The following is a 57671-nucleotide window of genomic DNA, read 5'->3' on the forward strand; positions in this document are numbered from 1 at the left end:
ATCAATCATGGGTTGGAGCCAGAGGAACTATATAGTGAAGCATATCCGCATCAGGATAGCAACGAGCGTCTGCTACGAGTACGCAAGTTGACTGTATCGCGTGAAGAAGCGGGTGATATTCCGCTGGATACGGTATTAGGGGTACTGTCCATGTTCGGAAATGAGGACTTGGCAATGGTCGTATCTGAGGCGGCTGCGAGCCTTCCGTCGGAACGGAAATAAGACTAGCCAGAATAAAGAATATACTGTTATCATTTATGGCATCATGGACTCAACTATATTTACTTAAGACATTGTTGATGGGGAGGGTAAGCTTACGATGGAAGATATACCTGTGCCAAGTACCTGTAAAGGCTGTGAAAGAGATATCTCGATATCGGAAGAGCAAATTACCAGAATTCTAACCAACATGAGACCCAAAATGGAATGTGTAAATGATGAAGTGTACGAAGCCAGACTGCTGGCCTGCTCACAATGTGAAGAGTTAATGTCCGGGCATACATGTGGTATCAGCGGAAGTATTGTTCGTGTACGTGCTTTGGCGGCAGCTCAAAATTGTCCCAGTTACCATGGTTCACGCTGGATAGGTACAGCCTAAAAGCTACAATGCTCAGGCTCGGCTGAACCTGGATTACGGGTTAAAATAGTCATACCTTGGTCTGCCTTAATGGCAGGCTTTTTGGTTTGATTGGACCTTATCTTAACGATTGACAAAAAGTAGACAATAAAATATATTAAACACGTGAAATGTTTTTGTTTAATTATTAATATTTATATTAATGTTTACTAAAAGTAATGATGCGTAAAAATTATGATCGAAAGAAAATCGTTGTTATGAGTGATATTTAGGCCAAAATGAAAGCGCAAACATTTGTATGGGTGTTCCAACAATCTTAATATTTTTGGGGAGGGTTTGTTGTGAAGGGTTCTATTGTTGTTAATACCGATTGGAAACAAGGCATTATTAATAAAAACATTTATGGACAATTTGCTGAGCATCTTGGACGTTGCATTTATGAAGGCATATGGGTTGGAGAGGACTCACCGATTCCGAACACAAACGGAATTCGTAATGATGTGGTGGAAGCCCTGAAAAAGCTGAACATTCCTGTGCTGCGCTGGCCGGGAGGCTGTTTTGCTGATGAATATCATTGGAAAGATGGTATCGGGCCAAAAGAAAACCGTAAGAGAATGGTAAATACGCATTGGGGCGGTGTGGTTGAAAATAATCATTTTGGCACACATGAGTTTTTTCAATTGTGCGAACTGTTAGATGCAGAGCCTTATATTTGTGGAAATGTCGGCAGTGGTACAGTTCAGGAAATGTCGGAGTGGGTAGAGTACATGACCTTCGATGGAGAGTCCCCTATGGCTGCATGGCGTCAGGAAAACGGTCGTGAGAAACCATGGAAGCTCAAATATTTTGGAGTGGGTAACGAAAACTGGGGTTGTGGCGGTAACATGCGCCCAGAATATTATGCCGACCTGTATCGCCGATATCAGACATATGTCCGTAACTATGGCGAGAACCGCATTTATCGGATTGCAGGTGGGGCGAATGTGGATGATTATCGTTGGACCGAAGTGTTGATGCGTGAAGCTGGGCATCTTATGGACGGTTTGAGCCTGCATAACTATACGATCCCGGGAAACTGGGAAGGGAAACGGCAAGCAGTCGGTTTTGATGAAGCGGAATGGTTCGAGACGATGAAAAAATCATTGCATATGGATGAATTGATTACTCGTCATTCAGCCATTATGGACCAATATGATCCTGACAAAAGGGTCGGACTGATCGTCGATGAATGGGGAACCTGGTTCCTGACTGAACCGGGAACCAATCCAGGCTTCCTGTATCAGCAAAATACGATGCGCGATGCACTGGTAGCTGGGCTGCACCTACACATTTTCCATAATCACCATGACCGAATACAGATGACGAATATTGCTCAAATGGTTAATGTATTGCAAGCCATGGTTCTGACTGAAGGCCCTGCTATGCTGTTGACGCCGACATACCATGTATTTGAAATGTTTAAGGTGCATCAGGATGCGCAAGCACTGGCTGTTCATGTAAAGGTAGGCGATTATGAATATGACGGAGATTCCATCCCACAAGTTAGCGTGTCCGCCTCCAAGGCGCAGGACGACAATATTCATATTAGCTTTTGCAACGTCCATCCGGGCGAGTCGGGAAACTTGAATTTGGAGCTAAGAGGACTGGAAGAAATTAAAAAGATCAGCGGTGTTGTCCTTGCCAGCGACGATATGCAGGCACATAATACGTTTGATCAGCCAGAGCGTGTGAAAAAGGAAGCTTTCACATCCTATCAGCTGCAAGGTCAGCATTTGGATGTTACACTGCCACCAATGTCGGTAGTGATGCTGACAATTGTTCCGTAAAAAAAACGGTCGTGGTATGTAAGCAGTATTCACTATTATTGGTTATGAACAAAGAGAGCGTTCAGGTGAACGCTCTCTTTGTCCTACAATTGCTCACGGTGAATCACCCTGAATTCTTTGGGCGACATACCGAAGCGGGAACGAAATACACGGTGAAAATACGTGTAATTTGCAAATCCTGACGATTCGGCGGCTTGTTCCAGTGACATGGGACTGAAAATGATTCGTTCTCTCGCCATGTTAAGCCTGATGTCCAGCGTGTACTGCATAATGCTCGTATCGAATGTTTCCTTAAACAGATGTACTGCTCGGGATACGCTGATACCGACGTGTGAAGACACGTCATCCAGTTTGAAGTTAGAGGATGCGTTTTCTTCAATATAATTTTTAATCTGATACGCAAGATAGTTATGATGAGTAGCGATAGGATGATCGGATAGCATACGGTCAAACTCCAAACATAAAATGCGTATGTAATAACTTGATATTTCCGGGTAAGGATTAGAAATACGTCGTTGCTCCATCACAAGCTGACGAAATAGGCCAAGCAGGGCTTCTGTGAGCTGAACCTTAATTCTGTTGGGTCGTTTATGATGGTTCCACCACTCATCTACCCAGGAACCACCGAAAAAAATGTGATAATCTCCACTTTCCACGACCTGCTCTCCCATGGGGTTCAACTCACTATGAATATCCAGTTCATAAGGCTCGGTAGGATTGAATAGCAGTAGGTCACCCGCCTCAATCCGTGTCATTTCCCCGTTAATGCGGGCCTGGCAGCGTCCATCTGTTTGCAAACGGAATAAATAATTTTTGATCCCATCAGGCTGGTTCGAATAAAAGGGCTTTCGATGGAAGGAATAGCCTGCGGTAAGAACCTGACAAGGCTCGACGATAGACATGATGATGACTCCTTTGGGCATATGGCTGTTTCAAATATTGACCAGATTGTTCATGTTTTAATCATATTATTCATTTTAAACGAAACAGAAATAGAATACTATGTGAACTGTAAAGCTTACATGTTAGATGAGAAAGTACATGTTGGAGGCCAAGGAGTGTGACGACGTGGAACGAATGAAGGCCGGAATTATCGGATGCGGTACTATTAGCTCGGTATATCTTGAAAATCTCCAAAAGAGCCCACTTATTGAAGTGGTGGCCGTCGCTGATTGACTGGATGAGAGGGCCAAGGAGAGGGCCGATGAATTCAACATTGAAAACGTATACAAAGTGGATGAATTGCTTCGTCAGCCTGAGATTCAGCTTGTATTTAATCTGACCGTGCCTGGCAGCCATGCACGGTCAGATGTGGCGATACTAGAGGCAGGCAAGCATGTGTACAGTGAAAAGCCTTTGGCGCATTGAAATTCACGGACCATCGTGCCAATGCTGAACTGGCCTACCATGTGCTAGAAGCCATGCATGCTTTTCAGCGCTCATCATTGGAAGGCAATCACATTACGGTGGAAAGCACGTTCAAACCGGATGAGGATTTGTATTATGGAACAGATATAATGGAAAATTCATCTTAATTAAAGAGGTGAAGGGGAATGGCTAAAGTAGGATTGCAATTGTACACAGTAAGGGAAGAGCTTGAACAGGATTTTGAAGGTACGTTGCGCAAGGTAGCTGAGCTTGGCTATAAAGGGGTAGAATTTCATACCTTTTTCGGACGCAATGCCAAGGATGTCAGAGCGCTTTTGGATGAGCTGAATCTGGAAGTTGTGGGAACTCATATACAATATTCTCGTTTGCTGAATCATTTGGATGAGGAGATTGCATACCACAAAGAATTGGGAAATAAATACCTAATCGTTCCTTATTTAACCGAAGAACAGCGACAGTGGGATGAACTTTTTGCTAATTTGGATCGTATTGGTGAAAAAGTGAAAGAACAGGGCTTGATACTGGCTTATCATAATCATGATTTTGAATTGACAGAAAAAATCAATGATCGCCCGGTATTCGATGCTTTATATGATGCGGTTTCCGATGATTTGTTACAGGTCGAAATGGATACTTGTTGGGTATACTATGGGGGCTATGATCCAGTGGAATACATCGGACGTTATAATGGACGCCTGCCTATCATTCACTTAAAGGATATGGCACGTGACGAGCAACAAAAAGCAGTAACTGTAGAGCTTGGCAAAGGCGAAGTGCAGCTTCAGGCCATTACAGACGCCGCTATTCAGGCAGGTGTGGATTGGATCGTCGTAGAACAGGATTTCTGCTCAAACCCTCCAATCGAAAGCATTGAAACCAGTATTAAATGGCTCCAACAATACGCAGCTCAGGGAGGAAATATTTATGTCTAAAACACTCAAAATCGGGATTATTGGTTGTGGAGGGATTGCCAACGGCAAACACTTGCCGAGTCTTGCCAAGCAGAAGCGTGCAGAAATCGTTGCATTCTGTGACATCATTCAGGAGCGCGCTGAAGAGGCAGCAGAAAAGTTTGGAGTTGAAGGCTCGCAAGTTTATAGCGATTACCGTAAGCTGTTAGAAAATAAAGACATTGAAGTCGTACATGTATGTACACCCAACGACTCGCACTCGGAAATTACCGTAGCGGCGCTTGAGGCAGGTAAGCATGTGCTGTGTGAAAAACCGATGGCTAAAACTGCAGAGCAGGCACGGGAAATGCTCGATGCGGCCAACCGTACAGGTAAGAAGCTGTCTATTGCGTATCAAAACCGTTATCGTGATGATAGTTTGTATCTGAAGCAATTGGTCGAACAAGGAGAGCTTGGAGACATTTATCTGGGCAAAGCCATTGCTCTACGCCGTCGCGCAGTTCCGACCTGGGGAGTATTCTTGGATGAAGAGAAGCAGGGCGGTGGCCCCCTTATTGATATTGGCACGCATGCACTCGACCTGACACTCTGGCTGATGGATAATTACAAGCCTAAAAGCGTACTAGGTTCAACCTTCCATAAGCTAGGGGATCGTAAAGATGCAGCAAATGCCTTTGGACCTTGGAATCCTGAGGAATTTAAGGTAGAGGACTCAGCTTTTGGTTTTATTACGATGCAAAATGGAGCTACGATTGTACTAGAGTCCAGCTGGGCATTGAACGTTGTAGAGTTTGGCGAAGCGAAGACGCTGTTATGCGGTACCGAAGGCGGAGCCGATATGCAGGATGGATTGCGCATTAACGGGGAAAAGAACAGCCGCTTGTTTGATACGAAAATAGATCTGGATGCAGGCGGTGTTGCCTTTTACTCTGGAGAAACGGAAAATGAAGCAGACCGCGAAGCCCGTCTGTGGATAGAATCTATTCTGGACGACAAAGAACCTCTTGTGAAGCCGGAACAGGCACTGGTTGTTACTGAAATTTTGGAAGCTATCTATGAATCGGCTCGTACGGGGAAAGCTGTCTATTTTGACTAAGCCCGTAATTATCCCGAATAGACCATCATTATAATGAAAGCAGCTTTTTTCACATATGATACAGGGAGGGATTTCTTTTGAAACTTGGAGTATTTATGGTGTTGTTTGGCGGACGTTCGCTTGAGGAGGCGCTGGATTATGTGGCTTCTCAAGGATTGGATGCTGTAGAAATCGGTACAGGCGGCAACCCTGGGGATAAGCATTGTAAGCCGGATGAGTTGCTGGAAAACGATACAGCGCTCAAAAATTTCAAAAAGGCAGTAGAGTCCCGCGGACTAACGATTAGTGCGCTTAGCTGTCACGGCAATCCTCTCCATCCGCAAAAGCATTTGGCCCAGGCTGATCATGATACGTTTCTTAAAACCGTTCGATTGGCAGAAAAGCTGGAAGTTCCAGTTGTGAACACTTTCTCTGGCTGTCCGGGTGATCATGAGGATGCGAAATATCCAAACTGGCCTGTAGCTCCGTGGCCTAATGATTTTCAGGAAGTGTTGAAGTGGCAATGGGAGAATAAAATTATTCCTTACTGGACCGAGACGGGGAAATTTGCAGCAGATCATCATGTTAAAATTGGGCTGGAGCTACACGGGGGCTTCTCCGTTCATACACCAGCGACCTTGCTTCGTTTGCGTGAAGCTGCGGGAGAGGTCATTGGTGCTAATCTGGATCCGAGCCATATGTGGTGGCAGGGAATTGACCCAGTGCAGGCGGTTCAAATTTTGGGCCGAGAGGGAGCCATTCACCATTTTCATGCCAAGGATACGACGATTGATCCGATCAATGTAAATAAATATGGACTTACCGATATGCAGGAATATACGAAAATGCTAGATCGTGCTTGGCAGTTCCGAACTGTGGGCTATGGGCATGATGTAAAAACCTGGGCAGATATTATCAGTGCTCTGCGTCTGGTGGGATACGATTATGTAGTGAGTATTGAGCATGAAGATGGTCTGATGTCCGTGGAGGAAGGCTTTACTAAGGCCGTCCACAATCTTCGCCAGGTACTGATTGAAGAACCGCTGAGCGAGATGTGGTGGGTCTAACCTAATAGGGGGAAATGTTGATGATTAACGTCACCATTTGGAATGAATTTTTGAACGAAAAGTTGAATGATGAAGCCAAACAGATATATCCTGACGGGATACACAAAGCGTTGGCTGACGGCCTGGCAGGAGAGGGATTTGCCATTCGAACAGCTACTCTGCGTGATGATGCCGAGCATGGTTTGGGAGAAGATATTCTGAATTCCACAGATGTGCTGCTGTGGTGGGGGCATAAAGCCCACGATCAGGTGAGCGATGAAGTTACGGCGCGTGTTGTCAAGCGAGTGCAGGAAGGAATGGGGTTGATCGTGCTGCACTCAGGCCATTTTTCCAAGCCATTCAAAGCCCTAATGGGCACTAGCTGTGACCTGAAATGGAGGGTGGCAGGTGAACAGGAGATTATTTGGTCGGTGAATCCGTCACATCCCATTGCAGAAGGCATAGATGCCAAAATTTTGTTGAAGCAGGAAGAGATGTATGGCGAGTTCTTTGATATTCCTACGCCGGATGAACTGGTATTTGTTAGTAACTTTGAAGGCGGCGAAGTATTTAGAACCGGATGTACCTTCCGCCGAGGTAGCGGCAAGATATTCTATTTCCGCCCAGGTCATGAGACCTATCCGACTTATTACCAGCCTGATATTTTGAAAGTTATCGCCAACAGCATTCGTTGGACTTCTCCGACAAGTATTAACAAACCAATATATGGTAGAAGTGAACCTCTAAGGCCTCTCGGTGGAGTGTTGGTATAATGACAATCATCACATATGGATGAGTTGTATAATGAACAGATTGATAGGCGGAACCTCTTGGGATTCCGCTTTTTTGTATTTAACGATTTAGACATATACCTGCTGTGTTGGTTTGTTGTATAATCAGTTTTGGTCATGGCAACTTTATCAGCGTAGGTATTTAATTTAAGAAGAAAGTGTTTTCTTTCGGGATAAAGTATGCTAAAATGATATATACTAACAAAAGGAAAGCTTTATCAAACCGAAATGCAAAAGAAGGTGAAAAATTTGGAAAGTCAACCGCAATGTACAAAAATGTGTCCGCGTTTTGAAACCGCCTTTTCATGTTTGGGCAAGCGTTGGAATGGATTAATTATTCAATCCATGATGAGCGGTCCTAAGCGGTTTAAGGATATTTCCAATCTGATTCCCACAATGAGTGACAAAATGTTATCAGAGCGGATGAAAGATTTGGAAAATGAAGGAATTCTTACACGTCATGTATATCCGGAAACTCCTGTCCGCATTGAATACGAGCTAACAACCAAAGGCCGTGCACTTCAGCCGGTTATGGAACAGATTCAATTTTGGGCTGAGGAATGGATTAGATGAGCACCAAACTAAATAAGCGTTTCTCATAGCAAAACAGCCTTTTCCTAGGAAAAAGGCTGTTTTTTTATTTTGTGTATAGGACTACTTATCCATATCACAGAAATGATGTGCATAGGTAGCACGGTTTAATAGCCTTTGACGCGCCCTGCAACTGAGAATAATGCTGCTGTTGCACGGCGGGGCACACGGGTTTGAATATCCAGCGCGGCCGAACGGAATGTACCCAGACAGGAATGGCAAAGTCTTCCTGCATAAATAGGGGAACGGCAGGACTCACAAGGATAATCAAGCTGACTGTATGTGGAGGGAAACTTGCCTGCTCTTACCCAGTCTATGAGTAATTCTATAGGTGTGCCGGTTACATCACTGAGCTGGCGGGTATGAGTAGAAGGATGCTTCCATAGATAGTTAGAACAGCGGTCTAAGAATATATTTTCTTCCTGAATACAAGTACTACACAGGTTTCTAAGGTTCTGACGAAAAACGGAACCACATTTTGGGCAATTAGAAGTATGTATCTCCATAGAAACCAGTCCTTTGTATCGAAGTGTAGTGAAATTTTAAAATTTATTAGTTACATATTACTATGACCTTATACCTATATCAATCTTTATTTATGGAATCACTGATCTAAGTGTATGTTGGAGTCTGTGTTGACATAACTCTGTTACTTATGTACTATTACTTACATAAAGTTACTTAATGAATAAAATAAATTATTGATGACAAGGGGATATTTATATGATGCCATCTTTATTTTTGGCCCACGGCTCACCGATGCTTGCTATTGAACAGACGGACTATACTTCATTTTTAGAGCAACTGGGAAAAAGCATTCGTCCTAAAGCGGTTGTTATCTTTACTGCTCATTGGGAAGCGCAAACGTTGACGATCAGTTCGATGGATGACGTGTACGATACCATTTATGATTTTGGTGGTTTCCCACCGGAACTGTACGCGGTGAAATATCCAGCACATGGCTCTGTCGAACTGGCAAATAAGCTGAGAAAATTATATGAACAAAAGGGTATTGACGTACAAAGTGATCGGGTGAGGGGACTGGATCATGGATCCTGGACATTGTTGCATCGTATGTATCCTGAGGCAGACATTCCGGTAGTTCAGATCTCTGTAAATCCATATCTCTCGCCCAAAGCACAATATGTCATTGGTGAAGTGCTACGTGGACTGGGAGAACAGGATATTCTGGTCATTGGCAGTGGCGTGACTGTTCATAATCTGCGTATCGTCAAATGGGGGGAAACGAAAACAGAACCTTGGGCTATAGATTTTGATAATTGGATTATTGAAAAAGTGCAAAGTAGAGATATAGAGGCTTTGGATCACTATGAAAGTGAAGCACCGTATGCTCGTCAGGCCGTACCAAGAGCAGAGCACTTTGTACCGTTGTTTATTGCGATGGGGAGTGGAAATCCTGCAAACAAAGCCAAGGTCATCCATAGAAGCTATGAGATGGGGAATTTAAGTTATCTATGCTTACAGTTTTAAAAAGTGTGTTGCCAGAAGAAGGACTATTGTTAAAATGCTTCGCTACTGCTCCTGTATAAGTAGGGAAGTGGAAATAAATTAGGGAGTGTTATAAGCTATAATGGCTTATAACACTCCCTTTTACATAAATAACGATTTATTATATCCGGCAAATCTCACGAGGGCACAATTCACAATGACATACGCCTTGCAGCATTTCCAAATCCTTGACAACAATCATGCCGTTATCGTATTCTACTGCATTTTTCTTACGTAGATCACTAAGCATCCGGTTTACGCTTTCCCGAGTCGCACCGATCATATTAGATAAGTCAGTATGAGTAATTTTCTTATGAATCAGGATATGTTCGCCATGAGGCTCACCATAGGTATTGCATAAACGGATGAGTGTTGAACATAAAGCACCTGGCTTGCCGTACATCATCAAATCGCGGAACTTAGTCTGAGTAATGCGGTGATGCGAACCCATCCATTTCATAAAGTCAATCGCAAAATCACAATGCTGGCAAATAAGCAGCTCCAGATCTGTATGATCGATTACGCCAATATCACTGTCTTCCAGAACCTCAGCAGAAAAGGAATGCTTAGTACCGAAAAATGGATCGGCTTGACCAACAAGATCGCCGCTTTGATACATATATAGAATAAGTTCCTTACCTTCATCCGTTGTTTTGGTTACTTTCACGCGTCCGCGCTTAATATAAAACAGCTTATCCGCTGTATCTCCTTCCCAGAACAGATGCGAGCTTTCAGGCATAACTCGATCTTTCATCATCACTTGCAACCGGTTGAAGCTGGCCTCCGAGAAGCAACAGGTGTTGCCGCGGGCTTCCATTACATTTGTAGGGTTTCTCATCGTCCATTTCCCCTTTGTATCCTATGTTTTTTATCTGCAACTTGATCAATTCAAATTCATTATATACCTGCGCAATGCGTTTTTGGGGCAAGAAGAGGGGGTAAAAGTGGCAGAATTCCAAACTTTGTGATTTAATTCACTTCATAAAATAAAATTTTAAATAGATTGTGAAAAAAATCACAATATATCTTGAAAAGCTGTGTTACGATCAGTGCGTGAACAAGAGATAGTACACGAGATAACAGGAGGATGAGGGAAATGGCTGTTAAAAACGAGGTTATCCAAAAAGAGCAAAGCGCAGAGCAGTATATTCAAACGCTGATTGACCGGGGGAACCGGGCACAGCAAGCTTTCATGAGTATGAATCAGGAACAGATTGACGAAATCGTACAAGCTATGGCACTCGCAGGGATGGATAAACACATGTACCTGGCGAAGATGGCTGTTGAAGAAACAGGACGCGGTGTGTACGAGGACAAAATCACCAAAAACATGTTTGCAACAGAATATGTCTATCATAGTATCAAAAATGAAAAAACCGTCGGTGTCATTGAGGACAATGATTTTGACAGTTTTCAAAAGATAGCAGAGCCAGTCGGAATTATCATGGGGATCACTCCAGTGACAAACCCGACTTCGACTACGATGTTCAAAGCGTTGATTGCCATTAAAACACGTAACCCAATCATTTTCGGTTTCCATCCATCTGCTCAATCGTGTAGTGCGGAAGCAGCCCGCGTCTTGCTCGAAGCAGCTGTTAAACATGGTGCTCCAGCTGATTGTATTCAATGGATTGAAGCACCTTCGATGGATAAGACCAATGTACTGATGAACCACCCTGATGTGGCGCTGATTTTGGCAACTGGTGGATCAGGCATGGTTAAGGCGGCATATAGCTGCGGTAAACCTGCTCTGGGTGTAGGCCCAGGTAACGTGCCTTGCTTTATTGAAAAAACAGCAGACATCAAGCAGGCTGTGAACGATCTCATCCTCTCTAAATCTTTCGACAACGGTATGATTTGTGCTTCCGAGCAAGCGGTTATTATCGAAGAGCCAATCTTCGAACAAGTGAAAAAATTGATGATCGCTAACGGCTGCTATTTTGTAAATAAAGAAGAAGCAGCTAAGCTCACTCAAGGAGCTATGAATGTCGAGAAATGTGCAGTGAACCCAGCTATCGTCGGGCAGTCTGCTGTGAAAATTGCTGAAATGAGTGGTATCACAGTACCAGCAGGAACTAAAATTTTGGTCGCTGAGATTGAAGGGGTAGGAACAAAATTCCCATTGTCTGCGGAAAAATTGAGTCCTGTATTGGCTTGCTATAAAGTAAAAAATGCAGAACAAGGTATTCAACGCGCTGCTGAAGTCGTGGAATTCGGGGGCATGGGCCACTCGTCCGCTATTCATTCGAACGATGAGGACGTTATCGCTCGCTTCGCAAACCGTCTGCAAACAGGACGTATCATTGTAAATGCACCTTCCACACATGGTGCGATTGGCGACATTTACAACACCAACCTTCCTTCGTTGACACTCGGTTGCGGTTCGTACGGTCGTAACTCGACTTCGTCAAACGTATCGGCAGTCAATTTGATTAATGTGAAAAGGGTGGCGAAACGGACGGTGAATATGCAATGGTTCAAAGTACCTTCCAAAATCTATTTTGAGAAAAATTCGACACAGTATCTTGCTAAAATGCCTGATATCACACGTGTAGCCATTATCACGGACCCTATGATGGTACAACTGGGATATGTAGATCGTGTTATTCATTATCTGCATCAACGCCAAACACCAGTAGCTATCGAAGTGTTCTCTGAAGTAGAGCCAGATCCATCGACAGTTACGGTAGAACGTGGTACTGAAATGATGAGACGTTTCCAACCGGATTGCATCATCGCACTGGGCGGCGGTTCGCCAATGGATGCGGCTAAAGGCATGTGGATGTTCTATGAATATCCAGATACTGATTTCAATAACTTAAAACAAAAATTCATGGATATCCGTAAACGGATTTACAAGTATCCACGTTTGGGTCAAAAAGCACAATTTGTAGCTATCCCTACAACCTCGGGTACAGGTTCCGAAGTTACATCGTTCGCAGTAATTACGGACAAAAACCTGGGCAACACGAAGTACCCGCTGGCTGACTATGAGTTGACTCCTGATGTGGCAATTATTGACCCAGTGTTTGTATATTCGCTGCCTAAAACAGCTGTAGCGGACACAGGTATGGACGTTCTGACACATGCTATCGAGGCTTACGTGTCCGTAATGGCTAATGACTACACAGACGGTCTGGCGATTAAAGCCATTCAATTGGTATTCCAATACCTGGAACAATCAGCTCTGACCGGTGATAAGCTGGCTCGTGAAAAAATGCATAATGCTTCCACACTTGCTGGTATGGCGTTTGCTAATGCATTCTTGGGCATTAACCACAGTCTTGCACATAAATGGGGTGGACAATACCATACAGCGCATGGCCGCACGAATGCCATTTTGATGCCGCACGTCATTCGCTATAATGCGAAAAAACCGACAAAATTTGCTTCATTCCCTAAATATTCGCACTTTGTTGCGGATGAGCGTTATGCAGAAATTGCGCGCATACTGGGACTGCCTGCACGTACCACCGAAGAAGGGGTTAACAGCTTGATCGAAGCGATCCGTAAGATGAACAAAACACTTGGTATCGAGGAATCGTTCCAACAAATCGGTTTCGATGCGAAGGATTTCGAATCACGTGTAGACTATCTGGCTGACCGCGCTTTTGAAGATCAATGTACAACTGCGAATCCGAAGTTGCCGCTGGTTACTGAGTTGGCTGATGTGTATCGCAATGCCTTCTACGGACGTTTTGACCAATAATATAATAGGTACGAAGAGGCTTGTGAAAAAGCATTTTCTCGTTCAATACCGATGCAGGCTCTCTATATAGAGGGCCTGTTGGTTTGGGAAGGGAGGTGAACGGCAAGGCTAAGGATATAGGCGTGAAGCTAGGGAAAATAAAGTGATAAAAATCACTCATATTGTGATTTTTATCACATACTACACTCTATCATTATTCTACAATAAGGGTGTAAGAGAGGTCCCGACACTGAGCGTAAGGCATCGGTGAACAGGCCGGGCTCAAGAAATAGCTTTATCGTGAAAAAAATCACAAGTCCGGAAGACCAAAAGAATTTGGAGGGATTTACATGTCGGTGATTGAGAGAGAATTACAAGAGCAACAATCTGGCTGGAGAGGTTTTAAAAAAGGCAAATGGACTAAAGAAGTTAACGTCAACGATTTTATTGAAACTAATATCTTACCTTATGTTGGCAATGAAGAATTTTTGGTTGGTCCTACCGCCAACACAACTGCATTGTGGGATATTGTATCCGATCTTACCAAAAAAGAGTTGGCAAACGGCGGCGTGCTTGATGTAGACGTGAATACGCCATCCACTATTATTTCACATAAACCGGGTTATCTAGACCGGGATAAAGAGCAAATTGTCGGTGTACAAACAGATGCTCCATTCAAACGCTCTTTGCAGCCGTTTGGTGGAATTCGGATGATGATCGACGCTTGTAAAGCCTATGGTTTTGAAGTACCAGAAAGTATCATTGATATTTTCACTCATATTCGTAAAACTCACAACCAAGGTGTATTTGACGCTTATACAGATGAAATGAGAGCAGCCCGTAAAGCTGGTATCATTACTGGTCTGCCAGATGCATACGGTCGTGGTCGTATTATCGGTGACTATCGTCGTGTAGCTTTGTATGGTGCAGACTTCTTGATCCAAGATAAAAAGCTGCAACTGAAAAGCCTTGAAGTTGATTCCATGGAAGAAGACGTAATTCGTCTGCGTGAGGAAATTTCCGAACAAATTCGTGCTTTGAATGAACTGAAACAAATGGCTGCTGAGCACGGTTTTGATATTTCAAAACCTGCTAACAATGCGAAAGAAGCTTTCCAATGGGTATATTTTGGATATCTTGCAGCAATCAAAGAACAAAATGGTGCAGCAATGTCCTTAGGACGCGTATCTTCCTTCCTTGATATTTACTCTCAACGTGATATGGAAGAGGGTACAATGACAGAAGAACAAGCTCAAGAACTGGTCGATCATTTTGTTATGAAATTGCGTATTGTTAAGTTCTTGCGCACACCTGACTATAATGAACTGTTCAGTGGAGATCCAACTTGGGTTACTGAGTCCATTGGTGGTATGTCCGTAACTGGAGAAACTCGGGTAACTAAAAACAGCTTCCGTTTCCTGCACACCCTCTACAATCTGGGACCTGCACCGGAGCCGAACCTGACTGTACTGTGGTCGGAAAAATTGCCTGAAGGCTTCAAAAAGTATTGTGCGAAAGTTTCTATTGAAACTAGCTCCATTCAGTACGAAAATGACGATCTGATGCGTCCAATTTATGGAGACGATTATGGTATTGCTTGTTGTGTATCGGCAATGAAAATCGGTAAGCAAATGCAATTCTTTGGTGCTCGTGCCAACTTGGCTAAAGCTCTGCTGTATGCAATTAACGGTGGTAAAGATGAAAAATCTGGCGTCCAAGTAGGGCCTGAATTCCCAGCCATTACAGGTGAAGTTCTAGATTATGAAGAAGTGTTGAGCCGCTTCAAACCTATGATGGAATGGTTGGCAAAACTGTACATGAACACTTTGAATGTTATTCACTACATGCATGATAAATATAGCTACGAACGCATTGAAATGGCATTGCATGATCGTGATATTCTCCGTACCATGGCTTGTGGTATTGCGGGTCTGTCAGTTGCTACCGACTCCTTGAGTGCCATTAAATTTGCAAAAGTTAAACCAATCCGTAACGAAAAAGGGATTGCTGTTGACTTTGAAATTGAAGGCGAATACCCTTGCTACGGTAACAACGATGACCGTGTAGATAACATCGCTGTGGAACTGGTAGAAAGCTTCATGAGCATGATTCGCAAGCATAAAGCTTATCGTAATGCGGTTCCTACTCAATCTGTACTGACTATTACTTCCAACGTGGTGTACGGTAAGAAAACAGGTACAACACCGGATGGACGTAAAGCAGGCGAACCGTTTGCACCAGGGGCAAACCCAATGCACGGCCGTGATAAAAAAGGTGCTTTGGCATCTCTGAGTTCCGTAGCCAAATTGCCTTATGAACACAGTCTGGATGGTATCTCGAACACCTTCTCCATCGTGCCTAAAGCACTGGGTAAAGAAGAAGAAACACGCAAAACAAACCTTGTTTCGATGATGGATGGCTACTTTGGAAGCCACGCACATCATCTGAATGTCAATGTGTTTGCTCGCGAACAACTGTTGGATGCAATGGAGCACCCAGAAAACTATCCACAGCTTACGATTCGTGTTTCCGGCTATGCCGTTAACTTTATCAAGCTGACTCGTGAACAACAATTGGATGTTATTAACCGTACTTTCCACGGTACAATGTAAATAAGTATTACAATGACGCACGCATAGCGGATGCGGGAAGGATGATGCAACATGTTGAAAGGTCACATACACTCATTGGAAACCTTCGGGACCGTCGATGGTCCCGGCATCCGCTTCGTGCTCTTTATGCAAGGATGCTTGTTGAAATGTCAATATTGCCATAACCCGGACACTTGGGCCTTGAATGAAGGTAATCCGATGACGTTGGAGGAGGTATTGGCTGAGATTGAGCCGTATTTAGCCTATTACCGTTCTTCAGGAGGCGGATTGACCGTATCCGGTGGAGAACCGACGCTGCAAGCTCATTTTGTCGCAGAGCTGTTCAAAGAAGTGAAACGTCGGTGGAATTTGCACACGACACTGGACAGTAACGGATTTAATGACGCGGGCCGTATCCATGAACTGCTGGACGTAACAGACTTGGTGCTACTGGATATTAAGCATATTGACAATGACAAGCATATTAAGCTTACAGGCAAGTCTAACGACCGTATGCTGAGTACGGCTCGCTGGTTGTCTGAGCAAGGGCGCAAAATGTGGATTAGACACGTATTTGTACCGGGTATTCATGATGACGAGCAAGATTTATTGAATTTGGGACGGTTTATCGGAACGTTGAACGGAGTCGAGAAATTCGAAATTTTACCTTACCATCAAATGGGTGTTTACAAATGGGAAATGCTTGGTAAGGAGTATCCGTTGGAGGGAGTTCCATCTCCTACAGATGAAGAAGTTCAACGTGCATACCGACTCATTGAAGAGGGTCGTCTGGAGACTGCAGGAAAGAATGCTGTCTGTCGTCCATCATAATGTAAATGGCTCAAAAGCTATTTCCTAGTAATGAAGCCGCCGCCACATCAGGTCAGATGGGCGGCGGTTTTTTGTTGTTGAATTTTTTGCAGTCACAGGAGGAAGTTCCCTTTTTTTCATGATCAGCAAAATTTCCAGAAACTTTTTAACAACTGACGCGTCTAATAGTATGACTTTTTACGGGAATGATAATAATTTGGTGATAGAAGGAGACAGACAATGAATTTCAAGAAATGGACCATGCTCACCGCCCTTGCGGTAGCTCAGGTGGCCGCAGTAGCCCCTGTAGGAGCAGAAGCAGCATCAACAACCGTTCAATCCACCGATTCGGTTAGCGCACAGCAGGCTCAGGCCAATGTTGCTGATTCCGGCGTTCAGAATAGCATCGGAGATCAAGATGGAACTAGCACACAAACTGACACGGTGACACCTAATAACACAGGCGTATCCAATGATCCATTGACTGGCCTGCCTACGGATACAACCAACGGATCGAACGTTTCCAATGATGTATACGGTGGAGACGGAACGATCACCAATCCTGGTGGAGCTCCAACATCCATGGGTGCTAATCAATTGATTTTGTACTTAAACAGCGCGAAAATGGAACAAAACGGACAGGTGTACACAGCAACTCAGCCGATGACCGTGAAGGACGGAGTTTCCTATGTAGCTATCCGTTCACTTGTCAGCCGTGTCGGATTGCAGTTTAGTTATGACACTGCCACCAAAGAAACCGTAATCACACAAGGAACAAATGTTATGCGCTTCAAAACAGACAGCAAGGTTTATACGGTTAACGGTGAAGCCAGACAAATGAAGGGACCGGCTTTTCAGCAAAAGAACGTATTTATGGTGCCATTGACCTCGATTACACAGGCCTTAAATATTCCTTATACTGTGAATAATACGACTAAACAAGTTATCATGGATTTGAATCAGAAACCTAAAGCTTCCTTCACGGTTCAACAAAAAGATATCTATGCGGGCGAAACCCAAGTTACGTATTTGACGAAGGAATCTTCTCCTACAGGTCTTCCGATTGTGAACCAACGTTGGGAAGGTAAGCAGGACGTATTTCAGGAGCCGGGTACATATGTAGTTACCTATTCTGTTCTTGACTCTGCTGGGAACTGGAGTGATCCTTACTCAGTTACAATTACAGTAAGACCACCAAATCAGCCGCCAGTGGCTCTGTTTACAACTGATAAAAAAGAGTACAAAATGGGTGAGAAAATCACCATTACCGACCTGAGTACAGATGATGAGAATGCTATCACTAAGCGTGATTGGGAGAATAAGAAACTGGCCTTCTTCCAACCAGGTGATGTAACAATCACACTCACCGTGACTGATAAGCACGGCGTAACAGGTACCAAAAGTGAAACAATTAAAATTACGAATGAATTGCTGTACAACGAAGATGATTTCAATAAAATCTTCACACCATATGGTGATAAATATACAGTAGACGGCAGTCAGGTGCCTACCATGGCTACCATTCCTTTGACTAGTACATCTTCTCCGCGTCTTTTGATCCGTGCTAACAGCCCGGAACGTGTATTTCAGGACGGAATTGTGTATCAGGAAACCGGATCAGGCAGCACGCGCATACTCGTCCATCATGTGAATGAAACGGGTCGAGATGTGAAAATGTACGTGATTGCGACCAACAACAATATTACTCCTGCCAACATGAATGTCGAAAATTCTGGTTTTGCTGGACCATCTGAATTTGCCACAGCTGCGGGTAAAGTCTCAATTCAACGATATTTTCAATCCATGCAGGATGGAAGCAAGCGTTCTAGCACAGTTCTAAATCCTGGCGAAAGCCGCATTATTTTAGAGGATTTGAATGCACAAAAAATCAAGCAAAAACAGGTCATATCTTTGTTATCCGATTTGTATACGGATCAACCTATTCAATACACGGTAATTGTGTTAGATGCAAATGTAGATCCGTTAACTGTGTTGCCTACTCTGGCAAAACTGCCTAAGGACGGTATTCATAACCGTGGAACGTATGCTAATTCGGATATCACGCTCAATTATACAGAAGAGGTTGGTAAAACAGCTCAACGTATCGTTCTTGGTGATAATAAGGTAGATCCGAACCTGATTGGTACGGACGGTCTGGACGGCTCTTCTGCTTCCAATGCCGGTAATTTTGGTGTTGTATATAAAGTTAAATTGGATCATGTAGCGCCGTATTCACTGATTACGTTCAACCCGCGTGGAGGCGAATATTCCGGCTATGCGATGGTAAACAATCAGGTTGTGGGTATCCCGACGAACGGCGCAGTATGGGCTCCAAATGAGATGAGTGTGCTGTATCGCACAGGGCATATCGAGGAAAGTGTAGAGATGTATTTCACTGCTGCTGCAGGAAGTAACTTGCCGGTTTCCGTAGTAGTTATGCCTTTGCCAGCTATTAAAAATTAATATGAAATAACCGGTGCTGTTTACCGGCTTAGACCTTGGGTCTCGTCATTCACCGTTTAAAAGTCGATGTCACTTGCAGAATATAGGCGTTCTCCTGCTGCGAATTTAATCGTAGCGCCGGAGAGCGTCTTTTTCTTATGTATAGATACGAATATCTCTTATAATATTGACTTTAATCGTGGTATAATAAATAGATGCAAGCCTAAGCCTGCATCAGAAAACCTGAAACTACAGACAGGGGAGGGTGAAACGCATGCTGACAAAGGATGAGATTATTGCAACAATGTCCGCTCAGGGGCTGCGTATTACAGATCAGCGCAAGACGTTGGCCACGTTATTTTCCGAGAATGAAGGGTATCTGTCCCCCAAAGACGTTTATGAATATATGGGTAAGAAGTACAGTGGACTTAGCTTTGATACGGTTTATCGTAATCTGCGTGTAATGCAGGAATTGGGTGTGTTGGAACAGGTATCTTTTGAGGATGGAATGAAGTTTAAGGTGAGCTGTAATGAGCATCATCACCATCACCATATGATTTGCTTGAGCTGTCAGAAAACATTACCGATTTCTTTTTGCCCAATGCAAATGACAGATACAACGGATCAATTCCAAATCGTCGAGCACAAGTTTGAAATTTTTGGTTATTGCAAAGATTGTCAACAGAAGAATGGGCATACTGACAGTAATTCGGATGGGGGATTCAGTCAGACGAGCGGTCACACTCACAGCCACGGGGGCTACTGAAATGAAAATCACCACATGCAGAGTGGTACAGGCTCCGATTAAGTTTTATCGTTCCTATATTTCACCGTTAAAGCCGGCTACCTGCCGATTCTATCCAACGTGTTCGGCGTACGCGTTGGAGGCGGTAGAGGTGCATGGTGCGCTCAAAGGTTCATGGCTTGCTGCTAAGCGTATAGCCAAGTGTCATCCCTTTCATCCGGGTGGCGTAGATTTGGTACCTCCTGCAAAAAAGGAAACAGATAGGTCTAGCGAAGATCGTTTGGCTACCCACTCCAAGAAGGGTCTGACTTGACAGCGCTATGCGGATTTGGTTATATTTTGGTTAATATTGTTTTCCTGCGAAGGGATGAGTAGGGTAAACCGCCCAGTACAGAGAGCCGGGGCTAGCTGCAAACCGGTCTGGAGCGAAGCCTGAATATGGTCCTGGAGGAACCTTTTTCGAGCGTATTTGCCACAGTTATTAGTGCTTGGGAGGCAAGCGTAAGGGGGAGGCGTGTTCCAGCGTTAATGGGCGGTCAGATGTGACCGGTGAAGCCTGTAGTCTGCGAGGATACAGGAAAATTGGGTGGTAACGCGTGAGGTGACTCTCGTCCCATAGGGGCGGGGGTCTTTTTTGTGCCCAATTTGTGCCAAATTCATGAATTGGAGTACCATCATGTCAGCAGGTCTTATCAAGCTGCCGTGAACAAAACAGGAGGCAACACACATGTCCAATGAGAACACATTTTACATTACGACTCCGATCTATTATCCGAGCGACAAGCTACATATAGGTCATGCTTACACGACGGTTGCGGGAGATGCAATGGCCCGTTACAAGCGGCTACGTGGTTATGAAGTGCGCTATTTGACAGGAACGGATGAGCATGGTCAGAAGATTGAGCAGAAAGCGAGTGCAGCAGGCAAAACGCCGCAACGTTTCGTAGATGATATTGTGGCAGGTATTCAAGAACTGTGGCGGAAGCTCGACATTTCCAATGACGATTTTATCCGTACTACGGAGGAACGTCATAAGGCTGTCGTACAGGAAATTTTTGATCGTTTGCTGAAGCAAGGCGATATTTACAAGGGAGAATACGAAGGCTGGTACAGCATCCCTGACGAGACGTACTACACAGAAACTCAGCTGGTTGACGTGGTGAAGGACGCCGAAGGCAATGTGGCTGGAGGAAAAAGCCCGGATAGTGGACACCCTGTAGAACTGGTCAAGGAAGAGTGTTACTTTTTCCGTATGAGCAAGTATGCTGATCGGTTGCTGCAATTTTATGAAGAGAACCCACAGTTTATCCAGCCGGAATCACGTAAAAAAGAGATGATCAATAACTTCATCAAGCCGGGTCTGGAGGATTTGGCTGTATCACGTACTACCTTCGATTGGGGCATTAAGGTGAAGGGGGATCCGAAGCATGTCGTGTATGTTTGGATTGACGCACTTTCCAACTACATCACAGCCTTGGGTTATGGCTCTTCCAATACCGAGTTGTATGATAAATTCTGGCCTGCAAATGTGCATATCGTAGGTAAAGAGATTGTAAGGTTCCACACGATATATTGGCCGATCATGCTGATGGCGCTGGATCTTCCGTTGCCTAAAAAAGTATTTGCACATGGTTGGCTGCTCATGAAAGACGGTAAAATGTCGAAATCTAAAGGCAATGTTGTAGACCCGGTGACGTTGATTGACCGTTATGGTCTGGACCAACTTCGTTACTACTTACTGCGCGAGGTGCCTTTTGGGGCAGACGGAACATTTACACCAGAAAGTTTTGTAGATCGAGTTAATTCGGATTTGGCAAATGATCTGGGCAACTTGTTGAATCGTACCGTGGCGATGGTAGATAAATATTTTGATGGCAAGGTTCCGGCTTATGAAGCGAATGTAACAGCATTCGACGGAGCTTTGGAAGACATGGCAACATCGACTTATAGCAAAGTAGAAGAAGCCATGGAAAACATGGAGTTTTCCGTGGCATTAACGGCGATTAGCCAATTTATTAGCCGTAGCAACAAGTATATTGACGAGACGCAACCATGGAATTTGGCTAAGGATGAGGCAAAACGTCGCGAATTGTCATCTGTTATGTTGCATTTGGTAGAAAGCTTGCGCATCGCTTCCATCTTACTCCAGCCATTCTTAACCCGTGCTCCTCATAAAATTTGGGAACAGCTCGGTATTAGCCAAGGTGAGCTGACTACATGGGATAGCGGCAAGCAGTTTGGTCGTATTCCGGAAGGAACGCAGCTGGTCAAAGGTAATCCGATCTTCCCGCGTCTAGATTCAGAGCAAGAGGTTGCTTTTATCGTGGAAGCAATGACTGGGGGGAAGAAACCGGAAGAAGCTACAGCACAAGTTCAACCGCAAAATGCATCTGAGGCGAGCCAGGAAGCCCCGGAGGCAAAGGAAGAGATTGGCATTGAGGATTTTGCCAAGGTAGAACTGCGCGTTGCTCAGGTCGTCGCCTGCGAGCCAGTGAAGAAGGCCGATAAACTGTTGAAGCTCCAACTTGATCTTGGTTATGAGCAGCGGCAGGTAGTATCAGGGATTGCGAAGTTTTATACACCTGAAGATATCATTGGACGCAAGGTGATCTGTGTGACCAATCTTAAGCCAGTAAAACTTCGGGGAGAGCTGTCGCAAGGTATGATTTTGGCAGCATCACATGGAGATCAGCTTACGCTGGCCACCGTACCGGAAGGTATGCCGAATGGTGCAGTTGTAAAGTAGTACGCTATGTAAAAATAAAAGAACGTAATGAGCGTATGTCCGGGAATCATTCTTCCTGGGCATGCGCTTTTTGGCTTGCATCATATTTTGCTCCCGCTACACGTATGTTTTAGTAGGCAGGGCTTGTTTGTTCGTGTTCACTTAAGACAGGTGGGAGGGAATATGATGACAAATATCAACGCCGGGTTGGCGATCGTAGCCGGACTGGTTTCTTTTTTTTCACCGTGTTGTTTACCGCTGTATCCATCTTATTTATCGTATATGACAGGGATGTCTGCGCGTGAACTGGCTGAAGGACGGCACAAGGCCGAGGTTCGTTATCGTACGATGGGACATACACTTGCTTTTGTATTGGGCTTTTCGGTCGTTTTCTATTCACTGGGTGCAAGTGTCGGGTTGCTTGGAGAATGGTTTGCTAATTATGGGGATACGCTAAGAGTGGTAGCAGGGTTACTTATTTTACTAATGGGACTGGTATCTCTTGGTGTGGTGCGTCCTTTGATTCTAATGAGGGAGCATAAGCTTCGCTGGACATGGAAGCCTGCCGGGTACGCCGGTTCCTTTGTGATTGGAATTGGGTTTGCGGCAGGCTGGTCGCCCTGTATCGGTCCCATGCTAACAGCTATTATCGCTTTGGCGGCAGTAGAGCATCACATTTGGTTCAAGCTGATTACAGGCTATGCGCTTGGCTTTGCGATTCCATTTTTTGTATTAGCTTTGCTGGCAGGCTCTGTTCGACTATCCTCTCGCTATACCTCCATCCTAATCAAAACAGGTGGCATATTACTTGTTATCACTGGCATTTTACTGGTAACGGATCATATGACTGATGTAACGCTATTTTTACAACGGATTACCCCAGATTGGATGCTAGTTATGTGAAATATTCAATACGACTTAAAGGGAAATGTTCAAAAATGCGCTCTGTGATAAACTCTCGTAGTGCATTTTGCTGTTCATCGGGATAAACATATTTGTTTTGTCCCCAGCGGCCCCATTTTTTCTTGCGTTTCTCTATGTCCATCTCCAGCTTGGTTTTCGGATAACGTTTCTCGATGACAGCTTTGGATGTTTTGGTGAAGCGATGCTGAATTAATTCGAACGTCAAATCTTTTGTAGCATGCTGGGGCAAGGTTTCTCCCAATTTACGCAGCAACTCGCCGTAGCCTTCTTCCCAGCCGTCATACCAGATGATGGGTGCAATGATGAACCCCAATGGATAACCGGCTCGTGCGATTTTGCCCGCGGCTTCAATACGTTCCTCGAAGCGTGAAGTTGCAGGTTCAAACTGTTTAATAACATAATCGGAATTAATGCTAAAGCGGATGCGAGTATGACCATTATGTTTAATATCCAGTAATGGATCAACATGATGATATTTAGTAACAAAACGCAGACGACCAAATTCCTCATCCGCCATGAAACGAATCAAGTCTCCAAGCGTTCCGGTGATATGCTCCAAACCAACCGGATCGGAGGTACAAGCTGCTTCAAAACGGGTAATTTCAGGCGCACGCTCCTCGATATAAGCTTTAGCTGCTGATAAGATATCGTCAGTGTTGACATATACACGAATATACGGTTTTGCTCCCAAGGTTGTTTGTAAATAACAGTAGTGACAGTGCCCCATGCAACCAGTCGAAATGGGGATAGCGTATTCAGCAGAGGGCTTGGATTGGTCAAAAGTCAACGTTTTACGGATACCGACTACCAAAGTTTTTTTTGCCATTCGGTACTTTTCAACTTCAGTTTCACCTGGTAAATTGGTAATTCGGTTGTGAGAGGTAGTCATCCGATACGGAATATCCTTGGCTTTAACCCAATCCATAATACGCTGGCCCTTGGGATAATTCAGTGCGTCTGGCTCAAAAAACACCAGGTCAGGCAAAAATGGCTTGGTTCCTCTGGTTTGGACAGGAGTACGCTCAAGCGTAGACATGGCTAACGCTCCTTTCGAAATAAATCCACAGTGCTCTGGTGTCCAACTTTAACATTTTGCCGCAGAAATAAACGATACAGGACGACGATATTAGTGTGCCCGGCTTAAATTGAACAAATCGTGGCAATAGCTGTGAGTGAAGGGATGAGACTTGCCAATGGGCAATGATAACATGTATCATTACATAGTAGGTTTAACGCAGGAAATGAAGGCGGTAAGCGCCCGTTCAATAACAGAAAAGAGGGAAACAAGTGCCAACGCCAAGCATGGAAGATTATTTGGAACGCATTTACCAACTGATTGATGAGAAGGGCTATGCTCGTGTCTCGGATATCGCAGAGGGGTTAGAGGTGCATCCTTCGTCTGTCACCAAAATGATTCAGAAGTTGGATAAGGACGATTATCTTGTATATGAGAAGTATCGGGGACTGATTTTGACAGCGAAAGGGAAAAAGGTCGGCAAACGGTTGGTTGATCGCCATCAGTTATTAGAGCAATTTCTGGATATGATTGGGGTTGACAAGGACCTGATATATAAAGATGTGGAAGGTATTGAGCATCATCTGAGCTGGGATTCCATCACCCGTATCGAAACATTGGTCGAATATTTTCGCCGGGATGAAGATCGCTTGCGCCAGCTTCATGACATACACAAGGAATTGAGTGGAGATTCCTAAAAGCATCTGTCCTTACGGACGATGCTTTTTTATTTGTCCCGACCGCAACAAATATCCGGTTATTAGCGTCTATCCATTATATAGCAGGACAAGATAGGGGTTAAAATTAACAGGGTTAGCGGAGGATTGTAATAATATGAATCGAAAGAAAATAGTGGCGTTGGCTGCAGGTCTACTCTTAGCAGTGCAGACTGCCATCGTTCCTGGAGTTCAAGCAGCTCCAACTGGTGATATTGAAATTATATTGGACGGACATTCCCTGCAAAGTGACGCGTCACCGTATATTGTACAGGGAGCCAATGTTACGATGGTTCCTTTGCGAGTGATTAGTGAGGGATTGGGCGCTCAGGTCAACTGGTCGGAATCGTCCGGTACGGTAACGATTACAGCACAGAACAAAAATATATCTATGGAGAACGGTGCACAAAGCGCTACGGTGAATGGCAAGTCAGTTCGACTGGATGCATCTGCCCGTATGACAAGCGGGAGAGTCATGGTGCCACTGCGTTTTGTTGGGGAAGAGTTGGGATTAAAAGTGGATTGGCAAGCTTCAGAGCGAGTCATTACGTTAAGCAGTGGTAAGGAAGGTGTCTCTACTGGCGGGAACACTTCTGCGGGAAGCAGCGGCTCCATATCAGATACGTCTGCATCTACCAATAAGAACAGTGTAAGTACAGATCAGGGAGCTATCGATGATGAGCAGGTGGTTGTCACTTCACCGTCAACGTCTACTAGTGAGGAGGGTTCAAGTTCTTCGCAGGCAAATGTTGTTCAGGTAAAGGCTTCAACTTCCATGCGTGGAGCATGGATTTCTACCATTAATGGAGATTGGCCTTCTTCCGCTGCCCGAAGCAGCTCCGAGAAGCAAAAGCAGGAGTTTACTAAAATGCTCGATGATTTGCAGGGGATGGGCATCAATGCGGTATTTGTTCAGGTTCGTGCCAGCGGTGATGCGCTCTATCCGTCGAGTCTCGTACCATGGAGCAAGTATTTGACCAACACCCAAGGTAAAAATCCAGGCTATGATCCCTTGAAATTTATGATTAGCGAATCGCATAAGCGAGGGATGGAATTTCATGCTTGGTTTAATCCATTCCGTGCGAATTCCACAGGAACAACCAGCGGTTTGGCTGCAAACCATGTGGCTAATCAACACCCGGACTGGATTGTTAAGAATGGTAGCCAATTGTACATCAATCCAGGAATTCCGGCTGCACGTCAGCATGTCATTGCGGCGATTATGGAGGTCGTGAACGGATATGATATTGACGGCGTCCATTTGGACGATTATTTTTATCCTTACAGCGGGACTTTTGATGATGATGCGACCTTCAAAGCATATAATGCCAACAAAATCTCTAACAAGGGCGACTGGCGGAGAGACAATGTGAACAGTTTTGTCCGCGATTTGGGCAAAAGTATTCATGGCAGCAAGTCTAAAGTTCAATTTGGTATTAGTCCTTTTGGGGTATGGCGTAACAAATCTCAGGATTTAACGGGTTCAGACACGAAGGCAGGCGTTACAGCGTACGATACGACGTTTGCGGATGTAAGAACCTGGATTAACAAAGAATGGATTGATTATGTAGCTCCACAAATTTACTGGAGTATCGGTTTCCCGGCGGCGGGATATGACAAGCTTGTCGCATGGTGGTCCAATGAGGTCAAAAACACAGATGTTAAGCTGTATATCGGTCATTCTCCGTATAAGATCGGCACCCCTGAAAAGGGCTGGCAAACGGCTCAAGAGCTAATTAAGCAGCTTGAACTGAACGAAAATTATAAACAGGTCAGAGGCGATATTTACTTTAGTGCACAGCATTTGCGTAAAAATCCATACGGACTCATTCAGCTTCTTCAAAATTATTATCAAATGTGATATAAATTGGATCATATAGGTTCTATTTGGGCCTCCGTTCTCATACATAAGCAGTAGAACTGCTTACTCCCAAGAGAACGGAGGTTTTTTGATCTATGCTGATCAATGCTGTGTTCCAGGGTGGAGGGGTTAAGGGAATTTCGCTGGCGGGTGCAGTTAAGGCTGCGGAGGAGCATGGAATTGTATTCAATCGTTTGGCAGGTACATCATCAGGTTCTATTGTAGCTGCTTTATTGGCGGCGGGATACTCTGCGGATGAAATGAAAGCCGTAATTGAGAAAACCCCCTTGGTCAAGTTGTTACGACGTTCTCCAGTGTTCAATATTAAGTGGGTTGGACCAGCAGCTCGTATCTTTCTTAAAAAAGGGCTCTACTCAGGGGAGGCACTGGAGCACTGGGTACGTGAGCTGTTACGAGCTAAGGGAGTGCGTACGTTCGCGGATTTACCTCCTGGCAAATTGCGCATTATTGCATCAGATATTACGAATGGACGCATTCTGGTGCTTCCTGAGGATATCAAACGTTTTGGTATCAATCCCTCTTCACTGGAGGTAGCTAAAGCCATTCGGATGAGCACAAGTATCCCTTATTTTTTTGATCCTGTTATGTTAAGGCTTGATTCTGCACTTGCCAAGGGAAAGACTTTTTCTCAGCAATTTGTATTTGTAGTTGATGGGGCTTTACTAAGCAATTTGCCTTTGTGGCTTTTTGATGAGCCTGTAAATGAACGTGAGGCCAAAACGATTCCAACGGTAGGGTTTCAAATGGTGGGCAAAACGGGTACAGAGACCAAAGTTTCTTATATACGGGGTCCATTGACCATGCTGCAGGCTATTTTTGATACCATGCTATCAGCACACGATGAGCGATATATTGAGCAGGAGAATCGGTATCGGACGATTAAGATTCCAACATTGGGTATCCGCACTGCACAATTTAACATTTCTACAGAGCAAAGTGATTTGTTGTATGCTTCCGGTGTGCAGGCAGGGGATGCTTTTTTCCACAAATGGAGCATCACTTCTTACCAGCAGCAGTATAGCAAGTATCAATTGATGAAGGATACCATGTACGCTATGAAATAAACACTTACTTGCAGTTAAAGTTAATTTAAAAGGGTGTAAAAAAGGAGCCTCTTCCCGGTCATATTTGAATACGCGGGTGATGGCTCCTTTGTGCTACATTTTAAAGGATGATTATCATTAATGATATTTAGGTTGTTCTTCTTCATTTTTTCCCTTGGAACCCTCAATCACATGAAAAGGATACGCTTTGCGCTTGCCTGTAGTTTGCTGCTTACGTGCGTTGGCTGTTTTGGCCATGGTGCGCACAGAGGGTTTGATTTTGGGAGTACGATTACGTTGTCCTGGCAGGTATTTGTATAGCAGAAATATAACTGCAAAAACAAGGACGGGAATTAGTAAACTCATGAGAAAGCCCCAGCTTCCTCTCCATAGCATATCCACAATCCCATATGCACCCAAAGCAAGGGTAAGCCAGAAAATAACGGCATGTCTGTTCATTATTCACTCATCCTTTCACAGGATCAAGGACCGGACTGTTGAAGGTCTCCTTTACAGGTACATTTTCCAACTCAGCATCCAATTCAAGCATACGCTTAAATGAGGCAATAGATACCTCCACTTGATCATCAGTCGGTTCTTTGGTGGTAAGTAGTTGCAGCCACAGACCGGGGTAACCTAAATAACGAAGTACCGGAATTTCACGAAGGGCATTGGTTAGCTTGAGGAATTCAAAAGAAAGCCCCAGTACGATCGGAAGTAGTAAAAGCCGTTGCCCCATACGTTCCCACAGACTATCGTAGGTAAATAAGGAATAGACAAGCACCCCGATGATCACAGTCAGCATAATAAAGCTACTACCACAGCGGTAATGTAGACGACTGTATTTCTGTACATTGGCCGGAGTTAGTTCTTCCCCAGCTTCGAATGCAGTAATTACTTTATGCTCTGCACCGTGATATTGAAACAATCGTTTAATTAACGGAGTTTGGGAAATACCCCATAAATAAGCCAGTAACAGAATCAGCTTAATAGCTCCTTCGGCGAGGTTATGCAAAATTTGACTGTGAAACAAGCCGTCGAACAGGAAGTCTTCTACAACAACCGGAACGAGGGTTAACACAATTTTGCCGAACAAAAAGGAGATAATCCCGACTGCCGCTACACCGATCATCATACTCAGACTCCAGCGAGATTCTTCTTTTTTCTTTTGCTCAGCGCGTTCTTCCGGATCTACTTCATCATCAGCATACGCATCGGCTGAATAGTTTAAATGCTTGGTACCTTTGGCGCTGGAGTCGATGATGCTTACAATCCCCCGCAATAAAGGAATTCTGCGGAATTTGGATACCCAGGATTGCTCCTTGCGTGGTACTTCCAAATATGTGATTTCGCCAGTTTTGCGGCGAACTGCCGTGACATTGACACGCTTGCCGCCGAACATGACACCTTCAATGACTGCCTGACCGCCGTAGCTCACAGGCTTGGATGCTTGTGACAACCGTCTCACCTCTCTTAATACATGCTTTTTTGTATATTGTATCGAATTTGGAAGGGAATATCTAGTTAGTTGAAACTGGTGTAACCACAGGCTTATAAAAAAAGCATTTATGGAGCGTCAGACTGCTCACATAAATGCTAATCATTATAAAACCGAATGAATATTTGGAAAACAACTTATTTTGTAATCGCCCCAACAACCTGGTCAACCAGTCCTTTTGAAGAGAGAGGACCGCCAAATGTCCATGTCGTACCGCTCAGTGAATAGGTACGTTTTTCTTTAACGAAATTCAGACCGTTCCAAACCGAATTATTTTTCATGGGTGCACCGAAAACATTATCGTCCGGCTGCACAATATAGAGAAAGTTGCTATCCTGAACGGCAGACAGAGCTTCAATGCCTACAGTTGAAAAGCCATACTGTTCAACTTTGCTCGGTTTCCAATCATTAATCATACCGATCTTCGCCAGTGTTGCCACGACGACTGAATTATCCGAAAACATACGGAGGCTTGCCGCATTTTGCGAAGTGAAAGCCTGTGTCAGTATATAATGATAATCCGACTTGCCAGCAGCGGCGAGCTCTTCTTTGGCTTCAGCATAATGCTGATCCAGTTCGGCAAGCACCTGCTTAGCTTTGTCTTCTTTTCCAAGAGCGACTGCGATGCTATTAAAAATTTCTACCATTTTATCATGATCGTAGCCGTTACCATCGTTCAGATTATATTCGATCGTCGGAGCGATGGCCTTGAGTTGATCATAGATAGCTTCATTCCCATCAACATTGGAAATGATCAGATCCGGCTTCAATGCAGCAATCGCCTCCAGGTTCGGCTCGTTACGCGTACCGACATCGACCACGCTGCTGTCCAGAGCCGCCTCCGGTGTCACATACACCTTGTAGTTGGCATTGTCAGCATTACCAACCGGCTGAACGCCCAATGCAATCAAATCCTCTGTAAATGTCCATTCCAGTACTACGACACGCTGCGCGGGCTTGTTGAGCGTGATCTCACCACGATTATGCTTTACCGTCACAGGACCGGTCGCTGTGTCAGTCGGTTTGCTACCCGACGTGGGTGGCTGATCTTTATCCGATGCTTTGTCGGCTGCTCCGCAACCTGCCAGAGTGAGCGTAAAAACCATTAACAATAAAATGCCAATGAGTCCCTTTTTCATAGAAGCATTCTCCCGTATATATGTTTTTAGAAAATGATAATGATTATCATTTTCATCATTATATTATGATAGAGGATTGAAATTTTGTCAATGCAAAAAACGGGTCTGAACGCTTAACTGGTAAGCTGCTATTATTCAGCATTCCGGTTCATTGTTAAACGATCCTCCTTTTGAGCATACTACCTAGCAAAATGGGAATGCAGAATCCGATGGAAGTACATGCATTTCCGATTGCAATAGTCTTTACCATGGAAAAAGTTTGCATATTGAAAGGGGATTAAACAACATGAGTGAAACCTACTCTATACCCAAGATAGGCCATGAACAGGAGCAGTCTCGCGAATCTCAGGATCAACGTAATCATAACGACAGTGGTAGAGGCAGGCAGCAGTCAGGCAAAATACATACGCCTCTCATTCCTTTTGCACTTGAGTTGGGTTTTTTTGCGGGTTTGCTCTGGGGATTGCTGCGCTGGCTGTTTTATAAGTTGCACTTTACCGTAGTAGCGCCTGGCTTTCTCGCAGAGCCTTTTTTCAAGCATTCGTTTATGAACACCATGGCGGGGCATCTGGTAGGGCTACTGTTTTTTATTGCATTATCTGTCGTTGCTTCACTGGTGTACACTCTGTTGCTGCGCAGATTTAAGGGCCCTTTACCCGGAATTGTATATGGCCTGATTTGGTGGGTTGTTTTATTTGTATTAACAGGTCCTAAGCTAGGGATGATGAATGCTCCTAATCGGTTAACATGGAATTCCTTATATACGGAAATTTGTGTGTTTATGCTGTGGGGACTATTTATCGGATATACCGTTGCTGTCGAGTATACGGATGAAAGAAAGCGCGAGCCTGAGAAAGCTGAGGGCTGAACGTAACAAAAACTTCTCAAGCGCCTATTCCCTGTGTTAAAATAGCATTTGGTTATTTGACAGAGGGGAGCGGAATGAAAGATGAAGAATGACCGGGTGTTAAAGCTGCGGCAGGCGCTGGGCGAGCATAATCTGCGGGCTATGCTAATTACTAGCCCTGTCAATCGTCGATATTTGACAGGCTTCACAGGTTCGGCGGGTTATGTGCTGATTACGGAATCCCATAGCTATTTGCTGACTGACTTTCGCTATATGACGCAAGCGACCGAACAAGCCGAAGGCTTCACGGTGGTGCAGCACGCTGCACAGGTCATGGAAACGGTGAAAGAATTGCTGTTTTCCCATCAGATCAGCGAAACAGGCTTCGAGCAAGACGCTGTAACTGTTGCGACGCATAAAGCTTACAGCGAAGATTTGTCACCTATTTCACTGGTTCCGGTGTCGGGCATTGTGGAGAAGTTAAGGGTGTACAAGGATGCAGAAGAGCTGGAAGTGATGCAGCGGGCAGCGGATTTGGCAGATGCTACATTTGCACACATTTTACCTTACATCAAGCCAGGTGTCAGCGAGCGTGAGCTGGATCTGGAAATGGAATTCTTCATGCGCAAGCAGGGAGCTACATCCTCTTCATTTGACACAATTGTGGCTTCCGGGGTTCGTTCGGCATTGCCTCATGGCGTAGCCAGTGCTAAGTTAGTACAAGCAGGCGAGCTGATTACGTTTGATTTTGGTGCGTTGCTGGATGGCTACTGCTCCGATTTGACACGTACAGTGGCTACACAAGGGGATTTGGCGCCTCAGTTGCGCGAAATCTACGATATTGTACTTAAGGCGCAGCTTCACGCACTCGAACATATTAAGCCGGGCATGACAGGCCGTGAAGCGGATGCACTGACCCGGGATATTATTGCGAGCCATGGCTATGGAGACAATTTCGGGCACAGTACAGGTCATGGTCTGGGTCTTGAAGTACATGAATCTACACGTCTGTCGAAGGCGAGTGATGATATTCTGGAGCCGGGTATGGTAGTAACGGTCGAGCCAGGTATCTATGTCCCTGGATTGGGCGGTGTACGGATCGAGGATGATATCGTTATTACAGATAGCGGCATCAAAGTATTAACACATTCGAGCAAAGAATTTACAGTCGTTTAATAACGATAACAGTCCTGTAGGAGGGGTATTTTAGTGATTAACGTTAATGATTTTAAAACAGGTTTGACCGTCGAGGTAGACGGAGATATTTTTACGGTGCTGGATTTCCAACACGTAAAACCGGGTAAAGGTGCTGCATTCGTACGCTCCAAGTTGAAAAACTTGCGTAACGGTAACACCGTTGAACGTACATTCCGTGCGGGTGAAACGATCGGTCGGGCGCAAATCGAAAATCGTGGTGTGTCCTATCTGTACGCTAGTGCAGACGACCATACATTCATGGATAATGAAACATATGATCAATTCACATTGTCCAGCGATCAACTGAAATGGGAGCTTAACTTCCTGAAAGAAAACATGAATGTAAATATCGTCAGCTATAACGGCGAAATTCTGGGTATTAACCTGCCTACAAGCGTGGAACTGAAAGTAATCGAAACAGAGCCAGGCATTAAAGGTAATACGGCTACAGGTGCTACCAAAAATGCCAAACTGGAAACGGGTTTGAATGTTCAAGTTCCTTTGTTCATTAACCAAGATGACGTATTGTTGATTGATACACGTGATGGCAAATACATGTCTCGCGCATAAAATTTGCAACTTTTAGATTTCCTCTGTCCTTGTTAAGGGCAGGGGATATTTTTATAAGCACTAATATTAAAAAACATTGGCTCCACACAGCACTTTCGTATTATACTGTACTAAAGTTATGCCGCAGGATGTCACGTTCAGTCGTTTGGTGCCATCTCAAGGTTACATACTGTTGAGTCTGAGGGAGTGAATAACGTTGTCTTTGTATGTCATGAAATTCGGAGGCAGTTCCGTCGGTGACACGGAGCGCATGAAGCGCGTGGCAAAACGCGTTGTTGAGAAACAGAGTGAAGGGCATCAATGTGTAGTGGTCGTTTCCGCAATGGGAGACACGACAGACGAACTGATTGACCAGGCCAAATTGTTGAATGAGCAGTTGCCTGCACGTGAGCTGGATATGTTGATGACGACAGGTGAGCAAATTTCAATCGCCTTATTGTCGATGGCTATTCAGCAGTTGGGTCATGAAGCGGTATCGTTTACGGGATGGCAGGCTGGTTTCCGTACTGAATCTGACTTTGGTCGAGCACGAATTACGGACATTCAACCTCAGCGTGTGCTGGATGCACTGAGCAGCAATAAGATCGTTGTTGTAGCTGGTTTCCAAGGGATGTCTGCAGAGGGAGACATTACGACGCTGGGACGTGGTGGCTCTGATACGACGGCCGTTGCGCTGGCGGCGGCGATTCAAGCGGATGCCTGCGAAATTTACACGGATGTGGACGGTATATATTCAACAGATCCACGGATCGTAAAAGTTGCTCGTAAGCTAAAAGAAATTTCATATGATGAAATGCTGGAATTAGCCAATCTGGGTGCAGCTGTATTGCATCCTCGTGCGGTAGAATATGCCAAACATAACCGGGTACCGCTGATTGTGCGGTCCAGTTTTAACCATAATGAAGGAACGGTCGTAAAGGAGGATGCAGTAATGGAACAGGGCGTTGTAGTCAGTGGGATTGCATATGATAAAAATGTAGCAAGAATCAGTATTTTGGGCGTCGCCGATATCCCCGGTGTACTGGCGAAAGTATTCGGAACACTGGCGGCAGCTAAAATTGATGTTGACATTATTGTACAGAGCGGGGTCGAAGCTGGTAAAGCGGATTTCTCCTTTACAGTAGCTCTGACGGATCGTGAAGCAGCACTGAAGACGCTGGAAGGTATTCGTGGAGAGCTTCCATACCGTGAAGTAACGTCTGAGGAAAACCTGGTGAAGGTATCCATTGTAGGTGCAGGAATGGTTAGCCATCCAGGTGTTGCTGCGCAAATGTTTGCCGTACTGGCAGAGCAAGGCGTTAGCATTAAAATGGTAAGCACATCTGAAATCAAAGTATCGTGTGTAATTGAAGCGGGTAAGCTTCATGAGGTTATTCAGGCGTTGCATACAGCTTATAACCTGGACACCGAGGAGCAAGCTTTTGTGGGTGGACCGCAAGACCGTCGTTAATAACTGCAACGTGATCTAGACATGAATATGTCTAATGTGAACGATGCTATGACAGGTAAAGGTTGATACATTATAAGTCCTCTATTTATAGTTTGATAAATCATAGAATACAGCAGTAGGTTAAGAGGTTGTTCCATCAGTGAGAGTTAAACTGAGGGGCAGCCTCTTTTTTGCTGAATCTATCTTTTCTACCCAAGGGTATCCCTTAGCCGACAAGGCTTTGAGAGGCCCTTTTTATTTGTGCGAATTAGAGAATGGTGCTTTAACAAGCGGGGGAAAGGTCTGTTGAGCGTTGATAGGAGTTAGCAAAAGTTTGCCTAGGTTTTCAATATATTTTCGGCATAAAAAGCGAGAGTCAACCATAGACTTGTCTTAAAGAAAAAGGACAACTGTGAGGGGGCGGCATCGGTATGGAATGGCTGGAGTTATTTCCCGAACCGTTGCACGGTATACTCGGAAGGCTTCCGGAAACGGTATTTAAGCAACTGGAAGAAATCCGGGTCAGGGAAGGAAGGCCGTTGGAAATTAATGCAAATGGTGATCATCATTTTGTAACGTCTGCGGGTCGGCTGACTTTGAACCATGTGGAAGCCTATAAGCCTGACCGTGAGGATGCCCACCGACTGCTGGATTTTATCAGCAATCATTCCCTGTATACCATGGAAGAGGAGCTTCGTAAAGGGTTTATTACGATCCCTGGCGGTCATCGTATTGGCTTGGCAGGGAGAACCGTGCTCAACCGAGGACGAGTGGAACATTTGAGGGATATAAGCAGCTTTAATGTAAGAATTGCTCGTGCAATTCCCGGCATAGCTGATCGGATATTGCCTTATGTAGCAGATCGAATGTCCGGGAAAATCCGGCACACCCTCATTTTGTCCCCTCCTCAGCATGGCAAAACGACACTGCTTAGGGACTTGGCTCGGCAACTCAGTTACGGAGGGATGGAAAGCAATGGGGGGCGACGGAATGGACTCAAGGTAGGCATTATAGACGAACGCTCTGAGATCGCTGGCAGTCACAAAGGTATCCCCGGTTTTGATGTCGGACCTCGCACCGATGTATTGGACGGATGTCCGAAAGCAGAAGGCATGATGATGATGATCCGCTCGATGTCACCGGATGTCCTCATTGTTGATGAAATCGGACGACCGGAAGATGCGGAGGCGGTGCGCGAAGCGCTTCATGCAGGCATTGCAGTCATTGCTTCCGCACATGGTCGCGATGTGGCTGAAATGGCGACCCGGCCTGCTTTTGCTGGATTAACTACAGGGCAAGAGCTGTTTCAACTCTACGTCATGCTGGAGCGGACGAGCCGGGGCGTCTCATTCCGGCTGGCAGATGCCAAGCAACGCAGGATTACACTGTCTGGAGAAGGGCAGAATGGGGGCATCTCCTATGCTTAAGTTGCTGGGTGCCGCCTTGGTTATACTGGCCGCTACGCTGGCAGGCTGGCAGCGGGCAAGGCAGTTTGCGATGAGGCCGCGGCAAATCAGGGAGTTGATTCTTGCGCTGCAAAGACTGACCACCGAGGTTTCCTATGGGGTGTCTCCGCTACCAGATGCTTTCGCCAAGACAGGAGAGCCCTTGCGAGAGCCGCTGCGCACTCTGTTTCAGCAAGCCTCACGCTGGATGCACCCCTCTTTTGGCCTGACTGCCAGAGAAAGCTTGCATAAAGCCATTGAAGACTCGTGGAGCCGTTCCTCTATGAAGCAAGCCGAGAAGGAAGCGATGCGGCAGCTTGCTTACAGTCTTGGAACCAGCGACCGTGAAGACCAGATCAAGCACATTGCGCTGACCATCCAGCAGTTATCCCATGAGGAAGCGCAGGCGCAGGCAGATCAGGTGAGGTACGAGCGTATGAGCAGGAGCCTGGGACTGCTGATCGGAGCATTGATCGTCATATTGATCTATTAGCGGGGTGCTCGAATGAATTTAGAAGTGAACGCGATTTTCCAGATTGCCGGAATTGGCATTATTATCGCTATGATTCATACCGTATTAAAGCAAATGGGCAAAGAAGACATGGCCCACTGGGTAACGGTCATCGGTTTCGTCGTGGTCCTGTTCATGGTGGTGCGAATGCTGGATAACCTTCTGCAAGAGATCAAATCTATCTTTCTTTTTCAGTAGGTGGACACATGGAAATCATTCAGGTGGTGGGCTTCGCCCTCATTGCCACAGTCCTCATTTTAGTCATTAAGGAACAGAAGCCGATGTTTGCCTTTTTGATTGCAACAGCTGCGGGAATCGTCATTTTTTTGCTGCTGATTGGCAAGATCGGATCTGTGGTTTCTGTACTGGAGCGACTGGCTCGGTCTTCAGGCATGGATATGATCTATTTTAAAACCGTATTGAAAATAATCGGTATCGCTTATATTGCTGAATTTGGAGCGCAAATCGTTCGGGATGCAGGACAAGACGGGATTGCTTCCAAAATTGAGCTTACTGGAAAGGTACTCATTATGGTGCTCGCAATCCCGATTATCAGCATTATTATTGATACCATTCTGAAGCTGATGCCCGCCTGAGGGGGTGATGCCATGAAAAGGCTAGGGGGCATGCCGAGTCTCAAAGTAATTGCGATGTTGTTGCTATGTCTTTGGTGTGCCTCAGCTGCGGTCCTCTTTGCAGATACACCGACTAACGAATGGATCAGACAGCAGGCGGAGCAAATGCCCAAAGATGAAGTAGAACATTATTGGGACGGGCTCATGCAGGAATACGGCGGATTTTTCCCTGATCAGAAAACGCCTTCCTTCATGGACATGCTGCTTCCAGGCGGTGAAGGATTCAGCATAAAGGGTGTATTGAGCGCTATAGCTGATTTTTTCATCCATGAAATCCGAGTAAATGCCAAGTTGCTCGTCACCATCGTCATGCTCAGCATTATGAGTATGGTGCTGGAAACGCTGCAAAGCGCTTTTGAAAGCAAACAGGTCAGCAAAGTGGCCTACGCTATCGTATACATGGTCATTATCATTCTGGCGATTAATAGCTTTAGTGTAGCGATTGGTTATGCCAAAGAAGCGATTGATAGCATGATTCACTTCATGATGGCAATGTTGCCCTTGCTGTTTACCATGTTAGCCTCGATGGGTAACGTCGTAACAGTTTCGGTGACCCACCCGCTGATTGTATTTATGATCAACACAGTCGGAACAGTCATTCATACGCTGGTTTTCCCGCTACTGTTCTTCTCGGCTGTGCTGTACTTGGTCAACTCGCTGACGGGTAAATACAAACTGACCCAGCTAGCCGATCTGATGCGGAACGCTGGAGTAGCAGTGCTGGGAGTGCTGCTGACCATATTTCTGGGAGTCATTTCGGTACAAGGCTTGACTTCGTCAGTTACTGACGGATTAACGATCCGCACAGCCAAATATATTACGGGTAGCTTTGTTCCGGTGGTCGGCAAGGCGTTGGCAGATGCGACAGATACAGTCATTTCGGCTTCGCTGCTCGTTAAAAATGCCATTGGTCTGGTAGGAGTCATTATTATATTGTTCCTGTGCGCCTTTCCCGCCCTCAAGATTCTGACACTGGCTCTCATTTATAAAGTGACAGCAGCGATCATGCAGCCTTTGGGTGATACGCCTATCGTGGAATGTCTGGATGCAATCGGCAAGAGCATGATTTATGTTTTCGCAGCGCTGGCGGCAGTGGGATTAATGTCCTTCCTTGCGATTACAGTCATGCTCGCAGCAGGCAATATGACGGTCATGATGAGGTGAACCTATGCATGTAAACCAACAAGGGGGGAGGGGAGTGACGTGACATGGCTGGGAGGCTGGCTTAAGGAACTGGTGCTAATCGTGTTGCTGGCTTCTTTTGTCGATATGATCTTACCGAGCCGATCTATGGAAAGGTATGTAAAACTCGTTCTCAGCCTGCTTATTTTGCTGACGTTGCTGTCTCCGGTCGTGCGCTTACTGAGTAGTAGCCCCTCCGAGGTTCTAGGGCGAGCATTGGATCTTCAACGTCAGGCTGAGACAGGCAAGAGGGAACCGACATTGGAGGAGATTTTAGCAAAAGGCAGCCAGTTGAAGCAACAGCAAGAACAAAGCTCCATGCAATGGGCCGGCAAAGAGGTAGCTAAGGAAATGAAGGGACAGTTGGAACAATATACTGGGTTAGCAATTCAGTCGGTCCAGGTTACCCTTGCAAAGATTCAACAGAAGGAATCGGAGCTGGAGGCAGGAACGGGTGTCCAGTCGGTAGTGGTCAAATTGGCAGAGCAGCAGCCAGAAAAAGAAAAGAACAACACAGACGTCTCGCCTGGTGCAGATGCCAAGCCGATAATGGTGGAGCCTGTAGCCGAAAAGACAGTGAATATTCGTGTGGAACCGACACATAAAAAAAATTCAGAACTTAATGAAGGAACACGAGAAGATGATCGTAATCCTGATAAAACTGCTGAGGACGGAAAGCCAACGGATACGAAAGCTTTTGGCTTAATTACAGGACTTCTACGTGAAAAATGGGGGATAGACAGCAAAAATGTTCAGGTGGTTTCTTCGCAGGATGGAACACATGAATGGTAACAGGAGGTGAGCAGAAATGAGCAAATGGCTGAAAAAGCTAGAGCAATGGCTGGCTGGAGGGGCGGATGGGGCGAAAAGATTCAACTCATTTCGTTGGCTGCTTATACTCGGCCTTATCGGTGTAGCGATTATGCTTTTTAATTCATTCGTTAATGTGAAAAAGGTTGATCCAGAAAACGTAGGCCGTGAGCCGCCTGGCGTGATGAAAAATGAGCCTACGTTAGAGACAACAACAGGTGAAGAAAGTTCCTTTGCAGGGATCGAGAAGGTTTTTGAGGACAATATGAAACAGATGCTGGAGCAGATTGTTGGCGTAGGAACCGTCGATGTCATGGTTACGGTAGATTCCACCGAAGAAGTTATCGTTCAACGCAATGTAAAGGACATGCAGGAAGAGAACAACGAGACGGACGCCAATGGCGGACAGCGACACACTACTCAATATACACGTGATGGCGAGATTGTCACCTATGAGTCATCAGGTGGCCAGCACACCCCGATTGTGACAAAAAAAGTAAAACCGCAGGTGAGGGGAGTGCTTGTTGTGGCTATGGGGGCAGAAAACCCTACAGTGAAGCAGCTAATTGTCGATGCTGTACAGAAGGGACTAAATGTACCTTCCTACAAAATTTCAGTCGTACCGCGCAAACAGGGGTAATTTGGAATTTAAGAACAAAGAAGTTTATATTTTAAACCATTTATGAATATGGAGGACGGAACATGAATAATAAAAGACAAACCGTTTGGCTGGTGTCCATGCTGAGTTTAATGGTCGTGCTGTCTGCGTATTATTTGTTTACGGAGGACTCAAGCCCTGCCAATCCACCAGTAGCCGATAGTGAGCAAGTGAGCAAGGTTAAGCAGGATGCCGCACAGGAAGCAACGACGAAGGCAGAGGAACAATTGAACGAACTGAAGGTAAATGAAGTAGTGACGAATGGAGAAGTAACTGATGGAGCATCAGCAACTTCCACAAAATCGGATACGGCTTCCACAACTGACCCAGCAACAGAAAACTCAAAAGGCGATAAAGATACGGCAGCTACCCCTACTACTGAACCAGCGACATCCGGTCAAAACACAACTGCGACTAAAACGGACACGACAGCACAAAGTGACGACAAAGCAGCCTCTACAGCCAAAACCGACCAGCAGGTACTGGATCAAGTGGCAACCGATCAAGCTGCCCAACCTACAGCAGCAGCTGTGATTGACAACTATTTGCTGGAACGGGACGTGGAAAATCAGAAGAAAAATGATGAACTGACTACCGCAATGAACGACAGCACACCAAAGAAAGCCGCGGAGGCTCAAAAAGAATTACATGTACTTGAAGATAAGCAGGCTAAAATTACTGGAATTGAAGAAGAGCTTCAGCAGCAGTTCGCCAATGCGGTCGTCCGTGAGGAAGATGCTGATAAATACAAAGTAGTGGTTCTGAGTGAAAAATTGGATGCTAAGCAAGCGGTAACAATTGTTGATAAAGTCATGAAGGAACTGAACGTAACGCAGGATAAGATCAGTGTCCAGTATGTTACACAATAAGACAAAAAACGCGAAAAAGCCCGGATTTCTGCATTATTCCGGGCTCTTTCTATTTTTAATGATTGTGATATAATACATAAAGCTGTTTCAACAATGTAATCAGCAACCGGCAAAATGCTGAAGGAGTGATTAATAGAGATGTTTAAATTAAGCGAGATTAAGGAATTGATCAAGCTGGTGGATGAAACGTCTGTGCATGAGCTTGAAATTGAAAATGAAGGAACTCGCCTGTTGATCCGAAAACCTGGCAAAAGCGAGATCGTTACGGTACAGGCTCCTGTGGCAACACCTACTTATGCAGTGGCACCACAAGCTGTTATTCCAAATCCACAAGTACAGTCCGATGTTGGACCTGCAACTGCTGGGGAACCGAGGGAATATGCAAGCAATCTACATAAAATCGTATCTCCGATGGTAGGCACTTTCTATAGTTCTTCATCCCCGGATACGGCTCCGTATGTGAGTATTGGCAGCAAAGTGGGCGAAAAAACAACGGTATGTATCATTGAAGCGATGAAGCTGATGAATGAGCTGGAAGCTGAAGTGAAGGGCGAAATTGTGGAAATTTTGGCCGAAAACGGACAGTTGGTCGAGTATGGCCAGCCATTGTTCCTTGTGAAACCGGAGTAAAAAGCTTGTTTGAACCCTCTTTTGAGGGTTCGGCAAGACTGCTCCCAGGGAGGTAAAGTCATGACATTTCAAAAAGTATTGATTGCAAATCGTGGAGAAATTGCGGTTCGTATCATTCGCGCTTGCCGCGAGATGAATATTTCGACAGTTGCCGTATATTCGGAAGCTGACAAGGATTCGTTACATGTGCGTCTCGCAGATGAGGCTTACTGTATCGGACCGACGCTATCTAAGGACAGCTACCTTAATTTTACGAACCTGATGAGCGTTGCTACATTGACTGAATGTGATGCCATTCATCCAGGTTACGGATTTTTGGCGGAAAACGCAGACTTCGCTGAAATTTGCGAATCGTGTAATATTACGTTTATTGGTCCTTCTCCTGAAGCCATTAACAAAATGGGAGATAAAGCCGTTGCCAAGCAGACCATGAAGGATGCCGGAGTTCCGGTTATTCCGGGTTCAGACGGGCTGGTTGAGGATTTGCAGGATGCGATCAGCATCGCACGTGATATCGGATATCCGGTAATTATCAAGGCCACAGCAGGTGGCGGAGGTAAAGGTATTCGTATCGCCGAAGATGAGGATAACCTTATTCAGCAAATCACTACCGCTCAGCAGGAGGCGCAAAAAGCATTTGGCAACGCGGGTGTGTACCTAGAAAAATATTTGACCGGTATGAAACATGTGGAAATACAGATCATAGCGGACAAGCATGGTAATGTTGCCCATTTGGGCGAACGGGACTGCTCTGTTCAGCGTCGTCGTCAGAAGTTGTTGGAGGAAGCACCATGTCCTGTACTATCGCAGGATGTCCGTGAAGAAATGGGTCAGGCAGCTGTTCGTGCAGCTTTGGCCGTTCAATACTCTGGTGCAGGTACTCTCGAATTTTTGCTCGGCCCGGACAATAATTTCTATTTCATGGAAATGAATACACGTATTCAGGTAGAACATCCCGTAACAGAAATGATTACCGGTGTAGACCTGATTAAGGAAATGATTTCTGTCGCTGAAGGACATCCGCTTTCCTTTACGCAGGAAGAAGTCACCATCAATGGTTGGGCGATAGAATGCCGTATTAACGCTGAGGACCCGGATCGCAATTTTATGCCTGCACCGGGTAAAATCGGATTTTATCTGCCTCCAGGCGGTCCTGGAGTAAGGGTAGACAGCGCAGCATATCCAGGTTATAGCATTCCTCCTTATTATGACTCTATGATCGCCAAGCTGATTGTGTGGGCACCTACACGGCAAGATGCAATTGCCAAAATGAAGCGGGCTTTGTCTGAGTTTGCTATTGAGGGCATACCCACAACGATTTCTTTTCATCAGCGCTTGCTAGAGCATCCGACCTTTATTAGAGGCGATTTTGATATTAAATTTTTGGAGGAAAACGAAGTTTAATCGGTATATTTCCTCAGTTTGTCATAATGAACGCCAAATGATATAGTATGGATAATAAGTGAGCATGTCTGCTTTGAAATCCAAAGCTGGAATGAAACTTATTTTGACCGAAAGGTGTTGAAGGTATGAGCACAGTGCCAACCGAATTCGAACGTACAGAAATTGGGGAGATTCAAATTGCCCCAGAAGTTATTGAAGTCATTGCCGGGCTGGCTACCGTTGAGGTACCAGGCGTAGCGGGAATGAGTGGCGGATTTGCTGGTGGGTTTGCCGAACTGCTAGGCCGCAAAAATTTATCTAAAGGTGTAAAAGTGGAAGTCGGACAGCGTGAAGCTGCTGTAGACGTCTCCGTCATTATTGAGTACGGTAACCGTCTGCCTGAGGTGGCTGCTGCTATTCAGCATAATGTTAAACGTTCGATTGAGAACATGACAGGTCTTAACGTTGTTGAAGTGAACGTGCAAATTCATGATGTTCAATTCAAAAATGCCGAAAAAGTAGAAGAGCCGGAAGTGCTGGGCGCCGGACGGGTTAAATAGAGCGATACTTTGTACAAACCCCCGACCCTTATGGGTCGAGGGTTTACTCTAATTTAAGGAGGCTGTGCGTTTCGTGGCTAAAGTTATGGACAGACTTCTGCTGTTCTTGTACAGCTTAAGTATCGGAATTATTTCCATTCTCGCCATCCTCCTCCTGAGCGGGGCCATTCCGTATGTTTTAAGTATTGAGGATGAGCGAGTGGTGTGGTTTACCAGCCTGATTATTGCAGGGGTTCTGTTGTTATTGAGTCTTCGTTTTTTTTATATCTCTATTCGACGGAACCAAACCGTACAGCATTCTATTGATCAACGAACAGAATATGGTGACATTCAGATTTCAGTGGACACCATTGAAAATCTGTGCCTCAAAGCCGCTTCCCGATTTCGCGGGATGCAGGATTTGAAAGCACGCGTTCGCGTGTTGGAATCGGGACTTGATATTACGATTCGGGCGGTTGTAGACGGGGAAAGCTCCATTCCGGTGTTAACCTCCGAGGTACAAAAGGGGGTACACGATCATGTGGAAGAAATTACAGGAATTCCTGTGTCCAATGTGTCGGTGTACATCGCTAATGTTTCTCAGTCACCCAGCTTTAAGAGTCGTGTGGAATAGAGGTGATTTTCCCTGATGCCCTGGAAAGAAATATGGGGAAGTTACAAGGGCCGGATCATGGGGATCACGGCTGGTATTTTTTTCGGTTTTATTTATTTGTGGGCAGGCTTTTGGAATATGTTGTTCTTTGCATTGATGGTGTTCATCGGATATACGCTAGGAAGACGTAGCGATTCAGCGCTTGGTTCATTTCTCCCTTGGAAGGAATGGGGCGATTGGTTGTCGCAGCGTTGGCGTCCTTTTAAATGAACCCTGTGATACGTGTTCTCCAAAATAGAGCTGTAGCTTCTTTGCGCCCAACGTTTTGGAGGATGCGTTCACAGGTTTTTTTGTGGAAATTGGTTAGAATGAAAAATAGATATAGGCAAGCGTAGGAGGCAGGGCATGAAAAGACGTCTGGCGAGGGAATTAGCGGTACAGAGTATGTACCATATGGAAATGAATGAAGTGGATGCGGCAGCAGCCGTGGACATGTTGCTTCAGGAAGCCGCTGAGGAAAACGAAGCGGAAGTTGTCGTTAAAGACGCGGCAGTGTTAAGAGCGTATGTTTTAGAGCATGTGCGGGGTACGTGGGAGCACAAGGAAGCCATTGATGGGCTGTTGGTGGATTATCTTAAAGGCTGGCAGATCAGCAGACTTTCACGTGTAGATCGTCAAATTTTGAGACTTGCGGCATATGAGATGATTTTCCGTGAGGATGTTCCGGCCAAGGTAGCTGTTAATGAAGCGATTGAGTTGTCGAAGCACTTTGGTACCGAGGAATCCGGTAAATTTGTTAATGGTGTACTGGGACGAGTAATTCAAGAACTGGAGCAATTGAAAGCACGTTTTTAAGTAGAGACTACTGAATCAGGTTGGAGAGTGGTTAAACATGTCAGCACCGATCATTGATGGTAAACAAATCTCTCAGGATATTCGCGCAAGCATTCAGCAAGAGGTCATTCGTCTGAAAGAGCACCGCTTTCAACCGGGACTGGCTGTTGTATTGGTAGGCGAAGATCCCGCTTCGCAGGTGTATGTTAAAAACAAGGAAAAGGCGTGCCATGATCTCGGCTATTACTCAGAGGTTCACCGGTTGGCAGCAGATACTTCGCAGGAAGCATTACTGGAACTAGTGGACAAGCTGAACCATCAAAGTACTATCCATGGGATTTTGGTTCAACTGCCATTGCCAAAGCATATTCATGAAAAAGCTGTCATTGACGCAATTGCAGTGGAGAAGGATGTAGATGGATTCCATCCGGTGAACGTAGGGAATTTGGTCATCGGTGACGATAGTCTATTGCCTTGTACTCCTGCTGGAGTCATTGAGTTAATCAAGCGTGCTGGAGTGGAGATTGCTGGTAAACATGCGGTAGTTATTGGTCGCAGTAATATCGTAGGCAAGCCAGTGTCTTTATTGTTGCAACGTGAAAATGCTACGGTTACGATGTGCCACTCCCGTACAGCGAATATCGGGGATCTAAGTCGACAAGCGGATATCTTAGTCGTTGCGATCGGCAAAGCCAACTTTATTGATGCTTCGTTCGTGAAGCCCGGAGCAGTTGTGATAGATGTGGGGATGAACCGTCTGGAGAACGGAAAGCTGGCGGGGGACGTTGATTTTGAGAGCGTGAAGCAAGTGTCTGGTCCGATTACGCCTGTTCCCGGCGGAGTAGGCCCGATGACGATTACGATGCTGATGCAAAATACGCTTGTAGCGGCCAAGCGGTCGCACGGTTTGGCATAAGGGCAGCTGCCTATGGCGGAACAACGTATTTACTCTATAAAGGACCTGAATCGTTATATCCGGATGAAACTGGAATCGGATCAGGTGCTGTCTGATGTATGGATACGCGGGGAAATTTCTAATTTTACGCATCATTCGAGTGGTCACATGTACTTTACGCTCAAGGATGAGGGGAGCCGCATACGTTCGATTATGTTTGCAACCCATAATCAGCGGCTTCCCTTCGTACCGAAAGAAGGTACGCGTGTTATTGCCCGGGGAAACGTATCCGTGTACGAACGAGATGGACAATATCAGTTTTATGCGACTCAAATGCAGCCTGATGGTATAGGAAGCCTTTATTTGGCTTACGAACAGCTCAAGCAAAAGCTGGATGCAGAGGGACTGTTTGATACTGTTCGTAAGCGTAATCTCCCTGCCCATCCGGCAACCATTGGCGTGATTACGTCACCGACCGGAGCGGCTGTGCGTGATATTATTACGACCCTTCAACGGCGATACCCGCAGGCTGGAATTGTGTTGTATCCTGTGCTTGTACAAGGAAAAGGTGCTGCACCCTCGATTGTTAAGGCAATTGAAGCTATGAATCGTATGCAAGAGGTTCAGGTGATGATCGTCGGACGGGGAGGTGGCTCGTTGGAAGAACTGTGGGCGTTTAATGAGGAAGCGGTTGCGCGCGCCATTTACGCATCGGTCATTCCGGTTATTTCGGCAGTTGGACACGAAACGGATTTTACCATTGCCGATTTTGTGGCTGACTTGCGTGCAGCAACGCCAACCGCAGCAGCTGAGTTGGCTGTGCCTAATCAGGCAGAGCTACGGGATCAGCTGCTCCAGCGTGAGCAACGCCTGCGCAACGCCCTCCGGCAGCGGCTGGAAACCAGCCGCGAACGCTTGGCGAGACTTCAGCGTTCACCAGTCCTGCTGCACCCACGCCGCTATATGCTACAGCATGCAGAGCGAATGGACATGCTGCATCAGCGGCTAATCCGCGCAGTGGGTAACCGTTCACGCTTAAACGCAGAAAAGAATGGACGTATGCGTCAGGTACTAGAGCGGTTTAATCCGCGTGAACAAATTCGTTCGGCACGCAAGCAGACGGATATGGCGCAACGTCAGCTGGAGTCTGCGATGCGTGCTATTACGAAAACGGGACGGCAGCAGTTGCACACGGGAATTCGTCAGCTGGATGCGCTGAGCCCACTCAAAGTCATGGCCCGAGGCTATAGCTTGGTATACGATGAGCAGGAGAAACGGCTGATTAAGTCGCTCAAAGACGTACAGCCGGGAGATTCCATCAAGATTAAAGTGAGTGATGGGCAGTTGGACTGCCAAGTATGGGGAATGAAGGAGGACGCGAAGCACGGTGGCGAATGAAACGGAATTGAATTTTGAAGCGGCTATGGCCGCTCTTGAAGAAATTGTCGGACAACTGGAGCATGGGGACGTTCCTCTGGAGCAAGCCATTGATTTGTTCCAGCGGGGGATGAAGCTGTCTCAGCTTTGCAGTCAAAAGCTGGAGCAGGTTGAACGTAAAATTGAAATGATCGTGGAAGAGGATGGAGATTTGCGCAAGAAGCCTTTTGGCGGCGGATTAGATGAAAACGGCGGTGAAGGGCTTGAATAGACCGTCGTTCAAGGAATATTTGACCGGGACGGCGGATGCGGTTTCGTCTGCACTGACCGAGCAGTTCCCGGCCGATTGGAACATTCCCGATGTTCTTCGAGAATCTATGAATTATTCACTCACCGCAGGCGGAAAACGGCTGCGGCCTCTGCTTGTGATCGCTGCTGCTGAAGCATTCGGTGGAAGCAGGGAAGCTGCGTTGCCAGTGGCATGTGCGGTAGAAATGGTACATACGTACTCTCTCATTCATGACGACTTGCCAGCCATGGATGATGATGATTATCGGCGAGGTAAGCTGACGAATCATAAGGTATACGGCGAGGCGGTTGCCGTCCTTGCGGGTGATGCTTTGTTGACCCATGCCTTTTACAGCATTGTGCAAGCAGGACGACGTCACGGTGTTTCATCCGATTCGCTGTTGTCCATTGTTGAGGATTTGTCCGAAATGAGTGGCGCGCGGGGCATGGTAGGCGGACAGGTCGCCGATATGTCAGGCGAGCAAGGGATGACGGGGATCGAGGAACTGGAATATATCCATCTTCATAAAACTGCTGATTTGATTATTTTCTCGCTCTTGGCAGGTGGACGGATTGGTGGGGCGGACAAGAGTCAATTAGAGGCGCTTCGCCGCTTTGGACGAGACTTGGGGCTGGCTTTTCAGATACAGGACGATATACTGGACCTCATAGGCGATGAGAGCAAAATGGGTAAGAAAACGCAAAGTGATGTTGAGCAGGAGAAGGTTACCTATCCGTATTTCATTGGTATGGACGCATCTTTGCGGCAGGTGGAGGAACTCACCGCATCTGCTAAAAAAGTGATAACAGAGAGCGGTATTCCCGATTCTTCTCGTTTGCTGGAGATAGCGGATTACCTGATGAAGCGTGATCATTAGTTGCGTTAGAGCTGTTTTGACTTGTCTGCGTTTAAGCACAGTTAAAAAGTGTGATATAATACTTGTTAACTTTACACACAAACTTGAAGGAAAGCGGGGAGATATGCGTGCTGCTTCCACACATAAAGCAACCAGGCGATCTGAAATCACTGTCGGTTGAGGAGTTGGCTTCTCTAGCCGAGGAAATCAGGAGCTTTTTGATTGAGAAGCTGTCCGTGACTGGGGGGCATCTGGCATCGAATCTGGGAGTGGTTGAGCTCACGATCGCCCTGCATTATTGCTATAACAGTCCAAAGGACAAGATGATTTATGACGTTGGGCACCAAGCCTACGTGCACAAAATATTGACAGGGCGAATGGACCGTTTTGATACACTTCGTCAGCGTGATGGACTTTGTGGTTTTGTAAAAAGAAGTGAGAGCGAGCATGATGTTTGGGAAGCCGGTCATAGCAGCACTTCTCTGTCGGCAGCAATGGGAATGGCCTTGGCTCGAGATTTGAAGGGCGAGGACAATAAAGTCATTGCAATGATCGGAGACGGAGCGTTGACTGGGGGGATGGCCTTCGAAGCGTTGAATCATATCGGTCATGAGCGCAAAAATTTAATGGTCATTCTGAATGACAACGAAATGTCCATAGCACCTAATGTAGGGGCCATGCATAATTATTTGAGTAAAATCCGCTCGGACCGTCATTATTTGCGAGCAAAAGATGAGCTGGAAGTTTTGCTGAAAAAAATACCCGCGATCGGCGGTAAACTTGCCAAATCGGCTGGCCGTGTCAAGGACAGTCTTAAATATATGATGGTGCCTGGTGTACTGTTTGAGGAACTGGGACTTACGTATCTCGGTCCAGTGGACGGACATGATTTGCCGAAGCTAATCGAAACCTTCCAGCAGGCTGATAATGTCACTGGCCCTGTATTGGTGCATGTCGTAACCACCAAGGGCAAGGGCTATAAACCTGCGGAAGCAGACTCACACAAATGGCATGGAATCAGTCCCTACAAAATTGAATCGGGTCAGGTACTCAAAGCTGTAGGTAATCCGATGTATACGGAAATTTTCGGTCGAACGTTGATTGAGCTGGCTGAGCAGGATGAGCGCATCGTTGCGGTCACCCCCGCTATGCCTGGCGGATCAGGATTGGTACCGTTTAGTAAAGAGTTTCCTAGCCGTATGATTGACGTCGGCATTGCTGAACAGCATGCAGCTACCATGTGTGCTGCGTTGGCAATGGAAGGGATGAAGCCGGTGTTTGCGGTGTATTCCACTTTTATGCAGCGTGCTTATGACCAGATTGTGCATGATATCTGTCGTCATAATGCGAACGTAATGTTCGCGATTGACCGTGCAGGTTTTGTTGGGGCTGACGGGGAAACTCATCATGGCGTGTTTGATGTGGCATTCTTGCGTCATATCCCGAATCTTGTGCTTATGATGCCAAAGGATGAGAACGAGCTACGCCATATGATGAAAACAGCGCTCGACTATGAAGATGGTCCAATTGCTTATCGTTACCCGCGTGTTAATGTGGTTGGCGTGCCGATGGATAAAGAATTACAGGCTATTCCCATCGGCAGTTGGGAGCTCCTGCGTAAAGGCGAGGGCTTTGCTGTAATCGCATCAGGACCGATGCTCCAGGTGGCGACAGAGGCTGCGGAGGCGATGAAACGGGAAGGTTTGCAAGTGGGCGTCGTGAATGCCCGTTTCCTGAAGCCTTTGGACGAGGATATGTTGCGTGAGCTGGCTCGTCAGCATACGAAGCTGATCGTATTGGAAGAAGCTTCTGAAGCAGGAAGCTTGGGTAGCGCTGTACTGGAATTTTACGCTAAAGCCGAAATACAAGAGGCACAGGTGCGCCTAATGGGGATTCCCGATCTGTTCGTGGAGCATGGCTCCATCAAAGAGCAGCGTGCTGAAGTAGGTCTTACCATTGAAGATGTATGCTTAAAGCTGCGTAAATGGGCTGCTGAGCCAGCATATGGCATGGGACAATCCGTATAGGGTAACTTGAAGTGAAGACCATGACGTTTATAAAAAGTATGACAAGAGCAGCCTGGCTGCCTAAAGGGAGATTAACATGTCTGTTCCGAAGGAACGCATTGATGTATTACTTGTAGAACAAGGCTTTTTTGAAAGCCGTGAAAAAGCTAAAGCTGCGATTATGGCTGGGCTAGTGCTGGCGGACAGCGAACGGATCGAGAAGGCGGGGATGAAGGTACCACGCGCCAGCGAGCTTAAAGTTAAGGGTTCGGTGCATCCGTATGTAAGCCGTGGAGGATTGAAGCTGGAGAAGGCCATCCGTCAATTTGAGCTGGATATGAAGGGCAGGACAATGCTGGATATTGGCTCGTCCACTGGAGGTTTTACGGATTGTGCGCTTCAGCATGGAGCTGAATACGTATACGCCATTGATGTGGGTTATAACCAGCTGGATTGGTCCCTTCGTAATGATGAACGAGTATGCGTAATGGAGAAAACGAATTTCAGATATATGACACCCGCGGATTTGAATGGTTCCGTGCCGAATTTCGCTAGTATTGACGTTTCCTTTATTTCATTACGTATTATTTTGCCCCCGTTGCTTGCCTTGTTGCATCAACCTGCTGATATTGTAGCTTTAATCAAGCCGCAATTCGAAGCTGGACGCGAAAAGGTCGGAAAATCCGGTGTGGTCCGTGATCCTGCTACGCATAAAGAAGTGTTGCAGACCATTCTGATGTTTGCACATGAGCTTGGACTTACGCTGCAAGGTTTGGCTTATTCGCCTATTACAGGTGGAGAAGGCAATATTGAATTTTTAGCGCATTGGCGTTTGGATGGGCTTCCTCCTGCAGAATCGCAGCTGGAGAAGATGGATTTCAGACCACTGATTGAACGTACCGTTCAGGAAGCAGGTCAGACTTTTAATAATGGTCCATCGCGTAAGTAACATTCAGGGGTTCTCCATGAGTTCTGTGAACTTAAGGGAACCTCTTTTTGGTGTGAGGGATTGATTATAGAACTCACGTTCGCCTATAATGAGATGTACAAAGGAAAAGGGATTTTACATCTTGTCCTAGAATATGTCCTTGAGGTGATCGGTCCATGGACACAAGATATGATACGGTTATCATCGCTGTGATCGGGGTGATATTAGGGATATGGGCTTTGTATAGCCTACGTGCCTGGTTGAAGGAGCCAGAGCCGCTTGTGCTAAAGACGATACCGATTAACGAGGACTTGGACGAAGGACCTGCCACAGACCTACTCGAAGAAGCAGGCTATGAAGTAGTGGGCGGGAAGATGAAAATACCGCTTGCTTTTAAAGTGAATGGACATACCGTGTATAGCCGTTTGTTTATAGACTACGTGGCTGTACGAAACGGTTCGACATATATGGTCAAAACGTCACGCCGGAAGAAACCAATGGAGTGGAGTGGTCCTGATTTAAGGGACAGGCTCATGCCGTACTTATTGCTCTATCCGGGTTGCGCGGGTGTATTGTACGTTGATACGGACGAGCGAAGTATTCGCCTTATTACATTAGTGGAAGACCTCGAAGAAGAGGAATATGAAGGTTAATCCATAGGAGGATTATATGAAGGGTCAACGACATATTAAAATTAGGGAAATTATCTCACAACATGAGATTGAGACGCAGGATGATCTGGTTGAAGCATTGCGTAAGGCTGGTTTTCAGGTCACGCAGGCGACCGTATCGCGTGATATCAAGGAGTTGCTGCTCATCAAGGTACCAATGGACGATGGCAGATATAAATATTCGATGCCTTCAGATCAACGTTACAATCCGGCCCAGAAACTGAAACGTACGTTGGTCGATAACTTTTTGCATATTGACTACACAACCAATCTGATTGTGATGAAATGCCTGCCGGGAACAGCCAACTCGATTGCTGCTTTATTGGACAATATTGAATGGTCCGAGATCATGGGGACGATTAGCGGGGATGATACCATTTTGATTATTTGCCGATCGGAAGAAAACAGCGAAGCTATCGTGAATCGTCTTATGGGCTACATTTCCTAATTATAATGGCTACGTATATTAGGCGTTTTAATTTGTACATCATAGAGGTGAAAGAACGATGCTGGTCACATTGTCTATACGGAATTTGGCGGTTGTAGAGGCCGTCGATGTTCATTTTTATAAAGGGTTTCATGTGTTGAGCGGGGAAACAGGTGCTGGTAAATCCATTATTATCGATGCACTTGGGCTGATTGCAGGCGGTAGGGGCTCTGCTGATTTAGTGCGTTACGGTTGTGATAAAGCAGAGATGGAAGCCTTATTTGAACTGCCGGTAAAACATCCAGTTTGGAATACACTTGAGGAACAAGGGATTAAGGCTAATGCAGAGGAGCATTTGCTGATTCGTCGCGAACTTACGGTTCAAGGGAAAAGCTCTTCGCGAATTAACGGCCAGATGGTTAATTTAACGATGCTGCGTGAGGTGGGTGAGCAACTCGTCAATATCCACGGGCAACATGAGCATCAAAGCCTGCTACGTGCAGATCGCCATCTGGCGCTGCTGGATACGTTCGGTGATTCGGTCATCGGTCCGGTCAAAACGCTTTATCGGGAGCGTTACAATGCTTTTGTCAAAGCGGAAAAAGAAGTAAGAGAACTGCAAAGCTCCAGTCAAAAGGCTTATCAGCTTTTGGATATGTACCGATTTCAATTAGAAGAGATCGCTGCGGCGGAGTTGAAATTGGGAGAAGATGAATTATTGGCAGAGGAACGGGTCAAGCTATCCCATAGTGAGAAAATGATGGATGGGATATCAGGAGCATACGAACTGCTAAGCGGCAGAGGTGGACTGGATACGATCAATAACGTGTTGTCCAGATTAAACGATGTCCAAAGCTATGACAGCAAAAGCCTTCAGCCCATTGCGGAGCAGATTCAGTCTGCTTTTTACCAGTTGGAGGACGCAGCATTCCAATTACGTTCTTATCGTGAGGATATTGAATTTAATCCAGGTAAGCTGCATGAAGTGGAGCAACGTTTGAATCAAATTACCGGATTACAGCGAAAATATGGTGATAGTATAGAGCAGATTTTGGAATACTATAGCCGTATCGAGCAGGAAACCGATCTGCTGGAAAATAAAGATGAGCGGTTGGAGCAGCTCATTGCAAAACGGGATGAGTTGCTTTCCGATTTGCTTGAGATTTCGGAAGAGCTTACAGAAGCACGCGAAATTTGTGCTGAAGAGCTTGCAGAGCAAGTGGAGCAGGAGTTAAAAGACCTGCAGATGGAAAGAACGTCACTCAAGGTGCGCATTGATCCAATTGAAGATCCACGCGGATATGAGTATAAAGGTCTGAAGGTAAGACCTACCAAGCAGGGCATTGATAATGCGGAATTTCTTATATCCCCCAATCCAGGTGAGCCATTACGTCCACTTGGTAAGATCGCTTCAGGCGGTGAGCTATCACGTATCATGTTGGCGATGAAAAGTATTTTTGCGCGTCATGATCAAATTCCAGTACTCATTTTTGACGAGGTGGATACCGGGGTGAGTGGTCGTGCAGCTCAATCCATTGCCGAGAAGCTATATCGTTTATCTTCCGTTTGTCAGGTCTTTTCCATTACTCATTTGCCACAGGTGGCATGTATGGCAGATCATCAGTACCTTATTGAGAAAAATGTCCATGATGGACGGACCATGACTCAAATTGAGGGACTTACGGAGGACGGGCGTGTCAAGGAATTGGCACGGATGCTGGGCGGCGTGGAAATTACCGAAAAAACTTTGCATCACGCACAGGAAATGCTGAATTTGGCGGAAGGAAAGAAAGCCTGAAAAGAGCGGCTGGCGTAATGTTTAACAGTTATAAAAGCCTGGGGGCAAGGTTACCTTATAGGTACGCAATTGGCGACCACCTTTACTCGTCAAGCGAAAGAAGCAAAGGGAGCGTGACAGCCATTGAATTTTTACTCCAGGATCAAATTGCTCGGTCTTTTGCTTGTTTTTCTTATGTGTTCTATCGGTAACGCTCAGCATGTGCAAGCTGCGCTGCCTCCACAAGCTTCTTTGGATTTGTTCGGCTCTAAAAGCATGAGGACAACCCAAGAAAGTGTAGTTCCCGATTTAAAAGTATACCCGGGGGGGCAGACGATTGGGGTCAAAGTAAAATCTTCAGGAGTGCTTGTCGTCGGTCACCATATCATTCAGGAAAGTAATGATCGTAAGGTGTCACCTGGTGAAACAGCGGGGATTCGCCTAGGGGATCGGATTACACACATGAACGGCAAACCACTCAATAGCCTGGCAAGGGTTGCTGAGGTAGTAGACGAAGCAGGTAAGAATAAAAAGCCGCTCGACATTACACTTTGTCGAGGAGAGCAGACGATTTCCACGAAGTTAACACCAGCATATGATCAAGATGATAAAGCGTGGCGGCTTGGGTTGTACATTAGAGACTCGGCTGCAGGTGTAGGTACATTAACGTTTTACGCACCGGACCAGGGTGTATACGGGGCATTGGGCCACGTAATTACCGATATGAATACCCAAACCCCTATTGTCGTGGGGAGCGGAGAGATTGTGCAGTCCAATGTGACGTCAATTGCGAAAAGTCAAAGTGGGGAACCAGGAGAAAAACGCGCTCATTTTCTCAAAGATCATCGGGTATTAGGAAATATTGAACGAAATACGAATTTCGGAATTTTTGGAAAAATGTCAGATGAGCCGCAATATGGATTGTATTCAACTCCTATTCCGGTGGCTCTTGCGGATGAAGTAAAAGAAGGACCTGCAGAAATTTTGACTGTACTGGAAGGTCAACAAATTCAGCGGTTTCAGGCGGAAATTGTACACATTTCTCAGCAGGACAAACCAGCAACCAAAGGACTTGTGATTCGCATTGTAGATCCAAAACTGCTGGATAAGACCGGGGGAATCGTGCAAGGAATGAGCGGTAGTCCGATTATTCAAAATGGTAAGCTTATCGGGGCTGTGACACATGTATTTGTGAATGATCCTAAATCAGGTTACGGTTGTTTTATCGAATGGATGCTGCGCGATGCAGGAATCATGCAGAATAACGTAAGCTTGAAATCATCTTCTAATCTTAAGGCGAGCTAGTGGCCTTAAGATTTTTTTGTCGAAAAGCAGGGGAATAACTCATATTTGCAAGATAAAGAATCAATTATAATAGAAACTATAAAAAAAATAAATAAAAATAATTTTCGACAGAAGGAATTCATAATTCGATGTCGAAATCATATACTCCGACAAGAAATATTTATATACTGTAAACAGATATCACAATGGAATATCACTCAATGAGGAGGAAGTACATTGCAAAAAATTGAGGTATTGTTGGCTGATGACAACCGGGAATTTACGAATTTGCTTGCTGAATATATTTCCGATCAGGAGGATATGGAAGTTACAGGAATCGCCTATAACGGCGAAGAAGTGCTCCAACGCATCGCAGAATCCCGCAACATACCTGATGTACTTATTTTAGATATTATTATGCCTCATCTGGATGGTCTCGGTGTATTGGAGCGTTTAAGAGAAATGAACCTGACTCCACAGCCGAAAATCATTATGCTGACTGCATTCGGTCAAGAAAATATTACACAGAGGGCCGTACAGCTCGGGGCATCTTATTATATTTTGAAGCCGTTTGACATGGAAGTGCTGGCTAACCGTGTTCGCCAATTAGTGGGGCCGCAGTTAGTTAGCAGCAGTCCGGTGACCATTTCATCCATGCGGTCCAACGTTGTACCTATGGGTAAGACGAAAAACCTAGATGCCAGTATCACGGCCATCATACATGAAATTGGTGTACCAGCTCACATCAAGGGCTATCAATATTTACGCGAAGCCATTACGATGGTGTACAATAATATCGAAATTTTGGGAGCCATCACCAAAACGTTATATCCGGCAATCGCCGAAAAGTTCAAAACGACGGCATCTCGCGTAGAACGCGCCATTCGTCATGCTATCGAGGTAGCATGGACCCGTGGAAATATCGACAGCATTTCACACCTGTTCGGGTACACCATTAATATCAGTAAGTCCAAACCAACCAATAGTGAATTTATAGCGATGGTAGCAGATAAGCTGAGAATTGAGAACAAGGTGTCCTGAAAGGATCAGAATGATTGAGAAAGCAAGGGATTTTTGTGCTTTTACGTTTATCAATGATAATTGCAGGGATGGCTACTAATTTCTAAAACTGCCGACCCGATCCGATAAACTTCTGAATAGTAGACAACTAATACCGCCTATTTATTGGTTCTTCCAAGAACCAGTAAAGGAGCGGTATTTTTTATGAACGATTTTGAATTTCAATTGGACAATTTAAAGTTTTCTTCAATTATCATCATTTTCATGCTATCAGTGATCGTTTTATTAAGGGAGAAAGTTGTTAAAATACTGAATGATATCGGTCTGCTATCCCGTAGTATTTATCCTTAATTGGAAGGTGGAAAGAAAATGAATTCAATAGAGTATAAAGAGTTTTATAATAAGATTGGAAAAATCAACGGCTGGAATTTCAGCCATGTGAAATGTATCTCCGAAGGAGTAAAATGGGACTTCTACAATGAAGTAGCGAAGACATGCAAGAAATCCGATATATTGCTTGACATCGGTACTGGCGGCGGGGAAGCAATTTTATCAATAGCAGACTCTGCATTACTTCTAGTTGGGATTGACCATTCCACTGGAATGATTGAAACAGCAACCAAGAATTCTGCTGAATCAGACATAGCAAATGTTCGTTTTCTCCAGATGGATGCTGAAAATCTAAATTTTCCTGAGAATTTCTTTAATGTAATCTCTTCTAGACATTCTTGTTTTTATGCAAAAGAAATAGCAAAGGTGTTAGTAAAGGGTGGTATGTTCCTGACACAGCAAGTAAGTGAAAACGACAAATTAAATATTAAAGAAGCGTTTGGAAGAGGACAGGCATGGGGTGCTAAGAAAGACTCGTTAAAAGCTCAATATATTACCGAATTAAGTGACGCGGGCTTTAAGGACATACAGTCATTTGAATTCAATGCAACCGAATATTATCAGACTCCTGCAGACTTAATATTTCTCTTGAAACACACACCAATTATTCCTAACTTCGGAGAAGAAGAAATTGATTTTCAAATACTCCAACAATTTATTTTGGAC

57 protein-coding genes and 1 pseudogene (2 of these 58 only partly in view) are annotated in these 57671 nt (G+C 45.4%); 52 read left to right on the forward strand and 6 right to left on the reverse strand.

Annotated features, from left to right (window positions below):
- From NLX73_RS03360 to NLX73_RS03370, 3 genes are all read left to right on the forward strand, one after another.
- A protein-coding gene (locus NLX73_RS03360) for a hypothetical protein (protein ID WP_061829046.1) crosses the window boundary here: on the forward strand, positions 1–222 show its 3' portion. Its footprint begins 99 nt before the window's first position; 222 of the gene's 321 nt are visible here — the last part of the coding sequence; its start codon lies beyond the left edge, outside the window; the stop codon is at positions 220–222.
- Between the two features lie 97 nt (positions 223–319).
- Entirely contained in the window at positions 320–598 is a 279-nt protein-coding gene (locus NLX73_RS03365) for a DUF6171 family protein (RefSeq protein ID WP_029517224.1), read from the forward strand.
- A gap of 320 nt (positions 599–918) precedes the next feature.
- Complete coding sequence (locus tag NLX73_RS03370; protein ID WP_254325361.1) at positions 919–2403, forward strand: alpha-N-arabinofuranosidase; 1485 nt, start codon at positions 919–921, stop codon at positions 2401–2403.
- Positions 2404–2486: 83 nt separating this feature from the next.
- Here the strand turns inward: NLX73_RS03370 and NLX73_RS03375 are convergent, their stop codons facing one another.
- On the reverse strand, positions 2487–3305 hold the full coding sequence (locus NLX73_RS03375) for an AraC family transcriptional regulator (protein WP_061829048.1): 819 nt from the start codon (positions 3303–3305) through the stop codon (positions 2487–2489).
- 166 nt (positions 3306–3471) lie between these two features.
- Between NLX73_RS03375 and NLX73_RS25200 the strand changes: the two are divergent.
- The 8 genes and pseudogenes from NLX73_RS25200 to NLX73_RS03415 all read left to right on the forward strand — a co-directional run.
- Positions 3472–3765: pseudogene (locus tag NLX73_RS25200) on the forward strand (Gfo/Idh/MocA family protein); the annotation flags it as partial.
- Positions 3766–3767: 2 nt separating this feature from the next.
- Entirely contained in the window at positions 3768–3938 is a 171-nt protein-coding gene (locus NLX73_RS03385; protein ID WP_231109404.1) for a hypothetical protein, read from the forward strand.
- Between the two features lie 18 nt (positions 3939–3956).
- Positions 3957–4724: a sugar phosphate isomerase/epimerase family protein gene (locus tag NLX73_RS03390; RefSeq protein WP_254325363.1), complete on the forward strand. Its 768-nt coding sequence runs from the start codon at positions 3957–3959 to the stop codon at positions 4722–4724.
- Positions 4717–5799, forward strand: coding sequence for a Gfo/Idh/MocA family protein (locus tag NLX73_RS03395; RefSeq protein ID WP_061829050.1), 1083 nt, complete (start codon positions 4717–4719; stop codon positions 5797–5799). Before NLX73_RS03390 ends, NLX73_RS03395 begins: the two co-directional genes overlap by 8 nt.
- Positions 5800–5876: 77 nt before the next feature.
- On the forward strand, positions 5877–6845 hold the full coding sequence (locus tag NLX73_RS03400) for a sugar phosphate isomerase/epimerase family protein (protein ID WP_061829051.1): 969 nt from the start codon (positions 5877–5879) through the stop codon (positions 6843–6845).
- A 20-nt stretch (positions 6846–6865) separates the two neighbouring features.
- Positions 6866–7597 carry a ThuA domain-containing protein gene (locus NLX73_RS03405; RefSeq protein ID WP_061829052.1) on the forward strand — a complete coding sequence of 244 codons (732 nt, stop codon included), beginning with the start codon at positions 6866–6868 and terminating at the stop codon, positions 7595–7597.
- Between the two features lie 246 nt (positions 7598–7843).
- The gene (locus NLX73_RS03410) at positions 7844–8188 is read left to right on the forward strand and encodes a winged helix-turn-helix transcriptional regulator (RefSeq protein WP_034095058.1); all 345 of its coding nucleotides are present in this window, start codon (positions 7844–7846) and stop codon (positions 8186–8188) included.
- A gap of 741 nt (positions 8189–8929) precedes the next feature.
- Positions 8930–9697, forward strand: coding sequence for a DODA-type extradiol aromatic ring-opening family dioxygenase (locus NLX73_RS03415; protein ID WP_061829053.1), 768 nt, complete (start codon positions 8930–8932; stop codon positions 9695–9697).
- A 139-nt stretch (positions 9698–9836) separates the two neighbouring features.
- Here NLX73_RS03415 and NLX73_RS03420 read toward each other — a convergent pair whose 3' ends face one another.
- On the reverse strand, positions 9837–10553 hold the full coding sequence (locus NLX73_RS03420; RefSeq protein WP_013310849.1) for a Crp/Fnr family transcriptional regulator: 717 nt from the start codon (positions 10551–10553) through the stop codon (positions 9837–9839).
- Between the two features lie 258 nt (positions 10554–10811).
- On the opposite strand from NLX73_RS03420, the gene adhE reads away from it, so the two are divergent.
- The 8 genes from adhE (at position 10812) to NLX73_RS03460 (ending at position 23619) form a co-directional block, all read left to right on the forward strand.
- Positions 10812–13424, forward strand: coding sequence for a bifunctional acetaldehyde-CoA/alcohol dehydrogenase (gene adhE / locus NLX73_RS03425; protein WP_254325364.1), 2613 nt, complete (start codon positions 10812–10814; stop codon positions 13422–13424).
- Positions 13425–13753: 329 nt separating this feature from the next.
- A complete protein-coding gene (gene pflB, locus NLX73_RS03430; protein WP_103048672.1) occupies positions 13754–16015 on the forward strand; it encodes a formate C-acetyltransferase in 2262 nt (753 codons plus the stop codon).
- Between the two features lie 51 nt (positions 16016–16066).
- Positions 16067–16825, forward strand: coding sequence for a pyruvate formate-lyase-activating protein (pflA, locus tag NLX73_RS03435; protein WP_013310845.1), 759 nt, complete (start codon positions 16067–16069; stop codon positions 16823–16825).
- 219 nt (positions 16826–17044) lie between these two features.
- Positions 17045–19267: a copper amine oxidase N-terminal domain-containing protein gene (locus NLX73_RS03440; protein WP_254325365.1), complete on the forward strand. Its 2223-nt coding sequence runs from the start codon at positions 17045–17047 to the stop codon at positions 19265–19267.
- 253 nt (positions 19268–19520) lie between these two features.
- Positions 19521–20012 carry a Fur family transcriptional regulator gene (locus tag NLX73_RS03445; protein ID WP_165177344.1) on the forward strand — a complete coding sequence of 164 codons (492 nt, stop codon included), beginning with the start codon at positions 19521–19523 and terminating at the stop codon, positions 20010–20012.
- 1 nt (position 20013) lies between these two features.
- Positions 20014–20304: a membrane protein insertion efficiency factor YidD gene (yidD, locus tag NLX73_RS03450; RefSeq protein WP_254325366.1), complete on the forward strand. Its 291-nt coding sequence runs from the start codon at positions 20014–20016 to the stop codon at positions 20302–20304.
- Between the two features lie 414 nt (positions 20305–20718).
- A complete protein-coding gene (metG, locus tag NLX73_RS03455; protein WP_013310841.1) occupies positions 20719–22737 on the forward strand; it encodes a methionine--tRNA ligase in 2019 nt (672 codons plus the stop codon).
- A 165-nt stretch (positions 22738–22902) separates the two neighbouring features.
- Positions 22903–23619 (forward strand): cytochrome c biogenesis CcdA family protein, encoded by a 717-nt coding sequence (locus NLX73_RS03460; RefSeq protein ID WP_250262059.1) that lies wholly within the window; start codon positions 22903–22905, stop codon positions 23617–23619.
- Here the strand turns inward: NLX73_RS03460 and splB are convergent.
- A complete protein-coding gene (gene splB, locus NLX73_RS03465; RefSeq protein WP_023989268.1) occupies positions 23612–24676 on the reverse strand; it encodes a spore photoproduct lyase in 1065 nt (354 codons plus the stop codon). The genes NLX73_RS03460 and splB overlap by 8 nt on opposite strands.
- 251 nt (positions 24677–24927) lie before the next feature.
- Between splB and mntR the strand changes: the two genes are divergently transcribed.
- The 3 genes from mntR (at position 24928) to NLX73_RS03480 (ending at position 28317) form a co-directional block, all read left to right on the forward strand.
- Positions 24928–25353, forward strand: a complete 426-nt coding sequence (gene mntR, locus NLX73_RS03470; protein ID WP_254325367.1) for a transcriptional regulator MntR — start codon at positions 24928–24930, stop codon at positions 25351–25353.
- Between the two features lie 136 nt (positions 25354–25489).
- Positions 25490–27232, forward strand: coding sequence for a family 10 glycosylhydrolase (locus NLX73_RS03475; protein WP_254325368.1), 1743 nt, complete (start codon positions 25490–25492; stop codon positions 27230–27232).
- 95 nt (positions 27233–27327) lie between these two features.
- Complete coding sequence (locus NLX73_RS03480; protein WP_039270925.1) at positions 27328–28317, forward strand: patatin-like phospholipase family protein; 990 nt, start codon at positions 27328–27330, stop codon at positions 28315–28317.
- A 117-nt stretch (positions 28318–28434) separates the two neighbouring features.
- On the opposite strand, the gene NLX73_RS03485 is transcribed toward NLX73_RS03480, so the two are convergent.
- The 3 genes from NLX73_RS03485 to NLX73_RS03495 all read right to left on the reverse strand — a co-directional run bounded on the left by NLX73_RS03485 (position 28435) and on the right by NLX73_RS03495 (position 30933).
- Positions 28435–28755: a hypothetical protein gene (locus tag NLX73_RS03485; RefSeq protein WP_023989265.1), complete on the reverse strand. Its 321-nt coding sequence runs from the start codon at positions 28753–28755 to the stop codon at positions 28435–28437.
- Between the two features lie 7 nt (positions 28756–28762).
- Positions 28763–29755, reverse strand: a complete 993-nt coding sequence (locus NLX73_RS03490; RefSeq protein ID WP_254325369.1) for a DUF1385 domain-containing protein — start codon at positions 29753–29755, stop codon at positions 28763–28765.
- A 176-nt stretch (positions 29756–29931) separates the two neighbouring features.
- On the reverse strand, positions 29932–30933 hold the full coding sequence (locus NLX73_RS03495; protein ID WP_254325370.1) for an ABC transporter substrate-binding protein: 1002 nt from the start codon (positions 30931–30933) through the stop codon (positions 29932–29934).
- 286 nt (positions 30934–31219) lie between these two features.
- Here NLX73_RS03495 and NLX73_RS03500 point away from each other — a divergent pair, with 286 nt between their 5' ends.
- From NLX73_RS03500 to NLX73_RS03645, 30 genes are all read left to right on the forward strand, one after another.
- Positions 31220–31801, forward strand: a complete 582-nt coding sequence (locus tag NLX73_RS03500; protein WP_013310832.1) for a YqhR family membrane protein — start codon at positions 31220–31222, stop codon at positions 31799–31801.
- A gap of 81 nt (positions 31802–31882) precedes the next feature.
- Positions 31883–32956, forward strand: coding sequence for a M24 family metallopeptidase (locus NLX73_RS03505; protein ID WP_165177328.1), 1074 nt, complete (start codon positions 31883–31885; stop codon positions 32954–32956).
- A gap of 33 nt (positions 32957–32989) precedes the next feature.
- Positions 32990–33547 carry an elongation factor P gene (gene efp, locus NLX73_RS03510; RefSeq protein WP_029517249.1) on the forward strand — a complete coding sequence of 186 codons (558 nt, stop codon included), beginning with the start codon at positions 32990–32992 and terminating at the stop codon, positions 33545–33547.
- Between the two features lie 196 nt (positions 33548–33743).
- On the forward strand, positions 33744–34997 hold the full coding sequence (locus tag NLX73_RS03515) for an aspartate kinase (protein WP_028540593.1): 1254 nt from the start codon (positions 33744–33746) through the stop codon (positions 34995–34997).
- 410 nt (positions 34998–35407) lie between these two features.
- Complete coding sequence (gene spoIIIAA, locus NLX73_RS03520; RefSeq protein WP_254325371.1) at positions 35408–36403, forward strand: stage III sporulation protein AA; 996 nt, start codon at positions 35408–35410, stop codon at positions 36401–36403.
- Complete coding sequence (gene spoIIIAB, locus NLX73_RS03525) at positions 36396–36914, forward strand: stage III sporulation protein SpoIIIAB (protein WP_029517252.1); 519 nt, start codon at positions 36396–36398, stop codon at positions 36912–36914. Before spoIIIAA ends, spoIIIAB begins: the two co-directional genes overlap by 8 nt.
- Before the next feature lie 12 nt (positions 36915–36926).
- Complete coding sequence (gene spoIIIAC / locus NLX73_RS03530) at positions 36927–37130, forward strand: stage III sporulation protein AC (RefSeq protein ID WP_010345636.1); 204 nt, start codon at positions 36927–36929, stop codon at positions 37128–37130.
- Positions 37131–37138: 8 nt separating this feature from the next.
- Complete coding sequence (gene spoIIIAD, locus NLX73_RS03535) at positions 37139–37528, forward strand: stage III sporulation protein AD (protein ID WP_039270937.1); 390 nt, start codon at positions 37139–37141, stop codon at positions 37526–37528.
- Positions 37529–37540: 12 nt separating this feature from the next.
- Positions 37541–38731, forward strand: a complete 1191-nt coding sequence (gene spoIIIAE / locus NLX73_RS03540; protein ID WP_254325372.1) for a stage III sporulation protein AE — start codon at positions 37541–37543, stop codon at positions 38729–38731.
- A gap of 39 nt (positions 38732–38770) precedes the next feature.
- Positions 38771–39541 (forward strand): stage III sporulation protein AF, encoded by a 771-nt coding sequence (gene spoIIIAF / locus NLX73_RS03545; RefSeq protein WP_254325373.1) that lies wholly within the window; start codon positions 38771–38773, stop codon positions 39539–39541.
- A 16-nt stretch (positions 39542–39557) separates the two neighbouring features.
- Positions 39558–40199, forward strand: coding sequence for a stage III sporulation protein AG (gene spoIIIAG / locus NLX73_RS03550; RefSeq protein WP_254325374.1), 642 nt, complete (start codon positions 39558–39560; stop codon positions 40197–40199).
- Between the two features lie 62 nt (positions 40200–40261).
- A complete protein-coding gene (locus tag NLX73_RS03555) occupies positions 40262–41086 on the forward strand; it encodes a SpoIIIAH-like family protein (RefSeq protein ID WP_254325375.1) in 825 nt (274 codons plus the stop codon).
- A gap of 138 nt (positions 41087–41224) precedes the next feature.
- Positions 41225–41716, forward strand: a complete 492-nt coding sequence (accB, locus tag NLX73_RS03560) for an acetyl-CoA carboxylase biotin carboxyl carrier protein (RefSeq protein WP_039270944.1) — start codon at positions 41225–41227, stop codon at positions 41714–41716.
- A 60-nt stretch (positions 41717–41776) separates the two neighbouring features.
- Positions 41777–43120, forward strand: a complete 1344-nt coding sequence (gene accC, locus NLX73_RS03565) for an acetyl-CoA carboxylase biotin carboxylase subunit (protein WP_165177316.1) — start codon at positions 41777–41779, stop codon at positions 43118–43120.
- A 125-nt stretch (positions 43121–43245) separates the two neighbouring features.
- A complete protein-coding gene (locus tag NLX73_RS03570; RefSeq protein ID WP_013310820.1) occupies positions 43246–43659 on the forward strand; it encodes an Asp23/Gls24 family envelope stress response protein in 414 nt (137 codons plus the stop codon).
- A gap of 73 nt (positions 43660–43732) precedes the next feature.
- A complete protein-coding gene (amaP, locus tag NLX73_RS03575; RefSeq protein ID WP_013310819.1) occupies positions 43733–44272 on the forward strand; it encodes an alkaline shock response membrane anchor protein AmaP in 540 nt (179 codons plus the stop codon).
- A 15-nt stretch (positions 44273–44287) separates the two neighbouring features.
- Entirely contained in the window at positions 44288–44521 is a 234-nt protein-coding gene (locus tag NLX73_RS03580) for a DUF2273 domain-containing protein (RefSeq protein WP_023989248.1), read from the forward strand.
- A gap of 135 nt (positions 44522–44656) precedes the next feature.
- A complete protein-coding gene (nusB, locus tag NLX73_RS03585; RefSeq protein WP_039270947.1) occupies positions 44657–45106 on the forward strand; it encodes a transcription antitermination factor NusB in 450 nt (149 codons plus the stop codon).
- Positions 45107–45143: 37 nt separating this feature from the next.
- A complete protein-coding gene (gene folD / locus NLX73_RS03590; protein ID WP_103048685.1) occupies positions 45144–46001 on the forward strand; it encodes a bifunctional methylenetetrahydrofolate dehydrogenase/methenyltetrahydrofolate cyclohydrolase FolD in 858 nt (285 codons plus the stop codon).
- A 12-nt stretch (positions 46002–46013) separates the two neighbouring features.
- Positions 46014–47378 (forward strand): exodeoxyribonuclease VII large subunit, encoded by a 1365-nt coding sequence (gene xseA, locus NLX73_RS03595; RefSeq protein WP_254325376.1) that lies wholly within the window; start codon positions 46014–46016, stop codon positions 47376–47378.
- Entirely contained in the window at positions 47368–47628 is a 261-nt protein-coding gene (xseB, locus tag NLX73_RS03600) for an exodeoxyribonuclease VII small subunit (RefSeq protein ID WP_013310814.1), read from the forward strand. Before xseA ends, xseB begins: the two co-directional genes overlap by 11 nt.
- Positions 47600–48523, forward strand: a complete 924-nt coding sequence (locus NLX73_RS03605; protein WP_254325377.1) for a polyprenyl synthetase family protein — start codon at positions 47600–47602, stop codon at positions 48521–48523. Before xseB ends, NLX73_RS03605 begins: the two co-directional genes overlap by 29 nt.
- 107 nt (positions 48524–48630) lie before the next feature.
- Positions 48631–50529 carry a 1-deoxy-D-xylulose-5-phosphate synthase gene (gene dxs / locus NLX73_RS03610; RefSeq protein WP_039270954.1) on the forward strand — a complete coding sequence of 633 codons (1899 nt, stop codon included), beginning with the start codon at positions 48631–48633 and terminating at the stop codon, positions 50527–50529.
- A gap of 76 nt (positions 50530–50605) precedes the next feature.
- Positions 50606–51457 (forward strand): TlyA family RNA methyltransferase, encoded by an 852-nt coding sequence (locus NLX73_RS03615; protein ID WP_254325378.1) that lies wholly within the window; start codon positions 50606–50608, stop codon positions 51455–51457.
- A 155-nt stretch (positions 51458–51612) separates the two neighbouring features.
- On the forward strand, positions 51613–52089 hold the full coding sequence (locus tag NLX73_RS03620; protein WP_254325379.1) for a hypothetical protein: 477 nt from the start codon (positions 51613–51615) through the stop codon (positions 52087–52089).
- A 16-nt stretch (positions 52090–52105) separates the two neighbouring features.
- Positions 52106–52555, forward strand: a complete 450-nt coding sequence (ahrC, locus tag NLX73_RS03625) for a transcriptional regulator AhrC/ArgR (RefSeq protein ID WP_013310809.1) — start codon at positions 52106–52108, stop codon at positions 52553–52555.
- A gap of 58 nt (positions 52556–52613) precedes the next feature.
- Positions 52614–54332 carry a DNA repair protein RecN gene (recN, locus tag NLX73_RS03630; RefSeq protein WP_028540598.1) on the forward strand — a complete coding sequence of 573 codons (1719 nt, stop codon included), beginning with the start codon at positions 52614–52616 and terminating at the stop codon, positions 54330–54332.
- A 123-nt stretch (positions 54333–54455) separates the two neighbouring features.
- Positions 54456–55616 (forward strand): SpoIVB peptidase, encoded by a 1161-nt coding sequence (spoIVB, locus tag NLX73_RS03635; RefSeq protein ID WP_254325380.1) that lies wholly within the window; start codon positions 54456–54458, stop codon positions 55614–55616.
- 216 nt (positions 55617–55832) lie between these two features.
- On the forward strand, positions 55833–56636 hold the full coding sequence (spo0A, locus tag NLX73_RS03640) for a sporulation transcription factor Spo0A (RefSeq protein WP_023989239.1): 804 nt from the start codon (positions 55833–55835) through the stop codon (positions 56634–56636).
- Positions 56637–56984: 348 nt separating this feature from the next.
- A protein-coding gene (locus NLX73_RS03645) for a class I SAM-dependent methyltransferase (RefSeq protein WP_254325381.1) crosses the window boundary here: on the forward strand, positions 56985–57671 show its 5' portion. The gene runs 63 nt beyond the window's last position; 687 of the gene's 750 nt are visible here — the first part of the coding sequence; it begins with the start codon at positions 56985–56987; its stop codon lies off the right edge, out of view.

Source organism: Paenibacillus sp. CH40 (assembly GCF_024213605.1).
Taxonomy (GTDB): Bacteria; Bacillota; Bacilli; order Paenibacillales; family Paenibacillaceae; genus Paenibacillus; species Paenibacillus polymyxa_B.

Bases quoted from the DNA above. Each gene is read 5' to 3' on its own strand.
- NLX73_RS03480 (WP_039270925.1), top strand. From the start codon at position 27,328: ATGCTGATCAATGCTGTGTTCCAGGGTGGAGGGGTTAAGGGAATTTCG.
- NLX73_RS03440 (WP_254325365.1), top strand. From the start codon at position 17,045: ATGAATTTCAAGAAATGGACCATGCTCACCGCCCTTGCGGTAGCTCAG.
- NLX73_RS03460 (WP_250262059.1), top strand. From the start codon at position 22,903: ATGACAAATATCAACGCCGGGTTGGCGATCGTAGCCGGACTGGTTTCT.
- accC (WP_165177316.1), top strand. From the start codon at position 41,777: ATGACATTTCAAAAAGTATTGATTGCAAATCGTGGAGAAATTGCGGTT.
- pflB (WP_103048672.1), top strand. From the start codon at position 13,754: ATGTCGGTGATTGAGAGAGAATTACAAGAGCAACAATCTGGCTGGAGA.
- NLX73_RS03365 (WP_029517224.1), top strand. From the start codon at position 320: ATGGAAGATATACCTGTGCCAAGTACCTGTAAAGGCTGTGAAAGAGAT.
- NLX73_RS03580 (WP_023989248.1), top strand. From the start codon at position 44,288: ATGCCCTGGAAAGAAATATGGGGAAGTTACAAGGGCCGGATCATGGGG.
- NLX73_RS03390 (WP_254325363.1), top strand. From the start codon at position 3,957: ATGGCTAAAGTAGGATTGCAATTGTACACAGTAAGGGAAGAGCTTGAA.
- NLX73_RS03420 (WP_013310849.1), bottom strand. From the start codon at position 10,553: ATGAGAAACCCTACAAATGTAATGGAAGCCCGCGGCAACACCTGTTGC.
- NLX73_RS03395 (WP_061829050.1), top strand. From the start codon at position 4,717: ATGTCTAAAACACTCAAAATCGGGATTATTGGTTGTGGAGGGATTGCC.
- folD (WP_103048685.1), top strand. From the start codon at position 45,144: ATGTCAGCACCGATCATTGATGGTAAACAAATCTCTCAGGATATTCGC.
- NLX73_RS03375 (WP_061829048.1), bottom strand. From the start codon at position 3,305: ATGTCTATCGTCGAGCCTTGTCAGGTTCTTACCGCAGGCTATTCCTTC.
- spoIIIAD (WP_039270937.1), top strand. From the start codon at position 37,139: ATGGAAATCATTCAGGTGGTGGGCTTCGCCCTCATTGCCACAGTCCTC.
- nusB (WP_039270947.1), top strand. From the start codon at position 44,657: ATGAAAAGACGTCTGGCGAGGGAATTAGCGGTACAGAGTATGTACCAT.
- pflA (WP_013310845.1), top strand. From the start codon at position 16,067: ATGTTGAAAGGTCACATACACTCATTGGAAACCTTCGGGACCGTCGAT.
- spoIIIAA (WP_254325371.1), top strand. From the start codon at position 35,408: ATGGAATGGCTGGAGTTATTTCCCGAACCGTTGCACGGTATACTCGGA.
- yidD (WP_254325366.1), top strand. From the start codon at position 20,014: ATGAAAATCACCACATGCAGAGTGGTACAGGCTCCGATTAAGTTTTAT.
- spoIIIAB (WP_029517252.1), top strand. From the start codon at position 36,396: ATGCTTAAGTTGCTGGGTGCCGCCTTGGTTATACTGGCCGCTACGCTG.
- splB (WP_023989268.1), bottom strand. From the start codon at position 24,676: ATGTCTACGCTTGAGCGTACTCCTGTCCAAACCAGAGGAACCAAGCCA.
- NLX73_RS03505 (WP_165177328.1), top strand. From the start codon at position 31,883: ATGAAGAATGACCGGGTGTTAAAGCTGCGGCAGGCGCTGGGCGAGCAT.
- NLX73_RS03405 (WP_061829052.1), top strand. From the start codon at position 6,866: ATGATTAACGTCACCATTTGGAATGAATTTTTGAACGAAAAGTTGAAT.
- NLX73_RS03445 (WP_165177344.1), top strand. From the start codon at position 19,521: ATGCTGACAAAGGATGAGATTATTGCAACAATGTCCGCTCAGGGGCTG.
- NLX73_RS03410 (WP_034095058.1), top strand. From the start codon at position 7,844: ATGCAAAAGAAGGTGAAAAATTTGGAAAGTCAACCGCAATGTACAAAA.
- adhE (WP_254325364.1), top strand. From the start codon at position 10,812: ATGGCTGTTAAAAACGAGGTTATCCAAAAAGAGCAAAGCGCAGAGCAG.
- accB (WP_039270944.1), top strand. From the start codon at position 41,225: ATGTTTAAATTAAGCGAGATTAAGGAATTGATCAAGCTGGTGGATGAA.
- NLX73_RS03605 (WP_254325377.1), top strand. From the start codon at position 47,600: ATGAAAACGGCGGTGAAGGGCTTGAATAGACCGTCGTTCAAGGAATAT.
- NLX73_RS03495 (WP_254325370.1), bottom strand. From the start codon at position 30,933: ATGAAAAAGGGACTCATTGGCATTTTATTGTTAATGGTTTTTACGCTC.
- spoIIIAE (WP_254325372.1), top strand. From the start codon at position 37,541: ATGAAAAGGCTAGGGGGCATGCCGAGTCTCAAAGTAATTGCGATGTTG.
- NLX73_RS03570 (WP_013310820.1), top strand. From the start codon at position 43,246: ATGAGCACAGTGCCAACCGAATTCGAACGTACAGAAATTGGGGAGATT.
- NLX73_RS03485 (WP_023989265.1), bottom strand. From the start codon at position 28,755: ATGAACAGACATGCCGTTATTTTCTGGCTTACCCTTGCTTTGGGTGCA.
- NLX73_RS03555 (WP_254325375.1), top strand. From the start codon at position 40,262: ATGAATAATAAAAGACAAACCGTTTGGCTGGTGTCCATGCTGAGTTTA.
- NLX73_RS03615 (WP_254325378.1), top strand. From the start codon at position 50,606: ATGTCTGTTCCGAAGGAACGCATTGATGTATTACTTGTAGAACAAGGC.
- NLX73_RS03620 (WP_254325379.1), top strand. From the start codon at position 51,613: ATGGACACAAGATATGATACGGTTATCATCGCTGTGATCGGGGTGATA.
- NLX73_RS03500 (WP_013310832.1), top strand. From the start codon at position 31,220: ATGAGTGAAACCTACTCTATACCCAAGATAGGCCATGAACAGGAGCAG.
- NLX73_RS03415 (WP_061829053.1), top strand. From the start codon at position 8,930: ATGATGCCATCTTTATTTTTGGCCCACGGCTCACCGATGCTTGCTATT.
- spoIIIAC (WP_010345636.1), top strand. From the start codon at position 36,927: ATGAATTTAGAAGTGAACGCGATTTTCCAGATTGCCGGAATTGGCATT.
- metG (WP_013310841.1), top strand. From the start codon at position 20,719: ATGTCCAATGAGAACACATTTTACATTACGACTCCGATCTATTATCCG.
- NLX73_RS03475 (WP_254325368.1), top strand. From the start codon at position 25,490: ATGAATCGAAAGAAAATAGTGGCGTTGGCTGCAGGTCTACTCTTAGCA.
- ahrC (WP_013310809.1), top strand. From the start codon at position 52,106: ATGAAGGGTCAACGACATATTAAAATTAGGGAAATTATCTCACAACAT.
- recN (WP_028540598.1), top strand. From the start codon at position 52,614: ATGCTGGTCACATTGTCTATACGGAATTTGGCGGTTGTAGAGGCCGTC.
- spoIIIAG (WP_254325374.1), top strand. From the start codon at position 39,558: ATGAGCAAATGGCTGAAAAAGCTAGAGCAATGGCTGGCTGGAGGGGCG.
- xseA (WP_254325376.1), top strand. From the start codon at position 46,014: ATGGCGGAACAACGTATTTACTCTATAAAGGACCTGAATCGTTATATC.